Genomic DNA, 45,223 nt, shown 5'->3' with positions numbered 1-45,223 from the left:
CCTCTTTCTCCTGACCGCCGTGTTGCCGCCGCGGGGGGGTGCCCAGGCGGGGGGGGGGCGGGGGGGGCGGGCCCCCCATCGACCAGGCGGTGTCGCTTCAGGACCGGGGGCTTTTCAGGTTCCGTGCGGTGAGTCCGATGAGCGTTGTTCTTCTTGCGGGGGAGCCTCCCAGGTGGCGGTGATGTCGCGGGCGACATCACGTAGGAGGTCGATCAGCATGTCTGCGAGTGGTGTGAGGCTGGCGTCGGTTCTGGTCAGGGCGTAGAGCTGGCGGTAGGGCCTGGGGTGGGCCAGTTCGCGATGGGTGGTGCCGGGCGCATGGGTCAGGGCCAGGCGCGACACCAGAGCCACAGCGCTGCCTGTGCCGACGAGGGCCTGGACGACGTCGTAGGACTCGGTCTCGAATCGCACGGTGGGAGTGAAGCCGGCCTCGCGGGCAGCGTCGTGGAACTGTTCGCGGGCGGCGTGGCCGGCCAGGATGGAAACCCACGATTCGTCGCGCAGTTGTTTCAGGCGCAGTTCGGTGTCCGCGGGCTGCCTGGTGGCCAGTGGGTGGTCGTCGGGGAGAACCACGACCATCGGGTCCAGCAGGAGCGGGTGGGCGCGTAGGTGCGGGGGCGGCGCGAGCGGTGTGCCCCAGGACGCGACGATGGCGAGGTCCAGGCGCCCTGCGCTGATCTCGTCCGCTCCGCGTCCGGACACCACGTCCACGACGGAGACGTCAGCGTCCGGATGGCGGTGCCGCAGGGCCGTCAGGGCGGGTGGCAGCAGGTGCAGGGCAGCCGCCTGGAACGTTCCGATCCGCAGCCGTAGGGAGAGGTGACCGAGCAGTGCGGCCAGTTGCGCCTCGGCCTTGTCCGACGCCTCCTCCACGGTTCGGCCGTGGGAGGCGAGCAGCGTACCGGCGGCGGTGAGCGTTGCTCCGCGAGGACCACGGATGACCAGGGGCACCTGCCAGTCGCGCTCGGCCTTGACCACCTGCTGTGTGACCGCCGCGGGCGTGAGCTGGAGGGCATGAGCCGCCGCCGTCAAGGAGCCGTGCCGCTCGATCAACGCGAGAAGCCGGAGCTGTCCCGGGTCCACCACCATTCACTAATCCTAACGCTGCTCCCTTCTCTTTTAACTTCTCTTACGAGTACGGGGGAGGAAGCCTGGTGGTGCACCCATCGACCGCGACCCCTGGAAGGGTTCTTTCCCCATGCCTACGCATGTGCCCGTTTTCGTCGCCACCACATTGCTGCTGGCGATGCTGCCAGGCGCGAGTACAGCCATGATGATCCGGCAGGTTCTGGAAGGCGGGCAACGCACAGTCCGAGGCACGCTCGTGGGCAACGCCACCGGCTTCCTGCTGTGGTCCACGGCCGCCGCGGCCGGGCTGTCCGCTGTCCTGCTGGCCAGCCCGCGCGCGTACGCGGGACTCCGGATCGCAGGCGGCATCGTGCTGATGATCCTCGGGGCGAACACGCTGCGGACCGCGCACGCCACCGTCTCCACCCGTCCGCCCCGCGAGGGCGGGCTCCGCACCGGCTTCGCGGGCGGATACCTCACCGGCCTGAGTACCAACCTCGGCAACCCGAAGGCCGGCGTGTTCGCCGTCTCGGTGCTGCCCCAATTCGTGACGGCGAAGGGCCCGGTGTTCCTGTCGACCGTCGCCCTGGGAGCTCTGTGGGCGCTCGTCAGTGCCTCTTGGTACCTATTGCTCACCTGGGCCGTCGGCCGAGGGCGCGCCTTGGTGTCGCGGCCGACCGTCCTGCGGGGGCTCAGTGTGACGACCGGCGTCGTCCTGCTTGGGCTGGGCGCCGCGGTGGCAGCGGGTGTCTGAAGGCCGGGCCGGTACTTCTTTCAGCAACCGACCGCGTGGGCATCTGCCGCCCATGTACAGCGGCAGCCATGAGGTTGCCCTGCAGGCTGGTGGCGACGGAGCACACCAAGACGGTCGTCCCGGTTTCACCGCCCAGTCAGCTCCAGGGCCAGGGGACGCCGTTGGTCCTGCTGGCGGGCCAGGCCAACAACCACCACTGGTGGGACGCGATTCGTGCCGACTTCCATCCCGCTCGCAGTACCCTCACGCTCGACTACCGCGGCACCGGCGACAGCGACAAGCCCGACAGCACCGAACTGTTCGCCCAGGACGTCATCGCCGTCCTCGACGAACTCCACATCGACCGGGCCGACGTCTACGGCGCGTCCATGGGCGGACGGGTGGCCCAGCAGTTCGCGGCCCGCCACCCCCACCGGGTTGGCGCCCTGGTTCTCGGCTGCACCTCACCCGGCGGCCCGCACAGCGTCGAACGGGGCAACGCGACCGGCACGACGCCTGGGACATCCTGCCGGACATCAGCGCACCCATCCTGGTCGTCCACGGAAGCGACGACCTGCTCAACCCCACCGCCAACGCACCCCTGCTCACCGACCGCATCCCCAACGCCCGACTCCATCTGATCCCCGAAGCCCGGCACGCCTACTTCGAGGAGTTCCGCACCCACGCCAGCCCCCTCGTCCTGGACTTCCTCACCACCGCGTACAAGCCGTAAGAACCGCAAAGGGGGACGCCTCGTTACCGGCCAGTCCAGGTGGCCGTGGCCGCTGCGGTGCAGCCGGCCGCCTCAGTCGGCAGGTCGTCGCTCACCGGAAGAAGATCGTCTGCCTGGCTTTTCCCGGCGGGCGCTGACACGCGAATACCGGCACGCGCCAAGGTGCCCCGGCCGGGGTCCGGGCCACCTTGGACCGATGGGGTCAGGCGGGCTGCGTGGCGGGCGTCGCCGGAGCGGCCGCGACCTTGCGGGTCTCGTGCATCATCAGCAGGCCGTTGACCACCATCAGCGTCGCGGTCGGGCCGTGGATGCCGAGCGCGGTGGCCACGGAGCCGTGGTGGGCCAGCACGGTGGTCATGTCGCCGTACGCGGCGAGGGCCTCCACCAGCAGTACTCAGCCCAGCACCCGGCGGTGGCCCGTCACCAGCAGGATGCGCGAACATCGCCGTATTCGGGTCCAGGCTCCGCAGCTTGGCCATCTTCGGTACTTCCTCTCGCTATCGGTCCCCTGGACTGTCAACACGTGTTGGCCTACACTTGTTGGCATGACGGACGTTCCGGAGAACCATCGGGTCGCACGGCGTTCCGACGCCACCCGCGCCACGATCCTCGCCGCGGCCCGCGAGCGGTTCGCGGCGGACGGCTACGAGAAGGCGACCATCCGGGCCATCGCACGCGACGCGAAGATCGACCCGTCGATGGTGATGCGTTACTACGGCAGCAAGGCCGACCTGTTCGCGGCGGCCGTCGCGATCGACCCCGGGCTGCCCGGCCTGTCCCTCGAACCACGAGAGGCGATCGGCCGTACGCTGGTGAGCCACTTCCTCACCTTGTGGGAGGAGAACGGGGAGCTCACCGCGCTGATGCGGGTCGGCGCCACCGACCCGGCCGCCGCCGATCGCATGCAGAGCGTGCTGCGCGATCAGCTGATCCCGCTGGCCCGCCGGGTGGGCCCCGAACCGGAACAGGCACCGTCGCGGGCGGCACTGTGCGCCTCGGCCGTGCTGGGACTCGCGCTGACGCGCTATGTGCTGCGGTTCCCGGCGAGCGTGGCGCTCGGCCGCGAGGAGATCGTGGACTGGCTCGGACCCACGGTCCAGCGGTACCTCACCGCACCCACGCCCTGAAGAACGCGTCGAAGGCGCCTACCGCGACCTCGGTCACGGCGGGTGCCCTCGAAGGGAAAGCTGAAAGGGCCAGCCCTGCGGCCTGTCAAAAATCCTGACAGCAACACCGGTTTCCTGGTCCGTTCCTGCTCGGAGCCCGAACCGTGCCTCTCGATAGTCATGCGGCGCATTGACCCCACAGCGCCATCGCGGTTGCATGCTTGTGGCCCTCCGGTGGGGAGCCGGGGAGAAGGGCCGTGTCCTGCCTTAGGGGAAAAATGAGGGGAAACGCGAATCGGGGCGCCACCAGACGCGTGCGGGCCGTCTTAAGCGCCACGGTCGTGGTCTGCGCGGTCACGATTGTGCTGCCCGGAGCCGCTTCGGCTGAGCCCATGACCGTGCCGGGCGTCGCGAGCGACAGCGGAGCCGGGGTCGAGCGGATCAGTGTCGCGACCGACGGCACCCAGGGCGACGGCGACTCCGCCGGGGCCACGATCACGACCGACGGTCGGCGTATCGCCTTCTCGTCGTTGGCGAAGAATCTCACCCCTGCCAACCCGGTGACATGGGAAAGGGTGTTCGTCCGCGACCAGCGGACGAGCCAGACCGCGCTGATGAGCAGCATCACTCCGACGAATCAGGGCCCGGTGATCAGCGGTGACGGGCAATACGTCGCCTTTTGGGGGCTGTTGCAAAGAGACACGAAGTCCTTCCTGTCCCAGGTGAGCTCGGGAAGCACGATCGGCATCAACTGCCCGGGCCTCAGCTGCAGCCAGCCGTCGCTGAGCGCGGACGGCCGCTACGTCGCCCAGGTCGCCACCTTCAATCGACCGCCGTCCCGGCAGCGCATCGAGGTACGGGACTGGCGCGCCGACACCACGGAGGCCGTCGCCGAGTTCGGGCACACCGTCTCGGCCCGGCCGTCCATCAGCGGCGACGGCCGCTTTGTCGCCTACCAGGACGGCCAGGGGGAGGACGTCTTCGTGTGGGACCGGACCGACGACACCTCCTCCGGCCCGATCGAGGGCCCGTCCAAGGCGGCGACCCTCGTCCAGATCAGCAAGGACGGCAGCAAGGTCGTCTACCTTTCGGGCTCCGACACCTACGTCCACGACGAGAGCTCGGGCACCAGCCAACTGGTGCCGAACGTGCGGGGCGTGGCCATCGACCCCGCCGGCCGCTATCTGCTGTACGCCCCACACGACACGAGCGGACCGTCGCTCATGCTGCGCGACCTGGAGACCGGCACCGACGAGATCGTCTCGAACCAGCTCGCCTCGGCCGGGACCGACGCGGTCAGCGCCGGTGGGCGCGACGTGGTCTTCCAATCCACGGCCGACGACATCGTGCCCGGCGACACCAACGGCAAGTCGGACGTTTTCATCCGCCGCTTCTACTGATCGGCCCTCAGGGAGTATCCGAACGGAAATCAGCGGCAGCCGCTGACCGGCTCATGGTCCGGCTGTAGCCGCAAGGGCGTTGACGCGACTCTCGTACTCGCGGCAGGCCTTGCGCCGTGCTGGGACCGCCGAGACACCATGGGCGCCGTTGAGAGGCTGGCAGCGGGTGAGGAGCCGGCCGGTGGACCGCGGGCGCGGCGCTCACGCGCAGGGTGTAGCCCTGGCTGCGCCGTACGGTCAGGCCGTGGTCGAGCGCGGCCTGCTCGGCGGGCCCCAGGTCGGTGGCGCGGAGGAAGTCAGCGACCTTGCCCGGCATGTCGAGGGTGACCGGCAGCTCCGGGCTGGGTCGTCTTCACCGCTGGCGGTGGTGTGCTCGGGCATGAGGTCGGCGACGGCCGTGCGGGTGGCGCCGCGGCTGACGCCGATGTGCACGGTGTCGCCCGGCCGCGCGTACGTCAGCAGCTCGCCGAACTTCGGCCGTTGGAGCGGGTGGAGACGGCTGGAGGGTTCTTCGCAGCGATGGCCGAGACCGAGCGCGAGAACATCCGCGAGGCCACCCTCGAAGGACTCGACACCGCGGCCCGCAAGGGAAACCACCGGGGTCCCACGGCCGCCGCAAGGGACAGAGCCCCAGCCTCTCCAGCATCTACCGGGCGTACGCCGACTTCGCCGCCCTCCAGCAGCGCGACCGCAACACCAAGTAGTTACTCAGCGCCACACGCCACCTGACGGTAGCTGTACGAGAACGGTGCCCTATCCCGCGCTGCGCGGCGACAGCCGCCGTGTGATCCGGTCGAACAGCTCCGTCAGCGGCTCGCCGACGTCCCGGCCGAACTCGGTCAGCCCGTAGGTGACCTGGGGCGGCGTCGTCGGCTCGACCTTGCGCCAGACCAGGCCGTCCTGGACCAGCGCGCGCAGGGTCTGGGCGAGCATCTTCTCGCTGATGCCCTGGATGCTCTCGCGCAGCTCGTAGAACCGGAGGTTATTGCTCCGCAAGGAGATCAGCACCCAGACGCCCCACCTGCTGGTCACATGGTCGACCACATCGCGCGCGGGGCAGTCGGTGTGAAACACGTCATACCGCTCCCCGGCCTCGGGCTGTCTGTGCTGCACGCCTCCTGACATGTCATGAGCTTACCTCGAGGTATGTCCTTACCAAAAGTTAGCCTGTGCTCCTAGCGTGAAGGCCACAGAGGACACCTGACAAGGAGCTGATCATGATCGTGGTGACCGGGGCTACCGGGAACATTGGCCGGCCGTTGACGCAGGCGCTGGCCGAGGCGGGCCGGCAGGTGACGGCGGTGTCACGGCACACGGCAGCGGTGCCGAACGGCGTTCGCCACCTCGTGGCCGACCTGGCCGAGCCGGCCGGCCTCAAGCCCGCGCTGGCCGGGGCGAAGGCGCTGTTCCTGCTGCTGTCCGGCGATCTGCACGCCACTGGAGCCAGCCCTGCCGACATCATCGGCGAAGCCGCGGACAGCGGGGTCCGCCGGGTCGTCCTGCTCTCCACGCTGGGCGTGGTGACCAGGCCCTTCGGCCCAACGCGGATCGCGATGCGCGCGCTGGAGGACATGCTGCGGGAGTCCGGCCTGGAGTGGGCCATCCTGCGGCCGGGCGGCTTCGCCTCCAACGCACTGTGGTGGGCCGAGTCCGTCCGCGCGCAACAGGTCGTCGCCGCGCCCTTCGGCGACATCGGGGTGCCGATCATCGACCCGGCGGACATCGCCGCGGTCGCGGCGGCCTGCCTGCTGGATGACCGGCACACCGGCGGCGTGTACGAGCTGACCGGCCCGGAGGTGATCACTCCGCGCCGGCAGACGGAGGCCATCGCCGCAGCGCTGGGCTCGCCGGTGAGGTTTCACGAGCTCACCCGCGACGAGGCCAAGGCCGCCATGACCCAGAACATGCCGGCGGAGCTCGCCGACGACACTCTGGACATCCTCGGTTCCCCGAGCCCGGCCGAGCTGCGTGTCAGCCCGGACGTCCAGCGGGTGCTCGGCCGCGCCCCGCGTGCCTTCGCCGACTGGGCCGCCCGCAACGTCGCCGCGTTCCGCTGAGCGTCAGAACGTGGGTTCAGCAAGCAGACCCGCAAAGAGGAGGTAGTCGCAGAACACGGAGATCGGAGCGAGGACGGCCAGGAGGAGCCGGGGCGCGTCCCGACGTTGCCAGGTGGCGACGTAATCGGCGATCAGCAAGCCGGCCGTCAGGACGAGACCCACCTGATAGACATTGATGGCGACATCGAAGCTGTCCTCGAAACGCTCCAGTTCGGCACCGCCGCAGGGATCGCAGGCCATGGGGGACAGCCCGACGAAAGCGGTGGCGATCAGGGCCATGGGCAGGGTGACGAGAGTGGACAGCAACGGGGCGATCCATCCCCTCCGCCTCATCCGGAACTCAGACGACTCCTCGGTCATACCCCTCATTCAAGCCACCCAGGGAGCCGGAGAACATGAGCGGTCCTACTCAGATCGCGGCGTGGCGGGCACCGCCGAGGGTGCCGACGGCAGCCGGTAGGTGGCACAGGCGGCCGGGACCCGCACCCCGCTGAAGCGGAGGTGGGCGAGGCGGCGGTGGAACGCGGCGCCGTGCATCAGGTGGCGCGCCACGTCGGCGACATGGCGTCGGCCGGGGTCGGCCAGGACGGAGCCCGCCGCCCAGTCGTTGAACGCGCCCATCGCCGGACCGCACCAGACCTGGTAGTCGCCGGTGCGCTCGGTGCCGGTGACGGCCCAGCGGGACGACTGGCCGAGGTACCAGCGGAAGACCAGGGCCATCCGGTGCCTGGCGTCGAGTTCGGCGCGGAGGAGTTGTTCGGGGTGGTGTTCGGTGAGATAGTCCGCGGTTTCCCGCCAGACCTCGGACAGCGGGCGCTGGAACACCTTCGTCTCCAGGCGCCGGCGGTCCGCGGCGGGCAGTTCGTCCAGGCCGGCGTGGGCGCGGTAGAGCTCGTGCAACCGGCGCGCCCGGCCGGCGAAGAGGCTGCCGCTGCGCAGGACCTGGACCTCGGCGCCCATCTCGAACATGTCGGCGGCCGGGGCCATCGCGTAGTCGGCGGGCCCGGCCGCGGCGAGCAGCGCCTTGACCGCCGGTGAGGTGCCCGCCTCCAGGCAGGCCTGGTTGACCGAGCCGGTGACGACGTACGCGGCGCCGAGGCTGAAGGCGGCCAGGGCCGCCTCCGGAGTGCCGATGCCGCCGGCCGCGCCGACCCTTACGGGCGGCGTCGCGGGGCCGAGCTCGCGGGCGATGCGGTCCCGCAGCCGCAGCATCGCGGGCAGCGCGGTGATCAGTGGGCGGCGGTCGGTGTGCCCCGCGGAGTCCGCCTCGACGGTCAGGTCGTCCACCATCGGGACCAGCCGCGCCAGCGCCACCTGCTCGGCGGTGATCTCACCACGGTCGAACAGGGCGCGGACCATCGGTTCGGGGGCCGGTCGGAGGAACAGTTCGGCCACCTCCGCGCGGGACACCTTGGCGATCAGCCGGTTGTCGGCGCACGCCCCGCCCCCGGGGCCGGGGCGCAGCCCCGCCACCCGGTAGCGGACCAGATCGGGGGTGAGCTGGACGAACGCCGAGGCCTCGACGCAGCGCAGCCGGTGACTCAAAAAGAGGTCGACAACCGCTCGCTCCAGGCGCGGGGCGTGCGGTGTGTGGATGAGATTGGCGGCGTAGGGCAACCCACCTGGAGCGCCGCTCTCGCGAGCGAGCCGGGTCAGGGCCTGCTCGACCCGCTCGGGGGGCAGGCCCGCGGCGCCGAACGAGGCGAGGAAACCGACGCGGGCCAGCGCGGCCACCAGCTCCTCGGACGCGATACCGGCGGCCATGGAACCGGCGAGATACGCATGGGACACGCCGTGCCGGCGCCGGAAGCCGGAGTCGCCGAGCTGCGTGGACGGCATGGGCCCGGCGACGGCCAGCGGGGTCAACGGGCCGCCCGCGACGGGAGGTTCGGAGGTGGCGCCGATCCGGTCCCCGTTCCGGACGATGTAGCAGGGGGCGTCCAGGTCGGCGAGGACGGCGTACACCCCGTCCGGGTCGTATCGCACCGTCATCGCGGCACCTGCCCTTCCGCCGTCCCGCCGGTCGGCAGGATCTCGACGCCGATGTTGTCCACCTGGTAGATCCGCAGGTCGTCGCGCCATACGCTGCCGTCGGCGACCAGGAGAAGACCGTCTCCACAAGGCTCCACCCGGCGGATATGAACCTCGCCGCGCATCCGGCGGTGACCGGGCGTGATCTGCCCTCGGTACTTCCAGGCCAGCTCGACGTGGGCCGCGGGCCGCGCGGCCGGGTCCGGCAGGGCATCGGCGAGGCCGGTGTGCATCGCGTACGCCGCGACGGACTGGAACAGCGCCTCCACACCCACCGAACCGGGCATCACCGGATCGAAGCGGAAGTGGTGCGCCATGAACCAGTCGTCCTTGGGCACCGTCCGCTCCCACAGGAGGTATCCGGCGCCGTGTTCACCGCCGTCCGGCACCAGATCGGCCTCCTGCAGCAGCGCGAACCGGCCGCGGCCGAGCCGGGTGTCGTGGGAGAGGTCGAGCCGGCGCAGCCCCTGGGGCCGCGTCGGAAGGCGGTCCAGCCAGGGCGGTACGCACCGTCCGCCGTCGAGCCCCTGCTGGTTGTCCAGGACCTCCTTGGTGAGGAAGCCGTGGACCGACTCGCCCGAGTAGACCGGCCCGTCGGGAAGGCCGAGTTCGTAGGTGTAGCGGTGGAGGATCGCCCCCGGCAGCTTCGAGTGGTCGGCCAGCGTGATGCGGTGCCGCAGGGCGAGGCCGCGCGGGTCGGCGTGGCGGAGCAGGGTGGCGCGGCCCTCCAGGTTCCGGCAGACGAAGGCGCTGTCGAGATGCTGGTTGAGGATGCCCTGAACGGCGCTCAACTGGGCGGCGGCCTGGAGGCTGGACTCCATGTACAGGAGGTTGGGCACGGCGCCGGACCCGTTCTCCCGACAGAACCAGGGGCCGGGGTGGACGGCGTACTCGCTGGTGAGGGTGGCGCCCGGGCGGAATTCGAGAGGGTCGGCGTCGTAGTCGAGCGCCTGGTCGACCATCAGCAGATCGCCGCGCGGCAGCCGGGGCCGCACGGTCACCGGGGACACCGAGGTCGCCTCGGGTTCTCCGGTGAGGGCCGAGAGATCGCCCTCGGCCGAGTGGGCGAGCAGCATCCGCTGACGTGCGCCGCGCTGCCGCAACGACTCGTGGGCGGCGGGGGAGTCCCGCGCCTCCCAGATCGTCAGGGCGCCGAGGTCGCTGCCCGGCGGTTCCTGGAGGGCCACGCCGATGCCGTGCAGACGGGCCACCGGCCGGTCGCCGGCGAGGACGACGGCGTCGGCGATCGCATGCGGGCGCGGTACGAGCCCCACCTCGGCCACGTCGACCTCGCAGCGGAGGGCGGCGCCGAGCGCGGTCGGGTCGATCACCTCGATGGCGGCCGGGCCACCGGCCCAGGGCTGGAAGCGCGGATCGGGCAGGCACAGATGCAGCCCGCAGGACAGCGCGTACACCTGGAGTACGCCGACGACGGCCTCGGCCAGCAACGGGGTGGCGTCCGCTCCGCGCGCGGGGCCGCCGCCGCGGAAGGTGAGGTCGGCGGTCACCTTGCCCTGCCCGTAACGGCCGCCCTCGCGGGACAGCTCCGTCACGGCGCCGATCAGCCGCGGGGCCGGTCCTGGCAGCCGCGGGCCGGTGCCCTCGCCCTCGAAGTCGGGGCCGAGGACTTCCGCGAGGAATCCGCTGGCGAGGGCCCGCAGGTCCTGCCAGGTCAGCCGGGACCGCCGGGCGTTCGCCAGCGGGCGGAACTGCCGTGGATAGCACGGGACTTGACGCTCGGGCCAGCAGTTCTCGTCCGGCAGCGGCTCGGTCGTGTGGTCGGGAACCAGGAAGCCGGCGGTGCCCGTGGCCTCCACGAGGAGGTCCCCTTCCGCATGGACCTGCCAGTCGAACGTGAAGCGAGTGCCGCGCTCGTCGCGGTGGACGGCCTCGGCGCCGGCCCGCACCCGAAGCTCAGCCCCGGCCTCCGGCAGCTCCCGGTGCCAGCTGAGGTTGGTGCGACCGGGCCGGTAGACGGTGCCGACCGGTGCCAGGCCGCGTTCGCCGAGCAGGGGCAACGCCGCCGTGGCGGCGTCGAGGATCCATGCCGGATCGGCCTGGCCCGCCACGCTGTACGCCGCGTCCGCCGGGATCGTTCGGGCCAGCTCGACGTGTGCCGGGCGGTCCACGGGATGGTGCGGCGCGGGCGCCGCCGGGGGCCGTGTGCCCGGCGCACAGCGCGCGAGGAGGTGCCGCTGGACGGCCTCGTGGGCCTCCAGTACCGCGGCGTGCGCGCGGCCGACCCGCTCGGCGATGTCGCGCGCGAGATGGCTCAGGTCGCCGACGCCCCGCGGGGCGGCTTGTGGAGCGGGCGGAGTCGGCGCGGCGAACGGGACGGGAAGGAGGAACGGCTCACCTTCGAAGCCCAGTTCCTCGGCGGCTTCGAAGCCCCATTCGCCGTTGGGGGCGACGGCAGCGGCGCTGTCGGTGTCAGCCATGCCGCCCCCCGCGCTCCACGGGCAGGAAGATGCCGCTGTCCTTCATCTCCGGCGAGGTGAGGATCATGCCGATCCGGCTCCACCGCTGGAGCACCCTTCCCTCCGGGGTGCAGGCGGTGACCGTGCAGATCAGGTGGAGGGGGCTCTCCTCGACGGATTCGGCGACGAGGACGAACGGCGTGTCCGCGGGCAGCGGCGCGAAGAGCTCGACCCGCTCCACCGACACCGGCAGACAGAGCAGCCCGAGGCGCTGACGGCCGAGCAGCGCCGCCGCCTGGAGCAGCAGATCGGCCAGCGCTGGGCTGTACCTGGCGCCCGCGAAGGCGCCCTGTCCGAAGGCCGGGTCGGCCATCCGGACGGCGAGGACGAGCCTGCCAGGCTGCTCCTCCAGGGTCGGGCCGAGACCGCGCAGGGTCGGCCCGTGGAAGAGGAAGCCGTCGTACGCCTCGTGGGTCTGCGGATCGAAGTCGGGGAGTTCGTACGGCGACAGCTCGATGTCCGGGGACGGCTGGGCGGCCCGCTTCTCGAGCAGGAAGTCCCCGCCGAAGCGGAGCACCGGCGCGGCGCCGTCCCGCTCGCTGCGGAGCCGTACGGCGATGGCGGCCGAGTCCCCGGCCGCGGACGTCTCGGACCTCCTGGGCCTCTCGGGCGGCGTGACCGACAGCAGGAAGCGGTCGTCCTCCGCCGAGCCGTCGAAGACCAGCCCCTTGCTGATCTGGAAGTCGTGGCACTCGACCACGGGCTGCCCGCCGTGCATCGCCTCCACCGCGCGTACGCCCCAGCCGACCGCGGCCGTCAGGGGCAGCACCGGCCAGCCGTGGATGCGGTGGTCGGTGAGCAGCGGCTCGGCGGCGAACTCCGCCAGCCGCCGCTCCACGACCACGCCGCCGGCCGGCAGCGTCTCGCTGCGCCGGTACATGGGCTCCAGCGGGCCGATGACCGTCACCAGGTCCGCGGCGTGCTCGGGGCTCATCTGCTCGGTGAAGTAGCCGGTGCCGGTGTCCCGGGCGAGCAGCGGCACCCCGTGCTGCACAAAGAGCTTCTGGACGCCGGGCGTGGCCATACCGCCGGCCCACGGCCCCCAGGCCAGGGCGGTGCCGTGGCGGTCGGGACGCCTGGCCTTCCAGGCGCAGACGAACCGGCTCAGCGCCTCGTTGGCCAGGGCGTAGTCGGCCTGTCGGAGGTTTCCGTAGATGCCCGAGACGGAGGTGAAGACGACGAGGTGGCGGAGGCGTTCGGCGTCGAGCGCGTCCAGTACGTTGCCGAGGCCGGTCAGCTTGGTGCCGACCACCCGCCCGACGCCCTCCGCGTCCTTGTCGGCGAGGAACTGGTCGGCGAGGACGCCCGCCCCGTGGACGACGCCGGTGACCCGGTCGGAGTGCGGGCGCAGCGCCGTGCGCACCGCGTCGGCGTCGGTCAGGTCCACGGCGATGTACTCGGCCTCCGCTCCCGCGTCGCGCAGGGCGGCCAGGGTGGTACGGATCTCGCGCCCGGCGGTGATCTCGCGGATCTGCCGGGCGATCAGCTCGACGGCGGCCCGCTCCTCCGGGTCCTGGTCGGTGGCGCGCAGATGGTCGGCGGCGGCGGCCTTCAGCTCCTCCCGGCCGTCGAGTCCGGCTGCCCAGTCCGGCTCGTCCGCCAGGGGTGTGCTGCCGAGCAGCAGATAGCCGCAGCGCACCAGCCGCGCGAGGGCGATGGCGCACCAGGCGGTGATGCCCCGCGCGCCGCCGGTGACCAGCAGGGTGTCGTCGGCGGTCAGCTCGGCGGGCGGCTGGATCGCCCCGTCCCGGTCGTCCGGCGCTGCCGTGTCGACCAGCGGGACCGGTTCGGCGACCAGGACCGGCGTACGGCGCCCGGCCGGGTGGCGGGCCACCTCGTGCAGGTCCACGGCGGCGTCGGCGATCTCGCCCGCGAGGCAGCCGCCGGCCTCCTCCTCGGTCAGCTCGGGAGCCAGGTCGACCGTTCGGCAGAAGAGCTCGGGCGCCTCCAGGGCCAGCGACTTGACCAGCCCGGTGACACCGCCGGCCAGCGCCCGGTCGGGCTCGCCGCCCGAGCCGGCGTAGCCGAGCGCGCCGTCGAGCCGGGTGACGGCGACGAACCCGGCGCGGGTGCCGTCGGCCGCCGCCCCGCCGAGGGGCTGACGCAGGTGCTTGGCGATCAGGACGGCGTGGGCCAGGCGGCGTACGGTGTCGTCGCGGTCGGTGCCCGGGTCGCGGCTGAAGGGGAGCAGACACAGGTCGAGGCGCGGCACGGCGGCACCGAGCAGGCCGACCTGCTCCGCCAGGCTCTCCTCGCCCCAGTCGGCCGGCTGCCAGGTGTCCGGTTCGGCCTCGCCGGACGCGATAGGCGTCCCGGGCAGCGCCAGCCGGCCGACCCACCAGCCACGCGACCTGAGCGCCGTGGCGATCCATCCGGCCAACTCACCGCCGTCGTCGACCAGTACGGCGCGGGGCTGCTCGGCATAGGCGCCGAGCAGGACGTCCGGTTCGGGCAGAGCGCGCCAGCCGATATGCGCCCGGCCCAGCGGTACGGAGGTGGCGACGCGGAGATTGGTGGTGGGATTCTTCAGCACCTCGGGGATCAGCGTGGCGAAGTCCCTGACCGTTCGGGCCGCCGTGAAGCGGAAGATCTCCTCTCGGGAGAAGACCGGGTAGCGGCGCCAGAGCTCGGATGCGATCTCCAACTGCTTGAGGGAGTCGATGCCGAGCTCCGTCTGCAGATCGACATCGGGATCGATCATGTCGATCGAGTAGCCGGTCTTCTCGGCCACCACCTCGCGCATCACCTGCTCGATCTCCACGGGATCGAGGTTGGCCAGTTCGGCGCGGAGCTCGGGGTCGATCGCCGCGTCGAAGTCGGTGTCGCGGAGCATTTCCAGCGCGGATTTACCGGTCGAGGCGTCGGCTTCACCGGGTTCACCTGCTTCGTCGGGCTCGACGAGTACGACGCCTTCGAGGGGCTGAGCCGGTGGCGGGATCTCCGGGGGCGCGTCCACCGAGGGGAGCGGACCGGGGTACGACGGCGTTTCGAGCGCATGTCCGTTGGATGTGCCGCCCAGCGAACAACCGGTCGGCGTCGCGCCCGTGGGCAGGCGCAGCAGATCGCTCAGCACCTCGCTGGCACGGGCGTGGGCCTCGCCGAGCGCGAGGCTGTGGTCCCGGACGGCGGTGATCCCGGAGAGTACCGCTTCGGGCGAACCGCCGCCGACGCCCTCGTTCAACAGGCTCACCAGTTGGTCGGCGGTCCGCAGCTGCCCGTCGAGGTAGCGGGTGTGCATCGTCAGGTGTTCGGCCGCTGCGCGCCCCAGCGGATCGTCGTGAGCAGCGGCCACGGGCTGTGGCTCGGCGACGGGTTCCGGCTCCCGGCCGACGGCCCCGGCCACCCGGTACGGCGCGCCGAGGACCCGCTCGTACGCCTCCTGGCGGGCGATCGTGGCGAACTGCGGGCCGTCGAGGACCCGGGCCACCGCGGACGGGGCGGGGCGCGTCGGCACCGGCTCGTCGTACCGGTCGACACCGCTCAGCGGCAGTCCCAGAACGGTCAGTTGGACGGCGGCCTGCTTGAGGGCGAGCGCGCTGTCGCCGCCGGTGCCGATGTCCGTCCAGACGATGTCCACTCCCTGATCGCCGAGCGTCTGCTCGACGAGGTGGGAGAGCGTGCGCTTGGGCCCGAACTCCACGAAGACCCGGAAGCCGTCCGCGTACATCTCCCGCAGTCTGGCCTCGAAGTCGACGGTATTGACGATCTGCCGGGTCAGCACCGCGCGGTTCGCCTGGGGGTCGTCGCCATAGCTCGCGCCCGGCGTGTTCGCGTACACCGGAACCCGCGGGGTACGGAGCGGGATGTCGGAGATCTCGCGGGCGAAGGTGGCGACGGCGTGCTGGACATGCGGGGTGTGGAAGGCCGCCTCGACGGACAGCCGCTGCGCGGGGATACGGCGCTCGCCGCAGGCCGCGGTGAACCGCTCGACGGTGGCCGTGGGACCGCCGACCACCACCACCTCGGGCGCGTTCCGGTTGCACACCGTCAGCTCGCGGAACTCGCCGAGCAGGGCGTCCAGTTGGGCTTCCGAGGTACGTACGCTCGCCATGGCGCCCGAGTCGTGCCCGGGGGTGTCGGCGGGCGGGGCCATCGCCTTGGCGCGGGCCGCCGTGGTGGCGAGGAAACCAGTGTCGTCGAGGCTGTCCGCGGCCCACAGGGCGGTCAGCTCGCCGAAGCTGTGGCCGAGCACCCCGTCCGGCGCGAAGCCCAGCTCGGAGAGATAGCGGAACTGCCCCATCGACAAGGCCCCGATGGCGGGCTGGGCGTAGGCGGTGCGGCGCAGCCGCTCGGAGGCTCGGCGCAGGTCCTTCCCGTCCCGCCCGGGCGCCGGGAAGACGACGTCGGACAGCAGCTCATGATTCCCGTCCGCGTACGGGGCGTTGGCCGCGTCGAAGGCGGCGCGCACCGGCGGTACGGAGAGCAGCGCCTCGCGGCCCATGTTGACGTACTGACTGCCCTGACCGGCGAAGAGTGCCGCCGCCTTGCCGCCCGCGGGGAGCGCGGTGGCGCGGTACCAGATGCCGTCCGCGTGGGTCCAGTGAGCAAGGCCAGGGTGTGCGTCGAACTGCGCGATGGCCTTGGCGAGCAGGTCGGGATAGGTGTCGTCGGTGGCGACGAAGCCCAAACGGGCGTGTTCGGCGGGTATCTCGTCGGGGGCGCCGGGGTGTTCGCCGCGTTCGAGCAGTGCGCGCAGCGCCTCGGGGGTCGGGGCGTGCCAGAGGTGGGTTCGCGGGGTGGTGTGGAGGGTGCGTGTCGCATCGGTCGCGTCGTTGGAGGGCTGGTGTTCCTCCAGTACGGCGTGCACATTGACCCCGCCGAAGCCGAACGCGGACACTCCCGCCCGGCGCACCGAGCGCCGCGGGTCGCGGATCCACGGGCGGGTGGTGGTGTTGACGTACAGCGCCGCGTCCTCCTGCCGGGCCGCGGCGCTGGGGGTGCGGACGTTGATGGTGGCGGGCAGCACCTTGTGGTGGAGGGCGAGCGCCGCCTTGATCAGCCCGGCCGCGCCGGCCGCCGCCTTGGTGTGCCCGATCTGGGACTTCACGCTGCCGACCGCCGCGTACCGCCGGTCCTCGGACGTTGCCATCAGCGTGTTGAGCGCTCCGAGTTCCACATCGTCACCGGTGGTGGTGCCGGTGCCGTGGGCCTCGATCAGCCCGACCGAGGACGGCGGGCAGTCGGCGTCCTCGTAGGCCCGGCGCAACGCGGTGAGCTGGCCGTCTCCGCAGGGCGCGAAGATGCTCTGGGACCGGCCGTCGCTCGAGGTGCCGAGGCCGCGGATGACGGCGTAGACCCGGTCGCCGTCGCGCTCGGCGTCGGCCAGCCGCTTGAGGGCCAGCATCCCGATGCCCTCCCCGACGAGGGTGCCGTCGGCGTCCTCGTCGAAGGGGCGGATCTCGCCGCTCGGTGACAGCGCCGGGGTCTTGCTGAAGCACATGAAGGAGAAGACGGTGTTGTCCGCGTCGGCTCCGCCGGTGATCATGAGGTCGGCGCGATGCCCGACCAGCTCGCTGACGGCCATCCGCAGCGCGGCGAGGGAGCTGGCGCAGGCGGCGTCCACGGTGCCGTTGAACGCGCCGAGGTTGAGGCGGTTCGCGATCCGGCCGGAGACGACGTTGCCCAGGAAACCGGGGAAGGAGTTCTCCGTCCACGACGGGAAGGCCGCCGTGTAGCGGCGCGCGATCTCCTCGGCGTCCCGTTCGCTCAGGCCGCAGCTGAGGGCCGCCGCCTTGAGCGCGGGCGTCTGGAGCCGCGCCGCCAGCGGCATCATGCTGGAGCTGCCCCCGCACACTCCGAGCACCACCCCGGTCCGCGCCGGGTTGTACCAGGTGGAGGCATCACACCCGGCGTCCCGCAGCACATCTTGGGCCACATGGAGGCTGAGCAGCTGGATCAGCCCGGTGGCGTCCAGTGTGTTGGGCGGAATGCCGAACTCGCGGGGGTCGAAGCGGAACGGGGGCAGGAAGCCGCCGCGCCGGCAGTAGGTCTTGTCCTCGGCGAAGGGGTCGGGGTCGAAGTAGTCGTCGACGCTGAACCGGGATGCGGGGACATCCTCGATGCAGTCGGTACCGGCCACGATGTTGTTCCAGAACTCCCGTACGTTCGTCGCCTGGGGGAAGAGTCCCGCCAGTCCCACGATCGCGATCGGGTTTCGGGCCAGCCGGTTGTCGACGGCGTCAGCCAGCATATGGGGCTCTCCTGAGGGGAGATCGGGAAAGGTCCGGGGATGGCCGTGAGGAAGATCAACTGCCGCCGGGAGTCTATGAGATGACAACTCCCGTTTCCACATCCCTTGTTGATCACGTTTCGGTTGCTCCCGAGCAGGTGGAAGCGTGAAGTCTTCGCGGGATGCCTGGTGGGACGGCCCGGGTGGGACGGCCGTGCGACACCGGAAGTTCACCCGTACGAGGGAGGTGGTGGAACGGAAACGCAGCACTCTGGCGGCCGGACACCCGCTGGTGGCCGGGCTGGTAGCCACGGCCGAACTGGCCGCGGCGGGGCGCAAGGTGCTGCTCCTCGACCGCGGGATCGACGACCCGGCCGGCCAGGACCACTGGGCGTAAGTGGGCCGAGGCGTATGTGGACTTCGCCGCCGGAGAGAAGCGGTCCTGGCTGTACGGCCTGGGTGTGCGCTGGTTCCCGATCGTCGGCTGAGCCGAGCGCGGCGGCGGACTCGCGGACGGCCACGGCAAGTCGGTGCCCCGTTTCCATGTCACCTGGGGCACCGGACCGGCCGTCGTCGAGCCGTTCGAGAAGAAGGTGCGGGACGCGGTGGCGGCCTCCAAGTGACCTTCAAGTTCCGGCCCCGCGTCGACGGCATCGTGACGACCCGCGGCGCCGTCACCGGCGTACGCGGCGCCATCCTGGAGCCGAGCGACGCCGCACGCGGCAAGCCCAGCTCCCGCACCGTGGTCGGCGACTTCGAACTCCGCGCGCCAGTCGTGATCGTCACCTCAGGTGGCATCGGCGCCAACCACGACCTCGTACGGCAGAACTGGCCGGACCGCCTCGGGCACCCCGCCGAAGTTCATGGTCACGGGCGTGCCCGCGCATGTGGACGGCCGCATGCTCGCGATCACCGAGAAGGCAGGCGGGCGGATCGTCGGCCACCACGCTGCCCGAACTCGTCGCGGGCATGAAGAAACTCACCGGCGACAACCTCGCCAGACGGGCCGCGCGGCCGCGGCCGCCACCGCGTCCTGAGGGCACCTCCTCCTGACCGCGGCCGCCTCAGTCGTACGCCTTCACGCACAACTGCGTCGCGCCGTCGTCCACCTCCGTGGACCAGTACGTGTTGGAGTCGTACTGCCCGTGGCGGCAGACCTCGGCGCCGGCGCCCGTCGCCCGGTAGATGTCCGTGACGACCAGGATCTCGTTGTACGGGACGGGAACCCTGCGGTCCGTGCAGTTCGGCGACGACAGCATGGCGATGCTGCTGATGGTGTTGCCCTCGTGCTTGGCGAGCAGGCAGTCACCCTGGCGGTACTGGCCGGTGAGGCAGAGCTCGGTCCGCTCACCGCTGCTGGTGGAGTAGTACGACCAAGTGGCCTTGCCCACGCCGGTCGGGCAGTCGCCGGTGGTGCCGGTGACCTTCACCCGTGTCCCGTAGCCGCAGGACGTCGTGTTCGGCTCCTCCTCGCTCCAGTCGTACTTGGTGGTGCCGCCGTAGCCGGTGTCGACGACGTCCAGGCAGTCCCCGTACGAGACGGCCTTGAACGCCTCTTCGGTGGGGTCGGGCTCGGGCTCGGGGGAGGTGGTCTCCGGTTCGGGTTCGGGCTCGGTCTCGGTGTCGTCGAGGCCGCCGCTCGACGAACTGGAGGAGCTGTAGCTGTCGGTGCCGCTGTCGCTGTCGTCGTCGGAGGAACCGTCGTCGCCGCTGGTGGTGCCGCTGCTGCTGGAGAGGGAGACACCTGAGGAGGGGCTGCTCTTCGGGGTGTCGTCGTCCTTCTTGTCCCAGGGATGCCAGATCAGGGCGCCGATGACGAGCGCGACCAGGAGCAGAGCGCCCCAGCCCTCCGAGGAACCCGAACTCTTGGCGGGCCGCTTGGCCGCTGCGGGCTTGGGCGGGGCCTTGGGCGTCCATGTCGTGCTGGTGCTCTTGTTCTTGGCGGTGGTCTCGGTCTTCTCGCGCGCGATCCGCTCGCGTTCCTTGCGCTGCCTCTCCTTGCGCTCGCGTTCTTTCCGCTCGGTTTCCTTGCGTTCCTTCTCCTTCCGCTCCCGTTCCTTCCTCTCCTTCTCCTTGCGCTCCCGCTCCCTGCGTTCCGCCTCTTCCTTCCGCGCCTGTTCCCGGCGCCTGCGCTCCTCCTCTTCCTGGCGCGCGAGCTCCCGCGCCTCCGCCTCCGCCTGCTCCTCGGCCTGCGCCCGCACCAAGGCGTCCCGCTGTTTGCGCAGGGCCTCCAACTGCTCGCGCATCTCGCTGATCGCCTCGTCCGTGCGCTCCGGAGGGCCCTCGGACCTCACCTGAGTCGGCGCTTCGGCCGCGGCGAAGTCCACTGCTCCGTCGCGCAGTTGGCGTCCCTGCTCCGCGTACTCCTCGATCAACGCGGTCCACGCCTGCGGCAGCCTTGGCTCCGCCGACACTTGATCGACGTCGGCGAGGACGTCCCGCAGCACGTCGGACGGGCTGGGACGGCTCTCGGGGTCGACCCGCAGCAAGGGCAGGATCAGCGGTTCCAGCTCCGGCGGCAGCCCGTCCGTATCGAGCTCACCGCGCTGGACGAGGGCGAGGATGCCGAAGGAGTGGTCGGTCTGCTCGTACGGCGGGCGGCCGACCGCGAGGAAGAAGAGCGTGGCGCCCAGGGAGTACATATCGGACGCGGCGGTGGACTTCTTGCCGCACGCCTGCTCCGGCGATGTGAACGCGAAGGTGCCGATGGTCGTCGTCGAGCTGGTGTGGTCGTGGGCGTGCGAGATGCCGAAGTCGATGAGGCGGGGGCCGTCGTGGGGCAGCAGAATGTTCAGGGGTTTGATGTCGCGGTGGACGACCCCCCGGCCGTGCAGCTCGACCAGCGCCCGCGCAGCCGCGGCCGCGACCCAGCGCACCGCGTCGGCGGGCAGCGTACCGGCGTTGACGACGAGTTCGCCCAGGCTGGGCGCCGGTATGAACTCGATGGCGAGCCACGGGCGCTCCGCCTTGGCGTTGGCGTCGAGCACCGTGGCGGTGTACGCGCTGTCCACCCGCCCCGCCAGCTCCACCTCGCGGGCGAACCGCTCCCGGTCCGGCTTGCTCACGAATCCCTCGGCGAGGAGCGTCTTGACCGCGACGAGCCCGTGGTCCACCACGGTTCCGGTGGGTCCGGCGGGGCCGGCGGGGCCGGTGGCGGTCCCGGGGGCCGCCTGTCGGGCGAGATAGATACGGCCCATACCGCCGGTGGCGATCCGCCGCAGCAGCCGGTAGGGGCCGAGCTGCGGCGGATCGTTGGATTCGAGTGAATAGAGCTTCATTCCGGCCATACGGCGTCACTCCCCATGTGCGTCCCCCGTCCGTGCTGTCGCCCGGATGCGCCCCGCGCGCTCTGCGCGCTCGTGCGAATCTGTGATCAAGCCGTGCCAGGGTAGCGGGAGTTACGGAAAACCGTGTTGCCGGAGTGAACGGTGTTGGTGTCAGACCAGATACCGGGAGAAGAACCTCAACGTGCTGTCCCGTTCGAAGGCCGGGACCTCGCCGTGTTTGCCGGGGTTGGCGTGCAGCGTCTTGTCGGCCGAGGCCAAGGCGTCGAACAGCGCCAGGCTCTGCGCCCGCGGCACTCGCTCATCGTCCCACTGCACCAGGAACTCGACCGGGACGGTGATCCGCGCGGCGTCCTCGGCCGAGGCCAGGGCGCCACCCAGGCCCAACACCGCCGCGCGGACCCGGGGTTCGGCGGCAACGAACGGAACGCCGAGCCCGCACCCGAGCGAGACGCCCCAGTAGCCCACCGGCCCGGTGCCGACATGCTCCAGTTGCTGGACCGCGTCCAGGACGGCCCGCCACTCCGGGACGGTCTGGCGGGCCACGAGCGCCTGGAAGCGGGCGATCAGCGGAGCCAACTCTTCCCCCGCCTCCACGCGAGCCTGGTTGTCGGCCGCGACCCGGCTGAACTCCTCGTGCTGCGGCCGGTCGCCGTGGCTGGGCACATCGACAGCCACCGCCGCGAAACCGCACTCGGCCACCAAGCGGTGTGCGAGGGTCAGGACGTCGGGGGCCTTCTTGTGCTGACCGCCACCGTGTCCCAGCAGGATCAGGGGACGGGTGCCGACGACACCCTCCGGAGTCCACAGCGCGCCGGGAATCTCGCCAAGGGTGAAGAGCTGTTCACAGACGCCGTCGGACGACGTCTCAGAGGTGAAGCGCATAGCGTTTCGGGCCTTTCGGGATGCCTTCTGCGGGCACTCCCTAGGCCATGCGGGAGAGGGAGGCCCGACCTGTCACAGCGTTGATCGGTCTCACCTCCTCGGTCAGTAGCGGCGCACGGCGGACCCGAAGGTATCACGTGGCCTGACTCGACCTCTTGGCACGCCCAAATAATTCATTCTTAATGCGATGAGTTGTCGGTGGCGCCCCCGCAGGAGTCCTGTGCATCCCACACCCACCTCGTCCCCCGGCCGCCTCGCCGGCCGGTGTGCGCTGGTCACCGGTGCGGCCTCCGGGATCGGCGCCGCCACGGCCCACCGGCTGGCCGCCGAGGGCGCCCGCGTTCTCGGCGCCGACATCGACGAGAAGGGAGGCGCGGGGGTGGCCGCGGCCATCCGGGACGCCGGTGGCAGTGCGCACTTCCAGCGCTGCGATGTCTCTGACGAGGCGTCCTGGGTGCGGGGCGTCCGGTCGGCGCGCGAGGCGTTCGGGCCCGTGCACGCGCTGGTGAGCAATGCGTACGCCGTCCATGTCGCGGCGGCCCACCGGACCACTGCGGCCGAGTGGAACCGACAGCTCGCCGTGCGCCTCACCGGGTCGTTCCTCGGCGTGCGTGCCTGCCTGGACGATCTGATCCCGACGGGCGGCAGCGTGGTCCTCGTCTCCTCGGTGCACGCCCTGGTGGGACTGCCCGGCCGACCCGCCTACGCCGCGGCGAAGGCCGGACTCACCGGGCTGGCAAGGAAGTTGGCGGTCGAGTACGGCGGCCGGATCCGGGTGAACAGTGTGCTGCCGGGACCGGTCCTGACCAAGGCGTGGGCGGGTATCGGCGAAGCGGACCGGCGGGCATCGGCTCGGGAGACCGCCGTGGGGCGCCTCGGCCGGCCCGAGGAGGTGGCCGCGGCGGTCGACTTTCTCGCCAGTGACGACGCTTCGTTCGTGACCGGCGCCTCGCTTGTGGTCGACGGCGGTTGGAGTGTGCTCAAGAACTCCTCGTGAATGGTTTCGATTGCCGCTGGACCGCGACGCCTTCATGCGCGCCGCCCGCGCGCTCGTGGCACGCCACCCCATCCTGCGCACCCGCTACGTCCGCCGCGATGGCACCGTCACCCAGCGGATGGACGACGCGGCGGGGTTAGAGGCGACCGTCACCGAGCCCATCGCGGACGACAACGCCCTCATCCAGTGGCTGCGCGAGGAGCGGACGCGCCCGCTCGCGCCGGAGGACCCGTACGCGATACGGGTCCACCTTGTACCGGTGGACGAAGAGCAGCACTCTTCGTCCCCACCCGGCCCTGGGGCGCCTTCGATGGATGGTCGCTGACCATCGTGCTGAGCGAACTGGCCGCGCTGTACCGGCAGCTGTCCGGCGGCACCGAGCCCGAACTGCCCCGCGGGGTGAAGTCCTACCGGGGCGCCTCGGTGGACTTCGGTGTGCCCCTCGACGTGCTCACCCGGCTCCGGCAGCTGAGCCAGGAGCACGGCGGCAGCCTTTATATGACGCTGCTGTCGGCGTTCGCCGCGCTGCTGGGCGGCCGTACGGACCACCGCGAGGTGGCGATCGGCTCGCCCGTCAGCCACCGGCCCAGGGCCGAACTGGAGGGGCTGGTCGGATACTTCGTCAACACCCTGGTGATCCGGCTGGACATCGCCGCGGACCGCCCCTTCACCGAGCTACCGGCACAGGGCCCGGCAGGTCACCGCGGAGGCCCACCAGCACAAGGACCTGCCCTTCACCGAACTGGTCAGCGATCTGGTGCCGGAACCCGACCCGGCGCACTCCCCGCGCGCGGATCTGGCCCGGCTGCGAGACCGGGCGGGCCACCGGTGAGCGCCCCGGTGCCCCGGGCTCCCCGGCCCCTGTCGGTGGCGCCGCCACGCGCGATGGGCGCGTTCAACCAGATGGTCGCCGCCACCGGGCCTCACCCCTGCTGCCCACGCCGCTCCCGCGTCGCTCGCTGAGCCCGTCCGGTTCGATCTGCCCGGTGCCGTGCTGGTCACCGCGGGAACCGCATCGCTCGTCTACGGTCTGATGAGGGCGGGGGACGCGGGCTGGGCGACGCGGGCTGGGCGACGCCACCGCCGTACTGCCGCTGCTCGGCCTGGCTTCGGGGGTCGTCAGTGACCTTGCTGCTCGTGCCACGCGGCAAGCCGCAGCTGACGGGGGGGCATCATATGCACTGAGGGCAGGCCCCCGCCTTGGCGGATCACGCCACCATCATCAGCAGCATCGCGGACATGGTGCCGCCCATACCGATGTGAGCGGCCAGCGCCGCGTCCGGCGTCGCGCCGAGCCTGCGCCGGCGGCCGTGACCTCCCCGTTCCGCCGCCCGGGCCCTGTCCCATAACGCGAGGGTGAGCGACGCCAGGAACACCACAACCGTGTCCGGCACGGCGAGCAGCCAGCGGGCCCAACCGCGGCCCCGACCCCCCTCGCGGCCGGTCGGGCGCTGCCGGTTGGTCCCGCGGACCCGGGCCCACACGGACGCACCGATCGACAACAGGAAGTACACGGCGAGCCCCGCGAGTACCAAGCGCCAAAGAGAGGCCGAGGACGTGGCGGTTGCGCTGTCGGCGGCGGCCATTCCCGGCATGCTCATCCCGGGCATCGACTCCATGCCGTGTGTCGACCCCGCACCCGGCATGCTCTCCATCCCCGGCATCCCGGCCATGGAATGACCGCCAAGCGCGAGAACCGGCCCGGAGGACGTACTCGTCATGGCGAGCGTCATGAGCACCATTCCGGCGCTGCCGACGATGAGGTGGACCCATTGGCGGCCCTGGCGCCAGCCGCGCTCACGCGTGCGCTTGACGGCCATCGCCAGGCCCCCGAGCCCCAGGAGCGCGAACACGGCCGCCCACCAGAAGCCGTACTCCGCGTACCAGGCCATCGTCGCGGGGAGGGCCATGACGGCCATGCACGCGCCCATCAGCAGATCGCCCCCCGCTGCGAAGCGGGTCCCGCCGCTCGTGGTCACCATCCGGACCATGCTGACGGTACTCACCAGGGCAGCGACCACCGCCACGGACCAGCTCAGTGCCGGCATCTCCGTCATCGCCACTCCAACCGTCCTGCGTCCTTGATTACGGATGCCCTTAGTACGTAGTGACTTAGGAGGTTGTTCATCGGGCGGAAGGGATCTCGTGCCGTCCTTGGCTTGGCCGGGGGATGGGTGCGGGCCTCTGGGGATCCATTACCCCCACCGGGCATATTGGGGGCGGCCGCTCACCGACCGTCACCAGTGACGACGCGGATGGAAGCGAGAAGTATCGTGCCGTCAGGGAGCCGACCACCAGCGCTCTGAGCGGATCGCGGCCGCGGACGTGTTCGGCCTCGTGGGCCGGCACCGCGCGCAGTTCCCCGGGCGTGGACAGCTGCGGGAGTGACGGCGGCGTTCCCGTGGGTCCGCAGTACCTCCCGGACGGCGATCGCGGCCTCGTCCGCGACGGCTGCCACACCCGCATGACAGCGCTCTCCAGCGCTCCCAGGGCCATCGCGAACACCCCTCGGCAACGTTGTCCACTACGTCAGGGTAGGACGTGTGCGGCCCTGTCGGTCGCAGGTGTTGTGAGTAAGCGATTCCGTTTGCTGCGCGCACAAGTTGGCGCGATGTTTCTGGGGTGTTTCTCGGGCACTCCCGCAACGGTGCTAAGGTCACGACATGGTTACGGCTCGGTCGCTCTCCGCTATGCCGCGGTCCCGCCCCTCGCGGCGCGCGCTGCGCCTGCTGTGGGTGGCCGCGCTCCTGTTCGGGTTGGTGTACGCGCATGGCGTGAGCCCGGAAAGCGTGACCAGGCACCTCTCTTCCGCCACGGTGAACCTGGGTATTTCCGTAGGCCAGGGTCCTGCGGTGACGGCACCGGTCGCCGCTGAGAAGGCTTCTGACAGCGGTCTTGCGGTGCGGGATCACCGTGACGGCGGTCACGCCTCTCCCCACCCGGCACATGAGTGTCTGATTGCCCAGCCACAGCACGGTTCCGGGGTGGTGGCTCCCTGCCCGGCGCCGCTCGGCCGACAGTCGGCGCCCCTGGTGTCGCCGATCGAGGCGGTCGGCCCGGCCCCGTCGTCTTCGGCCGGGTGTCCGTTCAGGGACTCCGCTGTCTGCGCGGTGCTGCAGATCTAGGCTCCGCCGCGCCGCCGACCGGTCGGGATGGGCCCCGTGTGCGCCCACCCGGTTCGGCGCCGCCCATTCACGCCGCCCCGACCTCTCATAACGCGCCGCTCAAGAGCGCCGATCCAGGGATGTCCGAGGCGCTGTCACCGCCTGCCCAGCCCTGCTCACTGCCCACTTCCGCCCGCGGGGCGGGGCGGTGCCCCATGCGGAGGAACTGTTGCCGCTCCACCCCCACGCCCGCCGTGCCCTCTCACCGGGCTCGCCGTGGTACCGCCGTGTTGTCGCCCTCCTGTTATGCGGGTTGCTGCTGACCGCCCTCGACTGCGCCGGCCCACACCAGGAGTCGGACCACCCGCGCGCCCAGGCGCAGACCGCCTCCGGGCCACCAGCGGCGGCCGCGACGTCCACGCGTCCGGACACCCCCGAGATGGTGCACGGCGCCGGTTCCTGCGCTCCACTCGGCCTCACCGGCCTGTCCACGCCACGGTCTCCGGCGCCGTCCCGCGATCTGGCCGCGACCGACGGCATCGTTCCGGCGTGGGCCGTGGCGCCCTTCCTCGCGGTGGTGCGGGCCCGGGAGGAACACGTCGACAGAGCACTGTCCGGGGCTTCCAGACTCACCGTCTTCTGCCGGTGGCGCATTTAGGCCATGCCCGCCACCGCCGTCATGCCGCCGTACGCGAGCGAGCCCCGGAACGGGGAGGCGCACCGCGGTCCCGGCCGTGACGCGGTCAACGACGACCTGACACTTTTTCACGCTCTGCGAAGAAGGCGCGAAGATGCAATCCTCGACCACTACCGACACCGGTACGCTCACCGCCAGGTCCGCCATCTCCGGGCTGGTCGGCAACACGCCGCTGCTGCGGGTGTCCGAGCCCCTGGCCCCGGCCGGCCGCGGCTTCTGGGCCAAGCTGGAGGGCTTCAACCCCGGCGGCATCAAGGACCGCCCAGGGCTGCACATGGTCGAACGGGCCCGGGCCCGTGGCGATCTGCGGCCGGGCGGCCGGATCATCGAGTCCACCAGCGGCACCCTGGGGCTGGGGCTCGCCCTGGCCGGCATGGTCTACGGCCACCCGGTCACCCTGGTCACCGACCCCGGCCTGGAGTTGTCCATGACCCGGCTGCTGACCGCGTACGGCGCCCAGGTCAATGTCGTCTCCGAACCCCACCCCACCGGCGGCTGGCAGCAGGCCCGGCGCGACCGTGTCCAGCGCCTGCGGGACCAGCACCCCGGATCATGGTGTCCGGACCAGTACAACAACCCCGACAACGTCGCCGCCTACACCCCACTCGCGCTTGAACTGGCCTCTGAACTCGGCCACATCGACGCGCTGGTGTGCAGCGTCGGCACCGGTGGCCACTCCGCCGGCGTCTCGCGGGTCCTGCGGCAGCTCTACCCCGAGCTGAAGGTCATCGGGGTCGACACCATCGGCTCGACGATCTTCGGCCAGCCCGCCAGGCCCCGCCTCATGCGCGGGCTGGGATCCAGCATCTACCCCCGCAATGTGGCCTACGAGCAGTTCTCCGAAGTGCACTGGGTGGCCCCGGCGGAGGCGGTGTGGACCTGCCGTCAGCTGGCCGCGTCCCACTACGCCACCGGCGGGTGGAGCGTCGGGGCGGTCGCCCTGGTGGCCGGCTGGCTTGCCCGGACCAGCCCCGCCGACACCCGGATCGTGGCGATCTTCCCTGACGGCCCGCAGCGCTACCTCGGGACGGTCTACGACGACGACTACTGCGCCGCCCACGGCCTGCTCGACGCACCCCCGGCACCCGAACCCGAGGTGAACGGCAGCCTCGACGAGAAGGAGGCCCTCCGCTGGACCCGGTGCGCCACCGTGGTCGACCCCCTCTCCCCGCACCACGAGGAGGAGGGCCGGTGATATCGCTGTTCTCGCAGGTGCGTTCGTATGAGCGCAGCGTCCGGCTGTTGATGGTGAACCAGTTCACCATCAATCTGGGCTTCTACATGCTCATGCCCTACCTGGCCGCCCATCTGTCCGGAACCCTCGGACTGGCCGGCTGGCTGGTCGGGCTGATCCTGGGGGTGCGCAACTTCAGCCAGCAGGGCATGTTCCTGGTCGGCGGCACCCTGGCCGACCGGTTCGGCTACAAGCCACTGATCATCGCCGGATGCGTGCTGCGCACCGCCGGATTCACGGCCCTCGGGCTCGTGGACTCCCTGCCCGCGCTACTCGCCGCCTCGGCGGCCACCGGGCTCGCCGGAGCGCTGTTCAACCCCGCAGTACGGGCGTACCTCGCCGCGGACGCGGGGGAGCGCCGGGTGGAGGCGTTCGCACTGTTCAACGTCTTCTACCAGGCCGGAATCCTGCTCGGCCCGCTGGTGGGCATGGTGCTGACCGGCATCGACTTCCGCGTCACCTGCCTCACGGCCGCCGCGGTCTTCGCCGTACTCAGCGTCGTCCAGATCCGCGCGCTGCCGCCCCGCCGGGCCGACGACGCCCGGGACGCCGCGCGCGAGAGCGTGTTGTCGCAGTGGCGGGACGTGGTGGCCAACCGGCCCTTCCTGCTCTTCTCCGCCGCCATGATCGGCTCGTACGTCCTGTCGTTCCAGGTCTACCTGGCCCTGCCGCTCGAGGTGCGCCGCCTCGGCGGCCAGGGCGAGGCCGGGGCGGCGGCGGTGGCGCTGCTGTTCGCCGTCTCGGGCCTGAGCACCATCCTCGGACAGACGAAGGTCACGGCCTGGTGCAAGGCGCGGATGGCACCGGGTCAGGCGCTGGCTTGGGGGCTGTTCGCCATGGGTGTGGCTTTTCTGCCGCTGCTGCTGGTGACTGCCGTGCCGGAGCCGGAGGGCGGTGTGGGCCGCTGGTTGCTCGCCGCTGTTCCGCCCGCGCTCTCGGCGCTGTTGCTCGCTCTGGGGACGATGATCGCCTATCCGTTCGAGATGGACACCATCGTCCGGCTCTCGGGTGAGCGGCTCGTCGCCACCCACTACGGGCTGTACAACACCATCTGCGGGGTCGGCATCACCCTCGGCAACCTGCTCACGGGCGCCGCGCTGGACGCCGCTCGCGCGGCCGGGATGTCCGCGCTGCCGTGGTGCGCGCTGTTGACGCTGGGCCTGGCGTGCGCCGCCGCGCTGTACGGGTTGCACCGCACCGGCCGCCTCGCGGCGGTGCCCGCTCCCCGGGCACGAACCGCGGCGGCCTGACGGGGCCGCAGCCGGGAAACGGAGCGGCGGAGGGTCCACGGGCCCTCCGCCGCCCCTCGCCCCGCCTCCGTCAGCGGCGGAAGGGCCCGGTCACCTCGTAGGTGATACCGCCCGAGGAACTGCCGCTTGTGCCGCGCTGGCTGGAGAAGTACAGCCGGGTGCCGTCCGGGGAGAAGGCCGGGCCGGTGATCTCCGAACCGGACTGGCCGTTGACCCGCAGGAACGGCGCCACGACGTCGTCCGGTGTGATGATGCAGATCTCCATGTTGCCGCCGTCCTCGGCGATGAACAGGTCACCGGAGGAGGAGCCGGTGACGTTGTCCACGCCGGTCAGCGGGGCGGAGCCGGGGTTGACCAGGGAGTCGTCGTAGGCCAGCTCGTAGGTGCTGTTGCTCAGGTTGAGCTGCCAGACGCGGTTGTCGCCCTTGGTGGTGAACCAGACGGTGTCGCCGGCGTAGTGGCAGCCCTCCCCACCGTTGAAGATCTTGGCGCTGGAGACCTGGTCGCGGGTGGCGGTGGGAGAGCCGTCGGGGTCGGGTACGTCCGTCCAGCGATACGACCCGGAGGTGGCGGTGCCGGCGACCAGCACCTGAAGCGTGCCGGAGGACAGATCGCCCCAGGTGGTGGGCATGAACCGGTAGAAGCAGCCGTCCGTCTCGTCCTCGGTCAGATAGATCACCTTGCGCACCGGGTCGGCGGCTGCCGCCTCGTGCTTGAACTGGCCCATGGCGTCGCGGCGCGTGGCGGCCTTCACGCCCCAGGGGTCGGTCTCGTAGACGTATCCGCGGCTGACCTCTTCACAGGAGAGCCACGTCTGCCAAGGGGTCGCGCCGCCCGCGCAGTTGTTCCGCGTATTGGACAGGACGCGGTGGGCGCCGGTGATGGCGCCGGAGGAGTCGAACTTGACGGCGCCGACGCCGCCACCAGTGCTGACCTCCGAGTTGGAGACGTAGATCCAGCCCGTGCCATCGGCGAAGCAGGCGCCGCCGTCGGGGGCGTTGTGCCAGGTGTAGGAGGTGCCGGAGACGACCTTTCCGGAACGGGCGATGACTCTGCTCGTGAAACCAGTGGGCAGCTGGATGGCGTTGGCATCGGCCGCGCCCAGCGCTCCGTAGGGGCCGGGGCCGTTCTGGGCGGGGGCCGCGTAGGCGGCGCCGCGCATCAGGGTGCCGCCGAAGGCCGCGGCCGACGTGCCGATGACTGCTCCGCGCAGGAAGGTACGACGTTCCACTCTCACTCCTGAGGGTGTGTGTGCCCGCCGCCGGACGGCGGCGGGGCCGCGCTCAGGGACCTTAGGGAGGAGAGATGGATTGTCCATAGACGACCGATGACGAGGGTGTGAGGCGCCACACAACGGCTGAAAGTCAGCGCCTGGTGCAATGGCCGTAGTTGGCTCACCAAGGAGTCACTGGGCACCCGCCAGGCCCCGCCGGCGGCGCGCAGCCCTCCGTACAGCTCGTACGCGGCGTGGCCGACCCGCCCCAGGTCGTCGTGGCCGGCCACCCATCTCGTGATCATGGCGAGACACGCTACGCAGCGCAGCCGGGCCCGGGCGTCAGGGCCGTGCCAAAGAATGGCGCCGCGGCGTAAGGACGGCGTCAGGGCCGGTGCACGGGCCGGGGCAGCGCGGCGCGGCGTGCCTAACGTGAGCGGCATGGAACGGCGAACAGACCGGTCCGCCACCACACCCGGCCGGTGGCGCGGCGGGCGACCAGGACCCGACGGCACCACCGGCGACCGCCACTGGCGGCTGGACGCCCGGTGCGCCGGATGGTGTGCGCTGGGGTTCGCCGTGCTGACGCTCCTGCTCGACTGGGGTTCGGGCGGTCTCACCGTGGCGCGCGCCGACCTGTGGGCCGTGCTGGGGGTGCTGGTGTTCACCGTGCTGCGCCCGCCGCGGGTGAGCGCGGGCGACGGATGGCTCGCGGTGCGGGGGCTCGTACGCTCGCGCCGGGTGCGCACCGATGCCCTGGTCGCGGTGCGGCTGGACGGCAGCATCGCCACCCGCCTCGTGCTGCGGGACACTGACGGCCACTCGGTGGCCTTCGACCCCAAGGTCCTCCTGGCCAATCCGCTGCTGTGGCACCAGCTGGACGCCGGAGCCCACCGCTCCCGCGAGCGCGGCACCCTGCGGCACGGGGAGCGCGCACTGCGGCAGTTGGGCGAGCGTATCGACGGTGGCACGGCCCGGGATGTGCTCAGGGCCTCCGGGCTGGAGTAGTCGTCAAGGTGGTGTCAAGCTCTCCTCGAGCCGCGCAAGGGAAACGTCAAGATCGACCTCCGGCGCCCGGGCCGGCGCTTTGCTGAGGGCTGATGAATGACGTACGCCCCGGACGGCTCAAGGTCTACCTCGGGGCGGCCCCCGGCGTGGGCAAGACCTGTCGCATGCTCGACGAGGGCCGCCGCCGGGCGTCGCGCGGCGCCGATGTGGTGGTCGCCTTCGTGGAGTGCCACGGTCGGCCCCGTACGGAGGCGATGCTCGACGGCCTGGAGGTCGTGGAGCGCGCCCACCGCGGCTACCGTGGCGGGCGGTTCCAGGAGATGGACCTCGCCGCGGTGCTGGCGCGCCGCCCCCGGGTCGCGATCGTGGACGAGTTCGCGCACAGCAACGTCCCCGGCGGCCGCAACGCCAAGCGCTGGCAGGACGTCGAGGAACTGCTCGCCGCGGGCATCGACGTCATCACCGCGGTCAACATCCAGCATCTGGAGTCCCTCAACGATGTCGTCGAGAAGATCACCAGAGTGCCGCAGGGTGAGACCGTCCCCGACGAGGTCGTCCGGCGGGCCCAGCAGATCGAGCTGGTGGACATGGAGCCCGAGGGGCTGCGCCGGCGGATAGCGCACGGCAACATCTACGCCCCCGGGAAGGTCGACGCCGCCCTTGCCAACTACTTCCGGCCCGGAAACCTGACCGCCCTTCGGCAACTCGCCCTGCTGTGGGTGGCCGACCGAGTGGACGAGGCGCTTCAGATGTACCGCACCGAGCATGGGATCGGCCGGGTGTGGGAGACCCGGGAGCGGGTGGTCGTCGCGCTCCCCGGCGGGCCCGAGGGGGACACCTTGATCCGGCGGGCGGCGCGGATCGCCGACCGGTCCGCGGGCGGCGATCTGCTCGCCGTGCATGTGACCCGCAGCGACGGGCTCGCCGCCGGTTCCTCGCACGCCTCGCTCGCCCGGCAGCGGCGGCTGGTGGAGGACCTGGGCGGCAGCTACCACTCGGTGGTCGGTGACGGCGTGGCCACCGCCCTGGTCGAGTTCGCCCGGGCCGAGCACGCCACCCAGCTGGTGCTGGGCACCAGCCGGCGCGGCCGGATCGAACGGTTCCTCGGCGAGCGCGGCACCGGCGAGACGGTGGTCGGGCTGTCCGGGGACATCGACGTCCACATGGTCACCCATGAGCGGGCCGGCCGCGGCAGGCTGCTGCCGTCCCGGCGCAGAACCCTCAGCCCGGCCCGCCGGGTCGCCGGTCCGGTGGCAGGACTGGTCCTGCCGGTGCTGCTCACCGTGCTCCTCGACGGGGCGCGCGACACGCTCAACCTCACCAGCGAGGTGCTGCTGTTCCTGCTCACGGTGGTGGGGGTGGCCGGCATCGGTGGGGTGGCCTCGGCGGTGATCGCGTCGGTGACCGCGTCCCTGCTGCTGAACTACTGGTTCATCCCGCCGATCGGAGCGTTCACCCTCGACGACGCCAACGCCATGATCGCGCTCGCCGTGTTCGCGATCGTCGCCGCCACCGTCGCGGGCGTGGTCGACCGGTCCCTGCGGCTCTCGCGCCGCTCGGCCCGCGCCACCGCGGAGGCGGAGACCATGTCGTCCCTGGCCGGGACGATCGTACGGGGCGGGGCGACCATTCCGGCGCTGCTGGAGCGTACCCGGGAGACCTTCGGCATGGAGTCGGCGGTCCTGGTCCGGCAGCAGCCGCCCGATGAGGACGGTGTGACGGCCGTGGCCACGGGCCCCGGCGCCTTTCTCGTGCTGCGCGGCCGTGCCCTCCCGTCGTCCGAGCGGCGCGTGCTGGCCGCGTTCGCCGCACACGTCGGCGCGGCCGTGGAACAGGCCAGGCTCGCTGAGGCCGCGGCCGAGATCGAGCCGGTCAAGGCCGCCGACCGGATGCGTACGGCGCTGCTGCGGGCCGTCGGACACGATCTGCGTACGCCGCTCGCGGCGGGCTGGGCGGCCGTGACCTCGCTGCGCAGCCGGGACGTGGAGTTCTCGGACGAGGACCGCGAGGAGCTCCTTGCCACCGCCGACGAGTCCCTGGCCAGGCTCAGCCGGCTCGTGGAGAACCTGCTGGACCTCAGCCGTCTGCAGGCCGGCGCCCTCGCCCTCCACCTGCGCGCCACCACGCTCGACGAGGTGCTTCCGGCGGCGCTGGCGGACACCCCCGGTGTCGAGGTGCGGGACCTGGAGGAGATTCCGGCCGTCCTGGCCGACCCGCCGCTGCTGGAGCGCGTGGTCGCCAACCTCGTCGGAAACGCCGCCCGCCACACTCCGCCCGGCGGCAAGGTCGTGCTGACCGCAAGCGCCCACGCCGGCCGGGTCGAGCTGCGGGTCGTCGACCGCGGCCCCGGCCTGCCGCAGACCGGCCGGGACCGGATCTTCGAGCCGTTCCAGCGGCTGGGCGACACCGACAACACCACCGGACTCGGCCTGGGGCTGGCTCTGTCCAAGGGGCTGACCGAGGCGATGGACGGCACGCTCGTCCCGGAGGACACCCCCGGCGGCGGCCTGACGATGGTGCTCTCCCTGCCGTTCGCGGGGCGCGCGGCGTACTCCCGCTAGGCCCGCGCGCCGCACCGCGCGGGCCACCGGAGATCCGCCGGTCGCGGCTCCGGCCGCCCTGACGACCTTCAGGCCCGTAAGGGATGCGTCAAAGCCGTACGGGCGGCCGTAAGGGAGCCGTCAACGGCGACGGAAACCAGCCACAAAGGCGATTTGCTCTCCTCATTCGATGCATCGGGTTATCGAATCGTCAGATTTTCGTCCGAACCTCACTAGGAGCTCGCGATGGCCGACGTGGCCTTCGTCGTCACCACGATCGCGTTGTTCACGCTCGTGGCTCTCGTCGCCAAGGGGGTGACGAAGCTGTGACCGCCGAGAACGTCGTCGGCCTCGTCGTGGCCGTCGCCCTGCTGGGCTATCTCGTCCTCGCCCTGATCTTCCCGGAGAGGTTCTGAGCCCCATCATGAGTCCCGTCCTCGTCGGCGTGCTCCAGCTCCTTGCCCTCATGGGGGCGCTGGCGCTCGTCCACCGTCCCCTCGGCGACTACATGGCCAAGGTCTACTCCACCGACAAGCATCTGCGCGTGGAGAAGTGGATCTACAAGGGCATCGGCGCCGATCCGAACACCGAAATGCGCTGGCCCGCGTATCTGCGCGGCATCCTCGCCTTCTCGGCCGTCTCGGTCCTCTTCCTCTATCTGCTGCAGCGGCTCCAGGGCTCGCTGCCCGGCTCGCTCGGCTTCGCCTCCATCGACCCCGACCAGGCGTTCAACACGGCCGCGTCGTTCGTGACCAACACCAACTGGCAGTCGTACTACGGCGAACAGGCCATGGGCCATGTCGTACAGACCGCCGGGCTGGCCGTGCAGAACTTCGTCTCGGCCGCGGTGGGCATGGCGGTGGCCGTGGCGCTGGTGCGGGGCTTCGCCCGCTCGCGCACCGGTGAGCTGGGCAACTTCTGGACCGACCTGGTGCGCGGCACGATCCGCATCCTGGTGCCGGTCGCCGCGATCGCGGCGGTCGTCCTGGTGTCGTGCGGCGCTATCCAGAACTTCTCCGGCATCCATGAAGTCGGCCAGTTCATGGGCGGTTCGCAGGCGTGGAACGGCGGTGCGGTCGCCTCGACGGAGGCGATCAAGGAGGTGGGTACGAACGGCGGCGGCATCTTCAACGCCAACAGCGCCCATCCGTTCGAGAACCCCACCCCGTTCACCAACCTCTTCGAGATCTTCCTGATCCTGGTGATCCCGTTCTCGCTGACCCGGACGTTCGGCCTCATGGTCGGCTCGGTGAAGCAGGGGTACGCGATCCTCGCCACCATGGCCACCATCTGGGTCGGCTTCGTTGCGCTGATGATGTGGACCGAGTTCTCCCACCGCGGCCCGGCGCTGGAGCTCGCGGGTGGGGCGATGGAGGGCAAGGAGGTCCGCTTCGGGGTCGGTGCCTCGTCGATCTTCGCGGTGTCGACCACGCTCACCTCGACCGGTGCGGTGGACTCCTTCCACTCCTCGTTCACGGGCCTCGGCGGCGGCATCACCATGCTCGGTATGCAACTGGGCGAGATCGCACCCGGTGGTGTCGGCTCCGGCCTCTACGGGATGCTGATCATGGCGATCATCGCGGTGTTCATCGCGGGCCTGATGGTCGGCCGGACGCCCGAGTACCTGGGCAAGAAGATCGGCACCCGCGAGATCAAGCTCGCCGCCTGCTACATCCTCATCACCCCGGCCCTGGTGCTGATCTTCACGGCCGCGGCGATGGCCCTGCCGACGCCGCAGAACTCCATGACGAACAGCGGGGCACACGGGTTCTCCGAGATCCTTTACGCCTACACCTCCGGTGCCAACAACAACGGTTCGGCCTTCGCCGGCCTGAACGCGGACACGCAGTGGTTCAACACCACGATCGGCATCGCGATGCTGCTCGGCCGGTTCGTGCCGATGGTGTTCGTACTGGCGCTGGCGGGCTCGCTGGCGGAGCAGAAGCCCGTACCGGCCACCGCGGGCACCCTGCGCACCGAGAAGCCGCTGTTCACCGGCCTGCTGGCGGGGGCGATTCTGATCATCACCGGTCTGACGTACTTCCCGGCGCTCGCGCTGGGGCCGCTCGCCGAGGGGATGGCGGCATGACCACGGACATGAAGAAACACGAGGAACCGATGTCCACAGCCACTCCGACCCGGGCGCCGCACAGCGACGTACCCACCGGTCACCGGCCCGCCGAGGGTCGTGTCGGCGCCGGTCTGTTCGACCCCGGGCAGCTCGTCAAGTCGCTGCCGGATGCCTTCCGCAAGCTTGACCCGCGGGTGATGGTCAAATCGCCCGTGATGTTCGTGGTGCTGGTCGGCTCGGTTCTGACGACGGTGTTCTCGTTCAAAGATCCGACAGACGGGTTCGGCTGGGCGATCAGCGCCTGGCTGTGGCTGACCGTGATCTTCGCGAACCTCGCGGAGGCCGTCGCGGAGGGCCGCGGCAAGGCGCAGGCCGACACCCTGCGCAAGGCGAAGACCGACACGGTCGCGCGCCGGCTCAGCGGCTCCGCCGAGGAGCGCGTGCCCGGCACGGAGCTGAGGATCGGCGACCTGGTCGTCTGCGAGGCGGGCGACATCATCCCCGGCGACGGCGATGTCGTCGAGGGCGTCGCCTCGGTGGACGAGTCGGCCATCACCGGCGAGTCCGCGCCCGTCATCCGCGAGTCGGGCGGCGACCGCAGCGCCGTCACCGGCGGGACGAAGGTGCTCTCCGACCGCATCGTCGTCAAGATCACGACGAAGCCCGGCGAGACCTTCATCGACCGGATGATCAACCTTGTCGAGGGCGCCGCCCGGCAGAAGACGCCCAACGAGATCGCGCTGAACATCCTGCTCGCGTCCCTGACGATCGTGTTCCTGCTCGCCTGCGCCACGCTGCCGCCGTTCGCCGACTATGCGCATAAGCATCTGACCATGGTCGTCCTGGTGGCCCTGCTGGTCTGTCTGATCCCGACCACGATCGGCGCGCTGCTCTCCGCGATCGGCATCGCCGGTATGGACCGCCTGGTCCAGCGCAATGTGCTCGCCATGTCCGGGCGGGCCGTCGAGGCCGCCGGTGACGTCTCCACACTGCTGCTCGACAAGACCGGCACCATCACGCTCGGCAACCGTCAGGCGGCGGAGTTCGTACCGGTGCGCGGCACCACAGAGGCCGAGGTCGCGGACGCCGCGCAGCTGTCGTCGCTGGCCGACGAGACCCCCGAGGGCCGTTCCATCGTCGTCCTCGCCAAGGAGAAGTACGGGCTGCGCGAACGGCACCAGGGCGAACTGGCCGACGCCGAGTGGATCGCCTTCACTGCCCAGACTCGTATGTCGGGCGTCGACATCGACGGCAGGAAGGTCCGCAAGGGCGCGGCCGGTTCGGTGATCGCCTGGGTCCAGCAGCAGGGCGGTACGGTCGCGCAGGACGCGGACGAGATCACCAACCGGATCTCCGAGGCGGGCGGTACGCCGCTGCTGGTCGCGGTCCACGATGAAGGGGGCGCCCGGATCCTCGGCGTCATCCACCTCAAGGACGTCGTCAAGGAGGGCATGCGCGAGCGGTTCGACGAACTGCGCCGCATGGGCATCAAGACCGTCATGATCACCGGCGACAACCCGCTGACGGCCAAGGCCATCGCCGAGGAGGCGGGCGTCGACGACTTCCTCGCCGAGGCCACCCCCGAGGACAAGATGGCCCTCATCAAGCGCGAGCAGGCGGGCGGCAAGCTGGTCGCGATGACCGGCGACGGCACGAACGACGCGCCCGCGCTGGCCCAGGCGGACGTCGGCGTCGCGATGAACACGGGTACGTCGGCCGCCAAGGAGGCCGGCAACATGGTCGACCTCGACTCCAACCCGACGAAGCTCATCGAGATCGTCGAGATCGGCAAGCAACTCCTCATCACCCGGGGCGCCTTGACGACGTTCTCCATCGCCAACGACGTCGCCAAGTACTTCGCGATCATCCCGGCCCTGTTCGCGGCGGTCTACCCGGGCCTGGACAAGCTCAACATCATGGGCCTGTCCTCGCCCGACTCCGCGATCCTGTCCGCGGTCATCTTCAACGCGCTGATCATCATCGCGCTGGTGCCGCTCGCCCTGCGCGGTGTGCAGTACCGCCCGGTCAGCGCCGACAAGATGCTCCGCCGCAACCTGGCGATCTACGGCCTCGGCGGGCTCGTCGCGCCCTTCATCGGTATCAAGATCATCGACCTGCTCATCTCGCTCATCCCCGGGATCGGCTGAAGGACATGAACAACTCCCTGACGAACAGCGCCCGGTTGCTGGGCGCGGGCCTGCGGGCCCTCCTCATGCTGACCCTGGTGACGGGCGTCATCTATCCGCTGGTCATCACCGGCATCGCCCAGGGCCTGTTCCACGACAAGGCGAACGGCTCCGAGATCAAGGCGGACGGCAAGGTCGTCGGCTCGTCCCTGATCGGGCAGGCATACAACCTGCCGCTGAAGAAGGGGCAGGAGACACCGGACGCGGACCTGAAGTGGTTCCAGGGCCGCCCACAGAACGGCCTCGGCAGCAACAGCGTCAACACCCAGTACAAGCTCATCCTCTCCGGCGCCACCAACCGCTCCGCGGACAACGAAGAGCTCGTCCAGTGGGTGAAGGACGCCAAGGCCGCCGTCGCCAAGGACAACTCGGTGGCCGGCCACAAGGTCGAGCGGTCCGATGTGCCCGCCGACGCGGTGACCTCCTCCGGTTCGGGCCTGGACCCGGACATCTCCCGGGACTACGCCGACCTCCAGGTCCACCGTGTCGCCGAGAAGAACGGCCTGTCCGTCGCCCGGGTGCAGAAGCTGGTCGACGACCATGTCGTGGGCCGCACCCTCGGCTTCATCGGCGAGCCCCGGGTGAACGTCCTCGAGCTGAACATCGCCCTCAAGGCACTTGCGGCGAAGAGCTGAGGGGTTCATTTCGCAACGCGAAAACGCGCGGGAGTCGGCGGGCCGGACACCTTCCGGTATCGCCGACTCCCCACGCGGCGTGAGGGCGGTCAGGGCTGGATGTCGAGTGTGTGGCGGGTCGGGCGGCGTGGTGTTCTGGGGCCTGGTGGGCCGTAGCCGAGGCGGAGCACCATGTGTACGTGTCCCGCTCCCGCTACGGGGTCGCGCAGTGGCCAGCGCAGGTCGGGCCATTCGAGGGCCTGGGTGATGAAGGAGCTGGACAGTCCTTCGAGGGTGGCGGTCAGCAGGACGCGTTCCATGGCCTGGCCCGCGCGCAGCCAGTCCTGCGGCCTGTCGTCCGGGGTGGCCAGCAGTGCCAGCTGAGGGGTGCTTTCGAAGTCGGCGCTTTCGCGGCCGGGTACGGGTTTGCCGCCGGCGAAGTCCCGTACGGGGGCCTTGCCGCCGCGTCGGCGGGGGCCGAAGGCGTACGGCGGTACGCCTTCGGCGGCGGACCGCGGCGTCTGCTCGGAGAGCCGGGCCCAGTGGGTGAGGTCCTCGGCGCTGCCCGAGTCGGTGAGGTTGCGCGCCTCGGCCTCCAGGGCCAGGTCCAGCACCGTCTGCAGATGCCATCCAGTGGCGAAGGACAGTGAGACGCCTTCGGCCTCGGCCGCCTCCCGGAGGGCGGCGCGTACGGGCTCGGGTATCTCGGTCTCGGCGAACGGGGACCGGCTGGTGTGCCGGGAGTGGACGGCCGGGTACAGGGCGGCCAGGTCGTCTTCGTCGCCGAGGGGGCCGGTGAGTGATACGGCGGCGAGCAGGGTCGGCTCGGCGGGGTCGGGCAGGAGCCGGGTCGTCGGTGGCCGGCCCGTGTGAGCGGCCGCGACGCGCAGGTTCATCAGGGCGGCGCCGCAGCCCAGGTGGAGGGCGCGAAGGTCCGCGTCGGAGTGCGGCAGGGTTCTCGCCAGATCCGCGGTGACGTGGAACAGGCGCTTGCCGCGGAAGTACCGGAACCGCCAGGGCTGTGCGTTGTGCATCGACGGGGCGGCCGAGGCATCCCGCACCAGCGCCGTCACCTCCGCGTCGGAGAGCGGCCGTGCGCTCGTACGCGCTTCTGTCTGAATATGGGCGTCCGGTCCGGGGAACACGAGGGACACCTGTCCGGAGTCCGACCAGCGCACGTCGTACGGAGGCGTCCCGTCGTGGTGATGGACGCCGACGATCTCGCCGTCGCGCCTGGTCGCACCCGTGGTGGGGCTTTCGACAATCAGGTGGTCGCCGATATGAGCACGCATCGGCATCCCCGCCTCTCCGCCGGTCTTCCTTCGTCCAGCCTTTCACGTTCGGCGGGCGATGGCATGGGCGGAAAGGTCCTCTGACCGCGAGCGGCTACGCATGAGACGGAGCAACGCCATGGAGGAACAGGTCGTCACCGTGGGCCTCGACGGAACGCCGGAGAGCCTTGCCGCCGCGCGCTGGGCCGCCGACGAGGCGGAGCGGCGGGAGCTCGCGCTGCGTCTGCTGCACGCGTGGATCCTGCTGTCCCCGCCCACGCCGGACAGTCCCTCGGCGGATGACCAGAACTACTGGGCCAAGCGGATCGTGCACGACGCGCGCATGGAGCTCAGCCGGAGCCACCCGGATCTGCCCATCGAGGAGGAGCTGGTCGCGCAGGAGGCCGAGGCAGCCCTGCTGGAAGCGGCGGCGCGGTCCCGGATGCTGGTGCTCGGATCGCGGGGCATGGAGCCCTTGGCGAGCTTCTTCCTCGGTGACATCAGCCTCTACGTGGTCGGGCGGGCCGAGCGGCCGGTGGTCCTGGTGCGCGCGGGCGGTGTGGAGGAGACACGGACGTCCGGGGTCCGCGAGCGGGACGTGGTGGTCGGGCTGAGTCTGCACGGCCCCCAGGACAACCTGCTGGAATTCGCCTACGTCACCGCCTTCACCCGTGGTGTCCCGTTGCGCGCCGTCCACGGCAGGAGCCTGCCCGTCCAGGCACACGTCCCGTGGGGCGTGGACCCCGGCATCGCCAGAGGCGTCGCCGAGGAGGCACAGCGGGAGCTGGACGAGGTGCTGCGGCCGTGGCGGAAGAAGTTTCCCCGTGTGGAGGTGGTCGACGAGGTCCGGCTCGAGAGCCCGGCGCAAGCCGTCGTACGGGCGGCCGGGGGCAGCGGGCTGCTGATGATCGGCCGCCGCAAGCACCGGGCCGCCCTGGCGCCCCGGCTCGGCCCCGTGGTGCAGTCGGCCGTGCACCACGCCCGGTGTCCGGTCGCCGTGATCCCCCACGAATAAGGCGTGTGCACGAAGGGGCCGTGTGCACGAACAAGGCCGTGTGCACGAACAGGCCGTGTCACGAACAAGCGGCGTGCAGGGATAACCCGTCCGCTCCTTGCGGCAGGGGCAGCAGGCAGGTTTCGCCCGGGAGCACGGAGACCGTACGGCCGGCCAGGGCCACATCGATCGGCCCGCGGTCGGAGGCCGGCACGGTGATGTGCAACTGCCCGGCGCTCAGCCGCAGCCGCACTCCCCAGTGGCCTTGGTAGCGGATGGACAGCCCGAACCGGGACAGCTCGGGCAGTGGCGCGGGATCCAGCCGCAGGACCCCGCCCCGGGGCTCGAGTCCGGTCAGGCCGCGCTGTACGAGGTCGAGGGTGCCGGCCATGGCGCCCAGGTGGATGCCCTCCCCGGTGGTGCCGCCCTGCAGATCGGCGATGTCGCCGGTCAGCGCCTCCTGGCAGAAGCGCCACGCCTCGGCCCGCCGCACCCGGGGCAGCACCCAGGCGTGGACGAGGCTGCTGAGCGTGGACCCGTGGCTGGTGCGGCGCAGGTAGTAGTCGACGGTGCGCCGCCAGGTGGTGTCGTCCAGCTCGTGGCCGAGCCGGCGGAAGACGCGGTGCAGTTCGGCGGGCGCGAAGAGGTAGCCGAGCATCAGCACATCGGCCTGTTTGGACGCCTGGTAGCGGTTGACCGTGTCGCCTTCGGCCTCCAGGATCCGGTCGAGGCGCCGGATGTCGCCGTAAGCCTTGCGGTAGCGGTCCCAGTCGAACTCGGCGAGCTCGCCGTAGCCGTCGAACTGGCTGACCACCCCGCGATGCCAGGGCACCAGCAGCCTCCGGGAGACGTCCTGCCAGAGGTCGAGCTCCGTATCGGCGAGCGCGGTGCGTTCGAACAGGTCCCGACGGCGCGGCTCGGGCAGGGAGCGCAGCAGATCGAGGGCGCGGGCGAGCACCCACGCGGCGGTGACGTTGGTGTACGTGTTGTCGTCGATACCGGGGCGGGAGGCGCCGGGGTAGCCGTCGTGATACTCGTCGGGGCCGACCACACCGAGGATCCGATACCGTCCCCGGGCGTCGTCCCAGCTGGCCGCGGAGGCCCAGAACCGGGCGATCTGCAGCAGCATCTCCGCGCCCTTGGTGTGCATGAACTCCGCGTCGCCGGTGGCCTCGCCGTACTGCCACACGTTGTACGCGATGGCCGAGCCGACATGATGCTGGAGCCGGGAGTGATCGGGCAGCCAGCGTCCCGAGCGCGGATTGAGATGCAGCCGCTGGGTCTCCTCACGGCCGTCGCTGCCGCTCTGCCACGGGTACATCGCGCCCGCCCGCCCGGCGTCCCGGGCCGCGAAACACGCCCGCTCCAGCCGTCGGTGGCGGTAGTCGAGCAGCGCCCGGGAGACCTCGGGGAGGTGCAGGTTCAGATAGGGCAGGACGAACAGCTCGTCCCAGAACACATGCCCCCGGTACGCCTCGCCGTGCAGTCCGCGCGCGGGCACGCCGACGTCCAGGTCCGCGGTGTGCGGGGAGAGCGTCTGCAGCAGATGGAACAGATGCAGCCGCAGGATCCGCCCCGCCTGGCCGGGTACGTCCATCTCGCCCGCCCGCCACAGCTGCTCCCATGCCGCACGGTGGGCGTCGGCGAGCGCTTCGAAGTCCGGCGCACGGCCCACCCGGTCCACGGCGGCGTGCAGGGGATCGCTGATGGCCGGGTCGCGGGAGGTGTGCAGGGCGACGCGTTTGTCGACGGTCACCGTCCGGCCCGGCTCCATGAGCGGCCGCAGCAGGAGGCCGGCGCGTTCCTGCTGGTGGAGGGCGGTCGCGTCGGTGTCGCCGTCGGTGGTGGTGCGGGCGGCCATGCCGACGCGGATGTCGGAGGTGGTGGTGCGGCAGCGCAGCCAGAGCACATCACCGCTGGGCGCGGTGCCCGTGTGCACATGGGTCAGATGCCGGTTGGCCAGCCGGCGGTACCGGGCGACGCCGGTGTTCGCCACCGCGCCGTCCAGCGCCGACTCCACCTCCAGCCGCCCCGACCAGTCCTCCGCCGTGAACTCGGTCCGCAGCGCCGCCAGATGCGGGTCGCCCATGTGGACGAGGCGCAGCTGCCGTACGGCCAGATGCCGGCCGGCGTCGTCGACGTATCGTGTGGTGCGCTCCAGGATGCCCGCGCGCAGATCGAGGGTCAGCCGGTGGTCGAGCGGGGGGCGGGTGTCCGGTGAGAGCCACGGTGTCGGGGAGTTGTCGGTGGCGTCCTCGTCACCGGCCCGGAAACGCAACGGCAGCCAATTGGGCAGGTTGACCAGGTCCTCGTTCTCCACCTGCCGGCCCGCCACCCGCGACTCCAGCCGGTTGTAACACCCGGCCACATAGGTGCCGGGGCTGTGCACGGCATCCGCGCCGCACTCCGGGAGGGCGCCCCGGGTGGCGAAGTAGCCGTTGCCGAGGGCGCACAGGGACTCCCTCAGCCGCTCCTCGGCCGGGTCGTAGCCCTCGTACGCCCAGGTCCACCCGGGCGGTGTCCGGCTCATCCACCGCCCTTCCCGCGTGCTGCCATGTCTCCACCCTGCCCCCGCCTTCGCGCGGTGTCAGCTCGGGACACGGTTGCGGCGCGGCGGCGGGGCGGTGTGTCCGGTGCGACACTGGCCACATGGGACGGCCCCGGGTCACGGAGGGGTTGTCACGGGAGGAGGCGGCGCGGCGGCTGGGGGAGTACGGGGCCAACGTCGTGGCCCAGGAGCGGCGCACCCCCGTGTGGCGCCGCGTGCTGCAGCAGTTGCGCGATCCGCTGATCGTGGTGCTGCTCGTGGCCGCCGTGCTGACCCTCGCCACCGGAGACCTTCCCGACGCCGCGGTGATCCTGCTCGTGATCACGGTGAACACCGCGGTCGGTGTCGTCCAAGAGGTGCGGGCGGAACGGGCCGTGGCCGCACTCTCGGCGCTGAGCGCCCCCGCCGCCCGCGTGGTACGCGACGGTGCGGAGTGTTCCGTACCGGCCGCCGACGTGGTGCCCGGGGACCTGGTCCTGCTGGGCGAAGGCGACATCGTGCCCGCGGACGGCACGGTGCTCGACACGGCTCTCCTCCTGCTCGACGAGTCGGCGCTGACGGGCGAGTCCGTCCCGGTGGAGAAGACCGCGGCCGGGGACGGAGCGCTCGGCACCGTGGCGGCGGGCACGGTCGTCGTCCGCGGCCGCGGACGTGTCCAGATCACCGGCACCGGGGCGCACAGCGCGCTCGGCCGGATCGCCGCCCTGATGGGAACCGCGCCCGGCCTGACCCCGCTGCAGCGCCGACTGGCCGGGTTCGGCCGAGTGCTGGCGGCCGTCACCGTCGCGCTGTGCGCGGTGGTGCTCGCCCTGGGGCTGGTCCGCGGACAGCCGGTGGAGCTGATGGTCGTGGCCGCGATCAGCCTCGCCGTCGCGGCCGTACCCGAGTCCCTGCCCGCCGTGATCACCCTGGCCCTCGCGCTGGGGGCCCGGCGGATGGCGGACCGGCACGCCATCGTCCGCAGGCTGCCCGCGGTGGAGACCCTGGGGTCGGTCACGGTGCTCGCCACCGACAAGACCGGCACTCTGACCGAAGGCCGGATGGCCGCCGAAAAACTGTGGACGCCACAGGGCCAGGCCACGGTGACTGGCACCGGCTACGCCCCGGAGGGCCGTGTCACCCGCGACGGCCGGACGGTGACCGCGAGCGACGCCCCCGACCTGGCCGCTCTGCTGCGCGCCGCGATGCTGTGCAACGACGCCGCGCTCCAACCCCCGCCGGACGACGACACACCGTGGCGCGCGATGGGCGACCCCACCGAGGCCGCCCTGCTGACGGCCGGAGCCAGACTGGGCCTGGACCGGAGCGCGCTGGAGAGCGAACTGCCACGCGTTGCCGAGATCCCGTTCGAGAGTGCGCGCAAGCGCATGACGACCGTGCACCGCACACCGGGCGGCGGGCTGCGCATCGTCTGCAAGGGAGCGCCCGAGGCCGTCCTCCGCCCCACGGTCCTCACCGACACCCCGGACCTGCTCTCCCAGGCCGCCACCCGGGCCGAGGAACTGGCCCGCGGCGGATACCGGGTCCTCGCCGTCGCCTCACATGACCGTCAG

At 71.3% G+C, this 45,223-nt stretch carries 31 protein-coding genes and 3 pseudogenes; 20 read left to right on the top strand and 14 right to left on the bottom strand.

Annotation, left to right across the window (positions count from 1 at the left end; translation table 11 throughout):
* Window positions 1-114: 114 nt before the first annotated feature.
* Window positions 115-1,089 carry a LysR family transcriptional regulator gene (locus tag ACFV2X_RS01555; RefSeq protein ID WP_385609910.1) on the bottom strand — a complete coding sequence of 325 codons (975 nt, stop codon included), beginning with the start codon at window positions 1,087-1,089 and terminating at the stop codon, window positions 115-117.
* A 109-nt stretch (window positions 1,090-1,198) separates the two neighbouring features.
* Between ACFV2X_RS01555 and ACFV2X_RS01550 the strand changes: the two genes are divergently transcribed.
* Both ACFV2X_RS01550 and ACFV2X_RS01545 read left to right on the top strand, forming a co-directional pair.
* The gene (locus tag ACFV2X_RS01550) at window positions 1,199-1,822 is read left to right on the top strand and encodes a LysE family translocator (protein WP_385609908.1); all 624 of its coding nucleotides are present in this window, start codon (window positions 1,199-1,201) and stop codon (window positions 1,820-1,822) included.
* Between the two features lie 68 nt (window positions 1,823-1,890).
* Window positions 1,891-2,534, top strand: a pseudogene (locus ACFV2X_RS01545) (alpha/beta fold hydrolase).
* Between the two features lie 202 nt (window positions 2,535-2,736).
* Here ACFV2X_RS01545 and ACFV2X_RS01540 read toward each other — a convergent pair.
* A pseudogene (locus tag ACFV2X_RS01540) lies at window positions 2,737-2,967 on the bottom strand (DUF4267 domain-containing protein); the annotation flags it as partial.
* 112 nt (window positions 2,968-3,079) lie between these two features.
* On the opposite strand from ACFV2X_RS01540, the gene ACFV2X_RS01535 reads away from it, so the two are divergent.
* Both ACFV2X_RS01535 and ACFV2X_RS01530 read left to right on the top strand, forming a co-directional pair.
* Window positions 3,080-3,661, top strand: coding sequence for a TetR family transcriptional regulator (locus tag ACFV2X_RS01535; RefSeq protein WP_385609905.1), 582 nt, complete (start codon window positions 3,080-3,082; stop codon window positions 3,659-3,661).
* 371 nt (window positions 3,662-4,032) lie between these two features.
* On the top strand, window positions 4,033-5,040 hold the full coding sequence (locus tag ACFV2X_RS01530; protein WP_385609902.1) for a hypothetical protein: 1,008 nt from the start codon (window positions 4,033-4,035) through the stop codon (window positions 5,038-5,040).
* A gap of 753 nt (window positions 5,041-5,793) precedes the next feature.
* Here the strand turns inward: ACFV2X_RS01530 and ACFV2X_RS01525 are convergent.
* The gene (locus tag ACFV2X_RS01525) at window positions 5,794-6,165 is read right to left on the bottom strand and encodes a winged helix-turn-helix transcriptional regulator (RefSeq protein WP_385609899.1); all 372 of its coding nucleotides are present in this window, start codon (window positions 6,163-6,165) and stop codon (window positions 5,794-5,796) included.
* A 92-nt stretch (window positions 6,166-6,257) separates the two neighbouring features.
* Between ACFV2X_RS01525 and ACFV2X_RS01520 the strand changes: the two genes are divergently transcribed.
* A complete protein-coding gene (locus ACFV2X_RS01520) occupies window positions 6,258-7,097 on the top strand; it encodes an SDR family oxidoreductase (protein WP_385609897.1) in 840 nt (279 codons plus the stop codon).
* 3 nt (window positions 7,098-7,100) lie between these two features.
* On the opposite strand, the gene ACFV2X_RS01515 is transcribed toward ACFV2X_RS01520, so the two are convergent.
* From ACFV2X_RS01515 to ACFV2X_RS01500, 4 genes are read right to left on the bottom strand one after another with little or no spacing between them, the layout of a single operon-like run.
* Window positions 7,101-7,457, bottom strand: a complete 357-nt coding sequence (locus ACFV2X_RS01515) for a hypothetical protein (protein ID WP_385609895.1) — start codon at window positions 7,455-7,457, stop codon at window positions 7,101-7,103.
* Between the two features lie 45 nt (window positions 7,458-7,502).
* Window positions 7,503-9,089 (bottom strand): PfaD family polyunsaturated fatty acid/polyketide biosynthesis protein, encoded by a 1,587-nt coding sequence (locus ACFV2X_RS01510; protein WP_385609893.1) that lies wholly within the window; start codon window positions 9,087-9,089, stop codon window positions 7,503-7,505.
* Window positions 9,086-11,566: a hypothetical protein gene (locus ACFV2X_RS01505; RefSeq protein ID WP_385609889.1), complete on the bottom strand. Its 2,481-nt coding sequence runs from the start codon at window positions 11,564-11,566 to the stop codon at window positions 9,086-9,088. The genes ACFV2X_RS01510 and ACFV2X_RS01505 overlap by 4 nt, the downstream gene beginning before the upstream one ends.
* Window positions 11,559-17,795 (bottom strand): beta-ketoacyl synthase N-terminal-like domain-containing protein, encoded by a 6,237-nt coding sequence (locus tag ACFV2X_RS01500; protein ID WP_385609887.1) that lies wholly within the window; start codon window positions 17,793-17,795, stop codon window positions 11,559-11,561. The genes ACFV2X_RS01505 and ACFV2X_RS01500 overlap by 8 nt, the downstream gene beginning before the upstream one ends.
* A 229-nt stretch (window positions 17,796-18,024) precedes the next feature.
* Between ACFV2X_RS01500 and ACFV2X_RS01495 the strand changes: the two are divergent.
* Window positions 18,025-18,712: pseudogene (locus ACFV2X_RS01495) on the top strand (FAD-binding protein); the annotation flags it as partial.
* Window positions 18,713-18,838: 126 nt separating this feature from the next.
* Here ACFV2X_RS01495 and ACFV2X_RS01490 read toward each other — a convergent pair.
* Both ACFV2X_RS01490 and ACFV2X_RS01485 read right to left on the bottom strand, forming a co-directional pair.
* Window positions 18,839-21,061: a protein kinase gene (locus ACFV2X_RS01490; protein WP_385609885.1), complete on the bottom strand. Its 2,223-nt coding sequence runs from the start codon at window positions 21,059-21,061 to the stop codon at window positions 18,839-18,841.
* 150 nt (window positions 21,062-21,211) lie between these two features.
* Complete coding sequence (locus ACFV2X_RS01485) at window positions 21,212-21,943, bottom strand: dienelactone hydrolase family protein (RefSeq protein WP_385609882.1); 732 nt, start codon at window positions 21,941-21,943, stop codon at window positions 21,212-21,214.
* A 220-nt stretch (window positions 21,944-22,163) separates the two neighbouring features.
* On the opposite strand from ACFV2X_RS01485, the gene ACFV2X_RS01480 reads away from it, so the two are divergent.
* From ACFV2X_RS01480 to ACFV2X_RS01470, 3 genes are read left to right on the top strand one after another with little or no spacing between them, the layout of a single operon-like run.
* Window positions 22,164-22,940: an SDR family NAD(P)-dependent oxidoreductase gene (locus ACFV2X_RS01480; protein WP_385609879.1), complete on the top strand. Its 777-nt coding sequence runs from the start codon at window positions 22,164-22,166 to the stop codon at window positions 22,938-22,940.
* 10 nt (window positions 22,941-22,950) lie between these two features.
* A complete protein-coding gene (locus ACFV2X_RS01475; RefSeq protein ID WP_385609876.1) occupies window positions 22,951-23,265 on the top strand; it encodes a condensation domain-containing protein in 315 nt (104 codons plus the stop codon).
* Between the two features lie 5 nt (window positions 23,266-23,270).
* The gene (locus tag ACFV2X_RS01470) at window positions 23,271-23,903 is read left to right on the top strand and encodes a condensation domain-containing protein (protein ID WP_385609873.1); all 633 of its coding nucleotides are present in this window, start codon (window positions 23,271-23,273) and stop codon (window positions 23,901-23,903) included.
* Between the two features lie 245 nt (window positions 23,904-24,148).
* On the opposite strand, the gene ACFV2X_RS01465 is transcribed toward ACFV2X_RS01470, so the two are convergent.
* Window positions 24,149-24,997 (bottom strand): DUF5134 domain-containing protein, encoded by an 849-nt coding sequence (locus ACFV2X_RS01465; RefSeq protein WP_385609870.1) that lies wholly within the window; start codon window positions 24,995-24,997, stop codon window positions 24,149-24,151.
* 1,276 nt (window positions 24,998-26,273) lie between these two features.
* Here ACFV2X_RS01465 and ACFV2X_RS01460 point away from each other — a divergent pair.
* From ACFV2X_RS01460 to ACFV2X_RS01450, 3 genes are all read left to right on the top strand, one after another.
* Window positions 26,274-26,702, top strand: coding sequence for a hypothetical protein (locus tag ACFV2X_RS01460; RefSeq protein ID WP_385609868.1), 429 nt, complete (start codon window positions 26,274-26,276; stop codon window positions 26,700-26,702).
* A 133-nt stretch (window positions 26,703-26,835) separates the two neighbouring features.
* The gene (locus ACFV2X_RS01455; RefSeq protein WP_385609866.1) at window positions 26,836-27,936 is read left to right on the top strand and encodes a PLP-dependent cysteine synthase family protein; all 1,101 of its coding nucleotides are present in this window, start codon (window positions 26,836-26,838) and stop codon (window positions 27,934-27,936) included.
* Window positions 27,937-27,986: 50 nt separating this feature from the next.
* Entirely contained in the window at window positions 27,987-29,225 is a 1,239-nt protein-coding gene (locus ACFV2X_RS01450) for an MFS transporter (protein ID WP_385610366.1), read from the top strand.
* Between the two features lie 70 nt (window positions 29,226-29,295).
* Here ACFV2X_RS01450 and ACFV2X_RS01445 read toward each other — a convergent pair whose 3' ends face one another.
* A complete protein-coding gene (locus ACFV2X_RS01445) occupies window positions 29,296-30,456 on the bottom strand; it encodes an alkaline phosphatase PhoX (protein WP_385609864.1) in 1,161 nt (386 codons plus the stop codon).
* Between the two features lie 2 nt (window positions 30,457-30,458).
* A complete protein-coding gene (locus ACFV2X_RS01440; RefSeq protein WP_385609863.1) occupies window positions 30,459-30,743 on the bottom strand; it encodes a hypothetical protein in 285 nt (94 codons plus the stop codon).
* Window positions 30,744-30,879: 136 nt separating this feature from the next.
* Here ACFV2X_RS01440 and ACFV2X_RS01435 point away from each other — a divergent pair, with 136 nt between their 5' ends.
* From ACFV2X_RS01435 to ACFV2X_RS01410, 6 genes are all read left to right on the top strand, one after another.
* On the top strand, window positions 30,880-31,446 hold the full coding sequence (locus ACFV2X_RS01435; RefSeq protein ID WP_385609862.1) for a hypothetical protein: 567 nt from the start codon (window positions 30,880-30,882) through the stop codon (window positions 31,444-31,446).
* Between the two features lie 92 nt (window positions 31,447-31,538).
* Window positions 31,539-34,007 carry an ATP-binding protein gene (locus ACFV2X_RS01430; protein ID WP_385609861.1) on the top strand — a complete coding sequence of 823 codons (2,469 nt, stop codon included), beginning with the start codon at window positions 31,539-31,541 and terminating at the stop codon, window positions 34,005-34,007.
* A 305-nt stretch (window positions 34,008-34,312) separates the two neighbouring features.
* The gene (kdpF, locus tag ACFV2X_RS01425; RefSeq protein WP_009326374.1) at window positions 34,313-34,402 is read left to right on the top strand and encodes a K(+)-transporting ATPase subunit F; all 90 of its coding nucleotides are present in this window, start codon (window positions 34,313-34,315) and stop codon (window positions 34,400-34,402) included.
* 8 nt (window positions 34,403-34,410) lie between these two features.
* Window positions 34,411-36,075 (top strand): potassium-transporting ATPase subunit KdpA, encoded by a 1,665-nt coding sequence (gene kdpA, locus ACFV2X_RS01420; RefSeq protein ID WP_385609859.1) that lies wholly within the window; start codon window positions 34,411-34,413, stop codon window positions 36,073-36,075.
* Entirely contained in the window at window positions 36,072-38,204 is a 2,133-nt protein-coding gene (gene kdpB, locus ACFV2X_RS01415) for a potassium-transporting ATPase subunit KdpB (protein ID WP_385609857.1), read from the top strand. Before kdpA ends, kdpB begins: the two co-directional genes overlap by 4 nt.
* A 5-nt stretch (window positions 38,205-38,209) precedes the next feature.
* Complete coding sequence (locus ACFV2X_RS01410) at window positions 38,210-38,878, top strand: potassium-transporting ATPase subunit C (protein WP_385609855.1); 669 nt, start codon at window positions 38,210-38,212, stop codon at window positions 38,876-38,878.
* A gap of 89 nt (window positions 38,879-38,967) precedes the next feature.
* On the opposite strand, the gene ACFV2X_RS01405 is transcribed toward ACFV2X_RS01410, so the two are convergent.
* Window positions 38,968-40,155 carry an Acg family FMN-binding oxidoreductase gene (locus ACFV2X_RS01405; protein WP_385609853.1) on the bottom strand — a complete coding sequence of 396 codons (1,188 nt, stop codon included), beginning with the start codon at window positions 40,153-40,155 and terminating at the stop codon, window positions 38,968-38,970.
* A 112-nt stretch (window positions 40,156-40,267) separates the two neighbouring features.
* On the opposite strand from ACFV2X_RS01405, the gene ACFV2X_RS01400 reads away from it, so the two are divergent.
* Window positions 40,268-41,143, top strand: a complete 876-nt coding sequence (locus tag ACFV2X_RS01400; protein WP_385609851.1) for a universal stress protein — start codon at window positions 40,268-40,270, stop codon at window positions 41,141-41,143.
* A gap of 58 nt (window positions 41,144-41,201) precedes the next feature.
* On the opposite strand, the gene ACFV2X_RS01395 is transcribed toward ACFV2X_RS01400, so the two are convergent.
* A complete protein-coding gene (locus ACFV2X_RS01395) occupies window positions 41,202-43,652 on the bottom strand; it encodes a glycoside hydrolase family 65 protein (protein ID WP_385609849.1) in 2,451 nt (816 codons plus the stop codon).
* Window positions 43,653-43,771: 119 nt separating this feature from the next.
* Between ACFV2X_RS01395 and ACFV2X_RS01390 the strand changes: the two genes are divergently transcribed.
* A partial coding sequence (locus tag ACFV2X_RS01390; protein ID WP_385609848.1) for a cation-translocating P-type ATPase occupies window positions 43,772-45,223 on the top strand: 1,452 nt, incomplete at its 3' end.

Origin of the sequence: Streptomyces sp. NPDC059679 (genome assembly GCF_042734105.1) — a bacterium.
Classification (GTDB): domain Bacteria; phylum Actinomycetota; class Actinomycetes; order Streptomycetales; family Streptomycetaceae; genus Streptomyces.
The sequence above is the reverse complement of the archived record's forward strand: the minus strand, read 5'-3'. Positions and strand labels throughout refer to the sequence as shown.

What these genes read in the sequence shown, in the direction of transcription:
- ACFV2X_RS01555 (WP_385609910.1), bottom strand. Translation starts at nt 1,089, where the DNA reads ATGGTGGTGGACCCGGGACAGCTCCGGCTTCTCGCGTTGATCGAGCGG.
- ACFV2X_RS01550 (WP_385609908.1), top strand. Translation starts at nt 1,199, where the DNA reads ATGCCTACGCATGTGCCCGTTTTCGTCGCCACCACATTGCTGCTGGCG.
- ACFV2X_RS01535 (WP_385609905.1), top strand. Translation starts at nt 3,080, where the DNA reads ATGACGGACGTTCCGGAGAACCATCGGGTCGCACGGCGTTCCGACGCC.
- ACFV2X_RS01530 (WP_385609902.1), top strand. Translation starts at nt 4,033, where the DNA reads ATGACCGTGCCGGGCGTCGCGAGCGACAGCGGAGCCGGGGTCGAGCGG.
- ACFV2X_RS01525 (WP_385609899.1), bottom strand. Translation starts at nt 6,165, where the DNA reads ATGTCAGGAGGCGTGCAGCACAGACAGCCCGAGGCCGGGGAGCGGTAT.
- ACFV2X_RS01520 (WP_385609897.1), top strand. Translation starts at nt 6,258, where the DNA reads ATGATCGTGGTGACCGGGGCTACCGGGAACATTGGCCGGCCGTTGACG.
- ACFV2X_RS01515 (WP_385609895.1), bottom strand. Translation starts at nt 7,457, where the DNA reads ATGACCGAGGAGTCGTCTGAGTTCCGGATGAGGCGGAGGGGATGGATC.
- ACFV2X_RS01510 (WP_385609893.1), bottom strand. Translation starts at nt 9,089, where the DNA reads ATGACGGTGCGATACGACCCGGACGGGGTGTACGCCGTCCTCGCCGAC.
- ACFV2X_RS01505 (WP_385609889.1), bottom strand. Translation starts at nt 11,566, where the DNA reads ATGGCTGACACCGACAGCGCCGCTGCCGTCGCCCCCAACGGCGAATGG.
- ACFV2X_RS01500 (WP_385609887.1), bottom strand. Translation starts at nt 17,795, where the DNA reads ATGCTGGCTGACGCCGTCGACAACCGGCTGGCCCGAAACCCGATCGCG.
- ACFV2X_RS01490 (WP_385609885.1), bottom strand. Translation starts at nt 21,061, where the DNA reads ATGGCCGGAATGAAGCTCTATTCACTCGAATCCAACGATCCGCCGCAG.
- ACFV2X_RS01485 (WP_385609882.1), bottom strand. Translation starts at nt 21,943, where the DNA reads ATGCGCTTCACCTCTGAGACGTCGTCCGACGGCGTCTGTGAACAGCTC.
- ACFV2X_RS01465 (WP_385609870.1), bottom strand. Translation starts at nt 24,997, where the DNA reads ATGACGGAGATGCCGGCACTGAGCTGGTCCGTGGCGGTGGTCGCTGCC.
- ACFV2X_RS01455 (WP_385609866.1), top strand. Translation starts at nt 26,836, where the DNA reads ATGCAATCCTCGACCACTACCGACACCGGTACGCTCACCGCCAGGTCC.
- ACFV2X_RS01450 (WP_385610366.1), top strand. Translation starts at nt 27,987, where the DNA reads ATGGTGAACCAGTTCACCATCAATCTGGGCTTCTACATGCTCATGCCC.
- ACFV2X_RS01440 (WP_385609863.1), bottom strand. Translation starts at nt 30,743, where the DNA reads ATGATCACGAGATGGGTGGCCGGCCACGACGACCTGGGGCGGGTCGGC.
- ACFV2X_RS01435 (WP_385609862.1), top strand. Translation starts at nt 30,880, where the DNA reads ATGGAACGGCGAACAGACCGGTCCGCCACCACACCCGGCCGGTGGCGC.
- ACFV2X_RS01430 (WP_385609861.1), top strand. Translation starts at nt 31,539, where the DNA reads ATGAATGACGTACGCCCCGGACGGCTCAAGGTCTACCTCGGGGCGGCC.
- kdpA (WP_385609859.1), top strand. Translation starts at nt 34,411, where the DNA reads ATGAGTCCCGTCCTCGTCGGCGTGCTCCAGCTCCTTGCCCTCATGGGG.
- kdpB (WP_385609857.1), top strand. Translation starts at nt 36,072, where the DNA reads ATGACCACGGACATGAAGAAACACGAGGAACCGATGTCCACAGCCACT.
- ACFV2X_RS01410 (WP_385609855.1), top strand. Translation starts at nt 38,210, where the DNA reads ATGAACAACTCCCTGACGAACAGCGCCCGGTTGCTGGGCGCGGGCCTG.
- ACFV2X_RS01405 (WP_385609853.1), bottom strand. Translation starts at nt 40,155, where the DNA reads ATGCCGATGCGTGCTCATATCGGCGACCACCTGATTGTCGAAAGCCCC.
- ACFV2X_RS01400 (WP_385609851.1), top strand. Translation starts at nt 40,268, where the DNA reads ATGGAGGAACAGGTCGTCACCGTGGGCCTCGACGGAACGCCGGAGAGC.
- ACFV2X_RS01395 (WP_385609849.1), bottom strand. Translation starts at nt 43,652, where the DNA reads ATGAGCCGGACACCGCCCGGGTGGACCTGGGCGTACGAGGGCTACGAC.